The 57,671-nt window shown below is 70.6% G+C and carries 41 protein-coding genes and 1 pseudogene (1 of these 42 running past the window's edge); 18 read left to right on the top strand and 24 right to left on the bottom strand.

All coding sequences use genetic code 11. From position 1 onward, the window contains the following. The 4 genes from ACZ7G3_RS22470 to ACZ7G3_RS22455 all read right to left on the bottom strand — a co-directional run. Positions 1–4,551 carry the 5' portion of a class I SAM-dependent DNA methyltransferase gene (locus ACZ7G3_RS22470; RefSeq protein WP_470927840.1) on the bottom strand. It extends 516 nt beyond the left edge of the window, so the window shows 4,551 of its 5,067 coding nt (coding positions 1–4,551); its start codon is at positions 4,549–4,551; its stop codon lies beyond the left edge, outside the window. Positions 4,552–4,576: 25 nt separating this feature from the next. Further along, positions 4,577–7,465 (bottom strand): SNF2-related protein, encoded by a 2,889-nt coding sequence (locus ACZ7G3_RS22465; protein WP_470927838.1) that lies wholly within the window; start codon positions 7,463–7,465, stop codon positions 4,577–4,579. A 140-nt stretch (positions 7,466–7,605) separates the two neighbouring features. Continuing rightward, entirely contained in the window at positions 7,606–8,904 is a 1,299-nt protein-coding gene (locus ACZ7G3_RS22460) for a serine/threonine-protein kinase (protein ID WP_470927836.1), read from the bottom strand. A 163-nt stretch (positions 8,905–9,067) separates the two neighbouring features. Further along, on the bottom strand, positions 9,068–11,203 hold the full coding sequence (locus ACZ7G3_RS22455; RefSeq protein ID WP_470927834.1) for an N-6 DNA methylase: 2,136 nt from the start codon (positions 11,201–11,203) through the stop codon (positions 9,068–9,070). 221 nt (positions 11,204–11,424) lie between these two features. Between ACZ7G3_RS22455 and ACZ7G3_RS22450 the strand changes: the two genes are divergently transcribed. Next, a complete protein-coding gene (locus ACZ7G3_RS22450) occupies positions 11,425–13,062 on the top strand; it encodes an RNase H family protein (RefSeq protein ID WP_470927832.1) in 1,638 nt (545 codons plus the stop codon). Between the two features lie 748 nt (positions 13,063–13,810). On the opposite strand, the gene ACZ7G3_RS22445 is transcribed toward ACZ7G3_RS22450, so the two are convergent. Continuing rightward, positions 13,811–14,443: a TetR/AcrR family transcriptional regulator gene (locus ACZ7G3_RS22445; RefSeq protein ID WP_470927831.1), complete on the bottom strand. Its 633-nt coding sequence runs from the start codon at positions 14,441–14,443 to the stop codon at positions 13,811–13,813. A 101-nt stretch (positions 14,444–14,544) separates the two neighbouring features. On the opposite strand from ACZ7G3_RS22445, the gene ACZ7G3_RS22440 reads away from it, so the two are divergent. Next, entirely contained in the window at positions 14,545–15,459 is a 915-nt protein-coding gene (locus ACZ7G3_RS22440) for an NmrA/HSCARG family protein (protein ID WP_470927829.1), read from the top strand. Positions 15,460–15,474: 15 nt separating this feature from the next. On the opposite strand, the pseudogene ACZ7G3_RS22435 reads toward ACZ7G3_RS22440, so the two are convergent. Beyond that, positions 15,475–16,365, bottom strand: a pseudogene (locus ACZ7G3_RS22435) (IS5 family transposase). Positions 16,366–17,624: 1,259 nt separating this feature from the next. Here ACZ7G3_RS22435 and ACZ7G3_RS22430 point away from each other — a divergent pair. Continuing rightward, the gene (locus tag ACZ7G3_RS22430; protein WP_470927827.1) at positions 17,625–18,038 is read left to right on the top strand and encodes an NADPH-dependent F420 reductase; all 414 of its coding nucleotides are present in this window, start codon (positions 17,625–17,627) and stop codon (positions 18,036–18,038) included. An 8-nt stretch (positions 18,039–18,046) separates the two neighbouring features. Beyond that, entirely contained in the window at positions 18,047–18,481 is a 435-nt protein-coding gene (locus tag ACZ7G3_RS22425) for an ester cyclase (protein WP_426517545.1), read from the top strand. A 487-nt stretch (positions 18,482–18,968) separates the two neighbouring features. On the opposite strand, the gene ACZ7G3_RS22420 is transcribed toward ACZ7G3_RS22425, so the two are convergent. The 8 genes from ACZ7G3_RS22420 to ACZ7G3_RS22385 all read right to left on the bottom strand — a co-directional run bounded on the left by ACZ7G3_RS22420 (position 18,969) and on the right by ACZ7G3_RS22385 (position 30,539). Continuing rightward, the gene (locus tag ACZ7G3_RS22420) at positions 18,969–19,334 is read right to left on the bottom strand and encodes a hypothetical protein (protein ID WP_426555165.1); all 366 of its coding nucleotides are present in this window, start codon (positions 19,332–19,334) and stop codon (positions 18,969–18,971) included. 477 nt (positions 19,335–19,811) lie between these two features. Further along, on the bottom strand, positions 19,812–23,369 hold the full coding sequence (locus ACZ7G3_RS22415) for a hypothetical protein (protein WP_470927824.1): 3,558 nt from the start codon (positions 23,367–23,369) through the stop codon (positions 19,812–19,814). Next, a complete protein-coding gene (locus ACZ7G3_RS22410; RefSeq protein ID WP_470927822.1) occupies positions 23,366–26,104 on the bottom strand; it encodes a hypothetical protein in 2,739 nt (912 codons plus the stop codon). Before ACZ7G3_RS22410 ends, ACZ7G3_RS22415 begins: the two co-directional genes overlap by 4 nt. Before the next feature lie 102 nt (positions 26,105–26,206). After that, entirely contained in the window at positions 26,207–27,316 is a 1,110-nt protein-coding gene (locus ACZ7G3_RS22405; protein ID WP_470927821.1) for a hypothetical protein, read from the bottom strand. 425 nt (positions 27,317–27,741) lie between these two features. Then, positions 27,742–27,990 carry a hypothetical protein gene (locus ACZ7G3_RS22400; RefSeq protein WP_470927819.1) on the bottom strand — a complete coding sequence of 83 codons (249 nt, stop codon included), beginning with the start codon at positions 27,988–27,990 and terminating at the stop codon, positions 27,742–27,744. Further along, positions 27,987–29,324: a S8 family peptidase gene (locus tag ACZ7G3_RS22395; protein ID WP_470927817.1), complete on the bottom strand. Its 1,338-nt coding sequence runs from the start codon at positions 29,322–29,324 to the stop codon at positions 27,987–27,989. The genes ACZ7G3_RS22400 and ACZ7G3_RS22395 overlap by 4 nt, the downstream gene beginning before the upstream one ends. A gap of 100 nt (positions 29,325–29,424) precedes the next feature. Next, positions 29,425–29,664: a carboxypeptidase-like regulatory domain-containing protein gene (locus ACZ7G3_RS22390; protein ID WP_426517535.1), complete on the bottom strand. Its 240-nt coding sequence runs from the start codon at positions 29,662–29,664 to the stop codon at positions 29,425–29,427. Between the two features lie 83 nt (positions 29,665–29,747). Continuing rightward, positions 29,748–30,539 (bottom strand): trypsin-like serine peptidase, encoded by a 792-nt coding sequence (locus tag ACZ7G3_RS22385; RefSeq protein ID WP_470927948.1) that lies wholly within the window; start codon positions 30,537–30,539, stop codon positions 29,748–29,750. Positions 30,540–31,284: 745 nt separating this feature from the next. On the opposite strand from ACZ7G3_RS22385, the gene fusA reads away from it, so the two are divergent. The 3 genes from fusA to ACZ7G3_RS22370 all read left to right on the top strand — a co-directional run bounded on the left by fusA (position 31,285) and on the right by ACZ7G3_RS22370 (position 34,551). Continuing rightward, positions 31,285–33,378 carry an elongation factor G gene (gene fusA / locus ACZ7G3_RS22380; protein WP_470927815.1) on the top strand — a complete coding sequence of 698 codons (2,094 nt, stop codon included), beginning with the start codon at positions 31,285–31,287 and terminating at the stop codon, positions 33,376–33,378. Between the two features lie 317 nt (positions 33,379–33,695). Then, positions 33,696–33,860, top strand: coding sequence for a hypothetical protein (locus ACZ7G3_RS22375; RefSeq protein ID WP_426597406.1), 165 nt, complete (start codon positions 33,696–33,698; stop codon positions 33,858–33,860). A gap of 166 nt (positions 33,861–34,026) precedes the next feature. After that, positions 34,027–34,551: a RipA family octameric membrane protein gene (locus ACZ7G3_RS22370; protein ID WP_470927813.1), complete on the top strand. Its 525-nt coding sequence runs from the start codon at positions 34,027–34,029 to the stop codon at positions 34,549–34,551. Here ACZ7G3_RS22370 and ACZ7G3_RS22365 read toward each other — a convergent pair. Beyond that, complete coding sequence (locus tag ACZ7G3_RS22365; RefSeq protein WP_470927811.1) at positions 34,502–35,629, bottom strand: hypothetical protein; 1,128 nt, start codon at positions 35,627–35,629, stop codon at positions 34,502–34,504. The two genes, ACZ7G3_RS22370 and ACZ7G3_RS22365, sit on opposite strands and share 50 nt — an antisense overlap. A 245-nt stretch (positions 35,630–35,874) precedes the next feature. Here ACZ7G3_RS22365 and ACZ7G3_RS22360 point away from each other — a divergent pair, with 245 nt between their 5' ends. The 4 genes from ACZ7G3_RS22360 (at position 35,875) to ACZ7G3_RS22345 (ending at position 39,780) form a co-directional block, all read left to right on the top strand. After that, entirely contained in the window at positions 35,875–36,405 is a 531-nt protein-coding gene (locus ACZ7G3_RS22360; protein ID WP_470927809.1) for a hypothetical protein, read from the top strand. 230 nt (positions 36,406–36,635) lie between these two features. Continuing rightward, on the top strand, positions 36,636–36,884 hold the full coding sequence (locus tag ACZ7G3_RS22355; protein ID WP_470927808.1) for a hypothetical protein: 249 nt from the start codon (positions 36,636–36,638) through the stop codon (positions 36,882–36,884). Positions 36,885–37,018: 134 nt separating this feature from the next. After that, on the top strand, positions 37,019–38,641 hold the full coding sequence (locus tag ACZ7G3_RS22350; RefSeq protein ID WP_470927806.1) for a phosphodiester glycosidase family protein: 1,623 nt from the start codon (positions 37,019–37,021) through the stop codon (positions 38,639–38,641). 74 nt (positions 38,642–38,715) lie between these two features. Then, complete coding sequence (locus ACZ7G3_RS22345) at positions 38,716–39,780, top strand: alpha/beta hydrolase (RefSeq protein ID WP_470927804.1); 1,065 nt, start codon at positions 38,716–38,718, stop codon at positions 39,778–39,780. Between the two features lie 77 nt (positions 39,781–39,857). Here the strand turns inward: ACZ7G3_RS22345 and ACZ7G3_RS22340 are convergent, their stop codons facing one another. After that, positions 39,858–40,226: a hypothetical protein gene (locus ACZ7G3_RS22340; protein WP_470927803.1), complete on the bottom strand. Its 369-nt coding sequence runs from the start codon at positions 40,224–40,226 to the stop codon at positions 39,858–39,860. 401 nt (positions 40,227–40,627) lie between these two features. Between ACZ7G3_RS22340 and ACZ7G3_RS22335 the strand changes: the two genes are divergently transcribed. The 3 genes from ACZ7G3_RS22335 to ACZ7G3_RS22325 all read left to right on the top strand — a co-directional run bounded on the left by ACZ7G3_RS22335 (position 40,628) and on the right by ACZ7G3_RS22325 (position 43,498). Continuing rightward, entirely contained in the window at positions 40,628–41,200 is a 573-nt protein-coding gene (locus tag ACZ7G3_RS22335; protein ID WP_470927801.1) for a dihydrofolate reductase family protein, read from the top strand. Positions 41,201–41,275: 75 nt separating this feature from the next. Further along, a complete protein-coding gene (locus ACZ7G3_RS22330; protein WP_470927799.1) occupies positions 41,276–41,701 on the top strand; it encodes a VOC family protein in 426 nt (141 codons plus the stop codon). A 135-nt stretch (positions 41,702–41,836) separates the two neighbouring features. Continuing rightward, entirely contained in the window at positions 41,837–43,498 is a 1,662-nt protein-coding gene (locus tag ACZ7G3_RS22325) for an N-6 DNA methylase (protein ID WP_470927797.1), read from the top strand. Between the two features lie 39 nt (positions 43,499–43,537). On the opposite strand, the gene ACZ7G3_RS22320 is transcribed toward ACZ7G3_RS22325, so the two are convergent. The 4 genes from ACZ7G3_RS22320 to ACZ7G3_RS22305 form a co-directional block, all read right to left on the bottom strand. Next, entirely contained in the window at positions 43,538–45,673 is a 2,136-nt protein-coding gene (locus ACZ7G3_RS22320) for a UvrD-helicase domain-containing protein (RefSeq protein ID WP_470927795.1), read from the bottom strand. Between the two features lie 81 nt (positions 45,674–45,754). Further along, entirely contained in the window at positions 45,755–47,020 is a 1,266-nt protein-coding gene (locus ACZ7G3_RS22315; protein ID WP_470927793.1) for an McrC family protein, read from the bottom strand. Then, positions 47,017–48,813 carry a DUF4357 domain-containing protein gene (locus ACZ7G3_RS22310; protein ID WP_470927792.1) on the bottom strand — a complete coding sequence of 599 codons (1,797 nt, stop codon included), beginning with the start codon at positions 48,811–48,813 and terminating at the stop codon, positions 47,017–47,019. Before ACZ7G3_RS22310 ends, ACZ7G3_RS22315 begins: the two co-directional genes overlap by 4 nt. A gap of 80 nt (positions 48,814–48,893) precedes the next feature. After that, on the bottom strand, positions 48,894–50,531 hold the full coding sequence (locus ACZ7G3_RS22305) for a hypothetical protein (protein WP_470927790.1): 1,638 nt from the start codon (positions 50,529–50,531) through the stop codon (positions 48,894–48,896). 329 nt (positions 50,532–50,860) lie between these two features. On the opposite strand from ACZ7G3_RS22305, the gene ACZ7G3_RS22300 reads away from it, so the two are divergent. After that, entirely contained in the window at positions 50,861–51,259 is a 399-nt protein-coding gene (locus ACZ7G3_RS22300; RefSeq protein ID WP_470927788.1) for a hypothetical protein, read from the top strand. Between the two features lie 169 nt (positions 51,260–51,428). On the opposite strand, the gene ACZ7G3_RS22295 is transcribed toward ACZ7G3_RS22300, so the two are convergent. The 4 genes from ACZ7G3_RS22295 to ACZ7G3_RS22280 all read right to left on the bottom strand — a co-directional run bounded on the left by ACZ7G3_RS22295 (position 51,429) and on the right by ACZ7G3_RS22280 (position 54,673). After that, on the bottom strand, positions 51,429–51,932 hold the full coding sequence (locus ACZ7G3_RS22295; RefSeq protein ID WP_470927786.1) for an ATP-binding protein: 504 nt from the start codon (positions 51,930–51,932) through the stop codon (positions 51,429–51,431). Positions 51,933–52,236: 304 nt separating this feature from the next. Further along, positions 52,237–52,668 (bottom strand): hypothetical protein, encoded by a 432-nt coding sequence (locus ACZ7G3_RS22290; RefSeq protein ID WP_426597389.1) that lies wholly within the window; start codon positions 52,666–52,668, stop codon positions 52,237–52,239. A gap of 1 nt (position 52,669) precedes the next feature. Next, positions 52,670–53,647: a hypothetical protein gene (locus tag ACZ7G3_RS22285; RefSeq protein ID WP_470927784.1), complete on the bottom strand. Its 978-nt coding sequence runs from the start codon at positions 53,645–53,647 to the stop codon at positions 52,670–52,672. A 411-nt stretch (positions 53,648–54,058) separates the two neighbouring features. After that, positions 54,059–54,673, bottom strand: coding sequence for an HhH-GDP family DNA glycosylase (locus ACZ7G3_RS22280; protein ID WP_470927782.1), 615 nt, complete (start codon positions 54,671–54,673; stop codon positions 54,059–54,061). 487 nt (positions 54,674–55,160) lie between these two features. On the opposite strand from ACZ7G3_RS22280, the gene tgmA reads away from it, so the two are divergent. The 3 genes from tgmA to tgmC are packed head-to-tail and all read left to right on the top strand — an operon-like array spanning position 55,161 to position 57,525. Then, positions 55,161–55,424: a putative ATP-grasp-modified RiPP gene (gene tgmA, locus ACZ7G3_RS22275; protein ID WP_470927780.1), complete on the top strand. Its 264-nt coding sequence runs from the start codon at positions 55,161–55,163 to the stop codon at positions 55,422–55,424. Then, entirely contained in the window at positions 55,421–56,392 is a 972-nt protein-coding gene (gene tgmB / locus ACZ7G3_RS22270; protein WP_470927778.1) for an ATP-grasp ribosomal peptide maturase, read from the top strand. Before tgmA ends, tgmB begins: the two co-directional genes overlap by 4 nt. Beyond that, positions 56,389–57,525, top strand: coding sequence for an ATP-grasp peptide maturase system methyltransferase (gene tgmC / locus ACZ7G3_RS22265; RefSeq protein WP_470927776.1), 1,137 nt, complete (start codon positions 56,389–56,391; stop codon positions 57,523–57,525). Before tgmB ends, tgmC begins: the two co-directional genes overlap by 4 nt. Positions 57,526–57,671: the final 146 nt, after the last annotated feature.

Here is a 57,671-nt window from a genome sequence, read left to right as displayed (position 1 = left end):
GATAGGCGAGTAGTGGATTGTGAGGGCATTTAGGCGGAGAGTGCGGAGGAGAAGTGCTGGAGCGAGGGGGTGGTTTTGTACGGCGGCTGGCATTTTGTGCGCCTCGGTAACCACGAGGTGTGAACGCCCTGTGATTCGAAGCAAGTAGTCCAACGGCAGCGCCGCCCAGAAGCCCGCGTTGAGAGCGGTGAGGCGATTGTTCGTCAACGCCATGGACCGGACGGTGTCGACATGTGCTGGACCCGGCGGAATTAGTGCGGCAAACAGGCTCCGTTCGGTATCGGCCGGGATCATGCTTCGCCATGCCAGACGGAAGTAGTCCGTGTAGCGGCGGTCCGCTACTGGGTCCCATAGGTCTTGCGCATCGCGGTATTGTTCTTCGGAACAGGCGCGTACGTAGTTGGTGTGAGGAATAAGAGATGCTGGCATCTCTTCCGGGTTGAACGCGGGCCAGTTCTGGCTTTGCCGATTGATTCCGTCAGGGTCCTTGAAGAACGGGTTGGCGATTCCGATGTGGCCGCCCTGGAGGATTAGCTCTGTCGGTTTGGTCGGTTCAGTGGTGGACCAGCGGTATAGACCGAGTTTTTTTGTTGCGAGATTTTCGAACATTCCAACAGAGATGCGAGGGTTCTGCTCGACGATACGGTCGATGACGTCGGAGAGTGTGGAGATTGCATCCTGTTCGTCAGTCGTGACCGGATATAGCAGTGGGGCTTGGCTGCTCGGGATCTTGCCGTCGCCGGAGAGCCGGTTCCACTCGGCGAGGCGGGCTGCGTCAACTTCGACCAAGCGGGAGCGGTGGGGGCGAAGATCCCATTTGCCATTGTGCTTAATCCCAGGCAGTGGGCCACGGCCGCCGTGGCCAAGTGAGGATACTAGGGTGTCGGGCGAGAAAAGCCAACTCAAATGGGTGAAGGATACCGATCTCGCCGGACCGTAAATATTGATGCTAAATTGTCGACTGTCCTTAATTTCCTTGAAGATTCTGATGGAGTTGATGAAATGGGCATGGATTCGGAGGTGTCTGTACGCTGCAGCGCGTAGTTGTCCTTCCTTTACGCCGCTGAAGTGTGTGTCTGGATGGATTAGTCCGGCCATTCCGGCGGGGCTTGTGTGACGCCAGGCCTGAATCATGAATGCGCGATAAAGGTCTGGACGGGTTCTGTTCAGCAGTGCGTACATCGGTGGAGCGGTGAGCAGTGTTGCTGTGGCGGAGATAGCGGCCAAGTCATCAAGAATGAAGGCGGTGTTTTTCTGGGAGTCAAGGAGTTCAGTCTTACGCGCAACCCATTCCGCAGCGCTCGGCTTCTCGGAGAGTTGGAACCACGGTTCCAGTTCGGCCAAAACGGCAGCCTCGTTCCAGTTCGGGCGCACCCACGGCGGATTTCCCACCTGCAGATCAAACCCCCCTTGCTCCGCGAAAACAGCTGCGTACTCCAACTCCCAGTGAAAGAACCCCTGCCGATCAGCCACATCCCGAGCAACCCCCGCCCACGGATACCGCGACTCCAGCGCGAAGAACCGCTCCATGCCCATCCACTCGGGCAACTCGTCCTCGTACCGCTCCAGTTCATCCAACGTCTCGAACTGAGCCACCAACGAATCCGCAGCCACATCCTGCGTCCCCAACAACGACTCGGCGAAGTCCAGCCAGTCATCCAGCGAGGCCAGCGGAATCACAGCCCGCCGCTCACCGCGAATCTGCTCCTTGCGACTACCACCCCGCGCGGTCTTCGACTTGACCTCGACGACCTGAACGTCACCGAACAGGTCCTCCGACTCGTACGTCTCCCGCGCGGGCGCACCCGACTGGGCCGGGACCGGGGCCGCCGACACGGTCCACCCCGCCGACTGCGAAGCAACCTCCGCCCCCCGCACGTACGCCTCATGCGACCCATCGAGCAGCGCAGCTTGCTGCACAGGCCAGAACCACAGCGCACACCACGCGTCCATCAGCGTCTTCAGCCGCCAGTACGGCGTATCCACCGCCTCCAGGTCCGCCTTGACCTTCTCCCTTGGCACCGCGACCTCGGGCGACCGCAGCCAGCCGTCCTCCGCGCCCCACACGTCCACCCGCCGCGAGATCTCCCGCTCGGAGATCTCCAGTCGGCGCACGACCAGCCCCCACAGGTACTCTGCGCGCCGCGCCAACCCCTGAAGCCGCTTCGTCTGCGTGGCATTGGGCGACTTGGTGATCGCCTTCCGCCAGGCACCCAGCGCCTTCGCCTCGGCCGGCGCCAGCGTCTTCGCCTCCTTCTCGGCCGCGACCGCGCCCCACTCCTTCGCCGGAAGCAGGAAGTGATGCACAGCCCCTTCAGGCAGCGGGGCCCCCGCCAGCGCCTCCGACAGCGGGAAGCGTTCCGGCGTCGTCCCCAGCCAGCCGCCCTTTTTCAGACGCTCAGCGGAGTAGATCTCCCGACGCCCGCCGATCAGCGAGTTGCCGCGCCGCAGGTGCAGCCCGAACCACGGCGCCTCCATCCCCGGATGCATCGTGTTGAGCCACAGCGACACCTCCGCCAGCTCCACCGCCGTGTTGTTGAGGTCGACGCCGTAGGAGTTGTGCAGCGCGATGTACGCCTTGGCCTTCTGCAGCTCGACCGCGTACTTCTCCGTGTCGATCGCGACGCCCAACTCGTCCTGCCGCCGACGCAGATACTCCGCCGCGACCTGATTGATCGCCTCATTGAGGAACGCACCCGAGCCGAGCGCCGGCTCGCAGATCTTCCACTCCAGCAGCTCGCGCGCCTCGGTCACCGTGTCGTCCTGGTCCAACCGGTGCTGCAAAGCAAGCTGGACCGTCACCCGAGTCAGCGACTCCGGCGTGTAGTAGGAAGCCGACGTCTGCCGGTCCCGCCCCGACAGCCGGTACACGAACGCCCCCGGCGCATACCGGACCCGCCGCTCCTCGCCCGTGTCCTCGTCCTTCTGCCGGACGAACACCTCGTCGGGGTACTCGTCGGCCTTCGTCGCCGGAACCAGCCACGAACCGTCCTTCGGATCACCGTTCTTGGCGACCTCGTACAGCTCCTCGCCCGCGACGAAGCCCGAGTACGACATCAGCCCCTCGTACACGGCCCCGAGCTGGTTGATGCCGAGCTGGGCATACGAGATGAAGCCACCACGCTCCCGCTTCTTGCCGCGCGTGAGCATCAGCAACCGCAGCACCCGGTACAGCGTCTCGTTGCGCAGCCGGGTGTCGATGAACCGCTCCCCGCCCTCGCCCTCGGCCTCACCCTCGACACGCGGGTCGGGAACCGCACGCGCGCCGATCAGCCGGATCGCCTCCGGCTCGAACAGCTTGGAGTGCAGCGGCTCGAACCGCAGCCCCACGTCCTCGGACGCCTTCGCGTCGACCACCCCGTGCGTACGGCGCGGCCGGTAGCCCTCCTGCACCTTGCCGAACAGCAGGTCCAGCGACTCGTACAGGTAGAACCCCTTGCGGGACTTCTCGTCGACGAGATCCCGCTCGGCGATCAACTCGCCCAGTCGGCCGAGCCCGTACCCCATCTGGTACTCGGGGTAGTCCGACGGCAGGATGCCCAGCTCAGGCCGGGCCTCCGCGTACAGCAGGAACAGGATCCGGTACAGGTACCGCAGCGACTCACGCGTCAACTGCCGCCCCAGCTCCGGGAGTTCCTTGACCTCCTCCGGACGGACACCGCCCTCCCGCAGCCGGTCGAGGACCTCGTTCGCGATCAGCTCGACGCTCAGCCGCAGCCCGTCCCGCAGTTCACTGCTGACGCCCACCGCGTGCTTCGTCGACTTGTCCACCAGTGTGGCGAGCGGGTTCTCCCCGCCCTCCTCCGGCGTGCGCAGCGAGTCCGCGCCGAACAGCGCGGCCACCGTGTCGAGTTCGCCGCCCGCCTTGGTGTCGTTGCGCTCCAGGGACGCATCCAGCGACACCGCGAGGTACCGGCCCTCACCCCACGCCGCCCGGTCCGCGAGCACCACCACACCGCCGACCAGCAGCAGCACATAACGCGGCGCGTCCTCACACGCGAACAGGAACGACGCAAGCTTGGAACCCGTGACGACCGTGTGCTGACCGTCCAGGCGCAGCTCACTCAACAGCCGCCCCGCCCCGTCCGGGTCCAGCGCGTCATCGGGCTCCGCCGACCAGCCGCAGTCCAGCGCGACGAGATCCTTCTCCGCGTGCGCGACCGTCACCTCGTACGACTGGTCCGCGCGCACGACGGTGAGCGTGCCCGGCTTGGCGTCGAAGCCGAGAGCGCGCAGCACCTCCGCGTTCAGCACACGCACGCGATCGCGCCACTCGGGGGCGTCGTACGTCACGGCGTCGTCACCGGTCGCCGCCTGCTCCTCGTCCATCGTGAAGTAGGACCGAGCTGCGAAGTACGTGCGCCGCAGCGCCCGCAGGCCCGCGCGCGGGGTGACCGGAAGCGCACCCTCGGGCCGCTCGGCGCCGGCGGCGTCCTCCTCGCGCTGCTTCCACTCGGCGAGCAGACCGGACTTCAGGTCCTTGGGCAGGACCTCGGCGAGGTAGTGCGCGGAGAAGTAGTCGCCGCGGTTGACCAGGGAGTCGAACGTCATCGTGAGATACCTCTGGGTGGGTCGGTCAGGCGGCGGCGTGGGCCGGGGCGAGGACGGCGAGGACGCGGAGCATCGGGCGGCCGGTGGTGAGGAGGGAGTCCGCGAGCGAGGCGAGCCGGTCGCGCGTGGCGGTGGGCGCGGAACCGCCGCCCGCCGTCAGCGTCGGCTGCTCCCACGCGCCCAACCGGGACTTGTACTCCTCGATGGGCGCCCGCAGCGGCTCGTCCCACGCCTCACGGTGCTGCTCCAGAAACGCCTCCGCCGTGTCCAGGACGCTGGGGATCGCCTCGGCGAGACCGGCCGTGTCGTGGGCGAGGTCCGGGTTCGCCATCGTCGGACCGACCTGGGCGCGGCGCAGCACCGCCACCATGTCGTCGTCGACCTCGCCGTCCGCGGTGACCGCCATCCACTTCACGACGGTCGGGCGGCCGAGGGCGTTCGAGTAGATGCCCTGCACGAGATACGTGGGCCGGGGCACGTCGGCGGTCAGCACCGGCGCCTCCTGGCGGTCCAGGCGGACCAGGACCTTGTCCGTGAGCCACTCCATGACCGGGTGCAGGTCGGTCAGCAGGGAGATGTCGGGCCAGCTGGACGTCGCCGAGGCGCGGGCGCGCACGAGGCTGCTGTCGGCGAGCCGCCGGTTGAAGGTGACCTTCAGCCGGTCGCGCAGGCCCTGCTCACGGACGTACTCCGGGGGCAGCGCCTTGAGGCGGTGGACCAGGTCGGAGGGCGGGACGAAGGAGAGCAGGCCGGTCTCGGGGTCGGCGGACAGGTCGAGGCGGTCGTGGGCGTCCGGGTAGACCTCGCGCAGCGCCTCGTCGAGGAACTCACGGGCGGAGCCGAACAGCCGGGGCACGTCCGCCCGGGGCACCGCCCCGTCGCCGTCGCCGTCACCCGTGCCGGCGGCGTCGTCCTCCGGCTCGTCGCCCACCGCGCCGAAGAAGTCGGCGAGGAAGTCGTCCATGCCGTCCTCGTCACCACCGTCGCCGGAACTCCGGTCGGCGTCCAGGGACTCGTCCACGCCCCGGCCCCGCAGCAGATCCTGGATGAGGGACTTCTCCTCGGCCTCCGCCCGGTACAGGCCGGACACCGCCTCCGCCGTGCCCAGCGACCGGTGCGCCTCGGCCTCCCGCTCCAGCAGGCGCTCGGAGACGAGCGTGTCGTCCTTGGCGCCGTCCACCGAGCTGGTGAGGACCAGCGCCCGGAACTGCGGCTGGTGCGGCTGCCCGTAGCGGTCGATGCGGCCGTTGCGCTGCTCGATGCGGATCAGCGACCAGGGCACGTCGTAGTGGACGAGCTGGTGGCACTGGCGGTGCAGGTTGACGCCCTCGGAGGCGACGTCGCCCGTGAACAGGATGCGTACGGGCGTGTCCGCGAGGCCGAAGTCCTCCACGCACTGCATCTGCTGCTCGTCGGACAGGCCGCCGTGCATGACCCGGGCCGCCTGCTCGGCGGCCTTCCCCTTGAAGCCGAGGGCCGCCGGCACGGTCCGCGCCAGCCACTCCAGCGTCTGCACCCGCTCGGAGAACACCACGACCCGGGTGTCCGACTTCGGCCCGACCCCGATCTCCCGCAACTGCTCCACCAGCGCGCCGAACTTGCCCGAGTCCGCCTCCGCCATGCCCGACGCCAGCTCAAGGAGCCGGTGCAGCGCCGCGCGCTCGGCGGCCGTCGCCTCCGGGTCGTCCTTCTTCTCCAGCGTCTTGATGCGCGTGCTGACCGTGGCCTTCAGCGCCGTATGCGAGGAGAGGAAGGACTTCAGCAGCGTGTACGGGAACAGCGGCACGTCGCTGACCGACTTCGACCCGTCGGACGGCAGCCACACCGCCGCCAGCTCCTCGAAGACCTTCTCCTCGGCCGGAGTCGCCGTCACCCGGACCGAACGCGACGGGCCCCGGTCCGCCCACTGGCCCTTCATCTGCTCCCGCACCTCGGGGCTGACCTTCGTACGCCGGATGAACAGGTGCTTGATGTCGTCGGCGCGGTAGTGCTCCGGGTCGCGGATCGCGGCCGGGTCGAGCAGCGAGATCAGCTCGGCGAAGGAGCGGGCGTCGCCGTTGTGCGGGGTCGCCGAGGCCAGCAGCAGGGCGTCCGTGTGCGGGGCGAGGGTGCGGGCGAGCTGGTTGCGCAGGGAGCCCTTGTTGATGAGGTTGTGCGACTCGTCGATGACGACCGCGTCCCAGTTGATGCGCTCCAGGTGATGCTTGTACTGGTCGGTGTTCTTCAGCGTGTCGATGGAGACGATGACCCGCTTGAAGTACGTGAACGGGTTGCGGCCCGCCGGGATCTCCCGCTGGATCCGCTCGATGCCCACCGAGTCCAACCGCACCAGCGGGATCGCGAACCGCGTCCACAGCTCGTGCTGGAACTGCTCCAGGACGTGCTGCGGGGTGACGACGAGGATGCGCTCGCCCCGGCCGCGGCGGATCAGCTCGGCGAGGGTGAGGCCGATCTCCAGGGTCTTGCCGAGGCCGACCACGTCCGCGATGAGCAGGCGCGGGCGCAGGTTGCGGCCCGACAGGGCGAGCTGCGCGGGGCGCTGCTGGTAGGGGAGGGCGTCCAGGAGGAAGGAGTCCGCGAGCGCCAGCCCGCGCTCGGCCTGCGGCAGCGGCGTCTTGCGCAGCACCGCCTCCAGGAACAGGCGCGAGCGGCGGAAGTTCGGCGAGTCGTCCCGCACCAGGCGGGTCCGCCTCGGGTCGAGCAGCTCGATCCGGTCGAGCTTGTCGAAGAACACCGCCTCCTGGTCGCGCACGAAGTCCGACGCGCCCACCGCCTCGATCCTGGCCCCGTCGTGCTCGGTCCGCGTGGCGTTGCGCACCAGCCACACCTCGTCCCGTACGAGGATCTGGGCGCCCGGCGGGTACTGGGCGTCCTCACCGCTCGTCGCGGGAGCGGTGCTCAAGTCGGCGGTCACGCGGGGCCTCCTGGGCGATCGTGTCGATGGGGTGGACGTGGGGTGGGGCGGACGGCCGGTGGTGGGGCACGGCCGGAGCGGCGGGACGCGGGGCCGGGGGAGCGGGCATGGGGCCCGTCCCGGCCGACCGGCCGCCGGTGTCAGAACGGGGCCTTCGCCGCGTACGCGGTACGCAGCCGCTCCGCCGTCCTGCGGGCCTGTACGGAGTGGCGCAGCGAGTGCGTCGCCGCCTTCGGATGCTGGGGATCCGCGGGCGGGCGGCGGTCCGGCGCCGGTCGTTCGCGCCGGGACCCGTCGGGACGGTCCCGCGGCCCGGCGGGTACGACGCCGGGGGAGCCGGGGACCCGAGGGCCGGCGGGGCCGGGGGAGTCGGCGTGGGCCGGAGGGACGGCGGGGCCACCGGGGCCGGTCTCGACCAAGGTGGCGGGGGAGACCGGCGGGGCATCGGCCGGGGCCGGTGTCTCCGGCTCGGCCGGACGGATCTCCGTGGCCGGGGTGTCGTTCGCGGGGGCGGGCCAGGCGACGGTGGGGATGCCGTCGGAGGGTGACTCCTTGTGCCGCTGCCCCGCCGTGTGCGCGGTGAGCCTGCGACGTGCCTGGGCGATCTTCATGCCCTGGGCCTCGATCACCGAGCGGCACCGCTGCACCACCTCGGTCAGCGACGGCCGGTCGGCGGCGCCGTGGGCGAGCATGCCGGTCAGCAGCGGCTCCAGCTCGTCCGGCACGCCGGACAGGTCCGGTGCCGTACCGGGGTCCGTGACCAGGTGGAACACCATGTACGGGGTGGCCGCCTCATGCGGATAGTGCCCCGTCACGGCGAAGAGCAGCAGGGCCCCCAGCGCGTACACGTCCACCGCCGCCGTCAGCGGCTTCACGCCCGCGGCCTGCTCCGGGGCCATGCAGATCGGGGTGCCGACGACCTGATGGGGGGCGGTGAGGGAGACGGACGACTCGGTGAACGCGGCCAGGCCGAAGTCGATGATCTTCGGGCCGTTCGGTCCCATCAGGACGTTGGCCGGCTTGAGGTCGCGGTGCAGCAGGCCCTGGGCGTGCACGGCCGACAGCGCCTCCGCGAGGACCGCGCCGAGGGCCGCGGTGAGGACGGACGGCAGCGGTCCGTGCGTCTTGACGTGCCGCGCGAGGTCCGGGCCGTCCACGTACTCGGTGGCCAGCCACGGCTGCTCCGCCTCCGCGTCGGCTCCCAGGAACGCCGCGATGCGCGGGCCCCAGATGGTCTTGAGCACCTCGATCTCCTGCGCGAACCGCTGCCGGGACTCGGAGTCCACGACCGACGGTTTGATCACCTTCACCGCGGCGGGCTCACCGCCCAGGGACTCGCCCAGGAAGACCTGGCCCATGCCGCCCTGGCCGATCCGGCCGAGGAGCTCGAAGTCACCCATCGAGGGCGGGTCCTCGGGGTTCAGGGGCGTGATCTGCACGTGTGTCCTCGGCATTCGGTCCTGGCGGGCGTCCGATCAGCCGCGATGCGCGCCAGGAGACACGGTAGTGGATGAGGTCGGGTTCGGGGACGAGGGTTACGGAACGGAGATACCGGCCCCTATGGGCGAAGAACGGGGGAGGGCGTGCGCGGTGCGCGTGACGTCACGTCCCGCGCGGCAGCAACTGGCCGCCCGTGAGCCCGCCCGCCAGCAGCCGCGCCGTCTCCTCCGCCAGCAGGGCCGCCCGCCGCGCCTCCGCCCGGAGCGCGTGCACGTGCCGGAACGCCTCCCCGTAACGCCGCTGCTCCTCCAGCGGCAGCAGCGGTACGCGCAGCCGCCCCGGACTGAGGTGGAGCGCCGAGCTGCCGGTCGAGGCACCGGCCAGGTTGGCCTCGGCGCCGAGGAAGCCGAAGAGGAACCAGGGGTCCAGCCGCGCCGGGTCCGGCCGGAACAGGTGGACGCCCGCCCCCAGCAGGGCGCCGGCCTCCGCCTCGCCCGCGACCCGGGCCACGGGGCCGGTGCCGCCGACCAGGTTGCGGACCAGGACGTCGCCCTCGGTGATCTCCGGCATCTGCTCGGCCCGCACGTCCAGGACCTGCCCCGTCGGCCCGGTCCCGCCGGCGATGTCGCCGCCCGTCAGAACAGGCAGGCGTTCCCCGCCGTCGGCGCCCGCCTCCGTGTCCTCCGCCCCGGCGGCCGCCGCCCGCGGCGAGACCGGAACCGCGCGCAGCACCTTCAGCGCCCCGCCCCGGGCCAGGTCCGCCACCGTGGCCGTGCGCCACTCGCGGGCCGAGGCCCCCGCCGCGTCCCACGACGCGGTGCCGGCCAGTTCGGCCACCGTCCGCGCCGCCGCCGCCAGCCCCTCGCGGGCCGCCGCGGCCTCGCGGGCCAGTTCCCGCGGGTCGACGTCCGCCTGCGAGGCACGCACCTGCCGGGCCGGGGTCACGTCGACCACCTCGTCGAGCAGGTCGACCACGCTCACCGCCCGCGCCACACCGGCCCGCGCCTCGAACCCGTCCGGGTCCTCGGCGTACGCCGTCCACGCGGAGACGATCTGCTCCGTCACCCGTACCCAGTCCACCGAACCCGAACGGGTAGCGCCGCGCCCCGGCGCCGACGGCTCGCCCACCGTGTCGACGAAGAGCACCGTCTGGTACGCGGGCCGGGTCGGCTCCGGGCGTTGCAGCACCCACACCTGCAGGCCGATGTGGAGCGGGATCGCCGCCCCCGGCGGCAGGGCCGCCACCACCCGCAGCGCGCCGCTGCGGATCAGCTCGGCGCGGACGCGGCGGCCGGAGGAGCGGGACGCCGTGGCCGGCGGGAGGAGCAGCACGGCGTGGCCGCCCGGTTCGAGGTGGGACAACGCGTGCTGGACCCAGGCCAGTTCGGACTCGGCGCGGGACGGGAAACCGTACGCCCAGCGCGAGTCGTAGGCCAGCTCGTCGTGGCCCCAGTCCCGGTCACCGTAGGGCGGATTGCACAGCACGGCGTCGACGGTGAGGTCGGGGAAGGCGTCGGCGCGCAGGCTGTCACCCGTGCGCACGGTGACGTCCGCGCCCTCCCCGGCCGTCAGGGTCAGGGCGACCGCGGTGCGCCGTGCCTGGACGGGGAGGCTGTCCTGCCCGTACAGCTCGCGCGCGCCGCGCGCTGCCGCTGCCGTCAGCAAGGTGCCGCTGCCGCAGGCGGGGTCGAGGACGCGGGCCGGGGAGTCCGGGAGCAGGCGGGCCAGCAGGTCGGCGAGCGGTGCCGGGGTGCGGTAGGTGCCGCCGGCGGCGCTGTCCTCCAGCTCCCGCTCCGCCAGGACGCCCAGCGCCGTCTGCGCCCCCTCGTCGCGGACGCAGAGCAGCAGGGCGCGCAGGACCGTGGTGTCGGCGTCGGTGAACCGGACGGGTTCCGTGTCCGGCACCACGTCCGAGGCCCCGGCCGCCGCGTCGCTCGCCTGCCTCACCAGGTCGGCGTCAGGCAGCGCGAGCAGACCGGTGAGGCCGGCGGCGGGGCGGCGGGCCGCCGCCAGGACCAGCAGGAGCAGGTCGGACGCGCCGGCGCCGGCCCGCTCGCGCAGGCGCAGGGTGGTGCGCAGCTCCCCGCTGGGCGTGGCCGCCGTGTGCTGTCCGCGCGAGGCGAGCCAGGCGCGGACCTCCTCCAGGTCGTACAGCGGGCTGCTGTCCGTGCCGCCCGAGGGCGCGGGGAAGTCGTCGTGCCGGCGTCGCCAGTTGCTGACGGTGGCGCGCGTGACGCCCGCGATGCGGGAGATCTCGGCGGCTGTCACCTGGGCGGAGGGCTGGGGCGGCTGCGGCATGGATGAGTCCTGGCTCCGATGGTCGACGTGGTCACACCCTACAGCATGCGTCAATCACCGGATCGCGTTGGACAATGCTTTCACGGTCGTGCTTACATGTGATTGCTTCCATAGGTGAGCGGCGCTCCTCGATGCGATGGCTCCCGCCCCCGCGCCCCGACCGCCCGTTCCGTGCGGCCCTGCGGCCCCGCTCACCACCACCCGCGATCTGGAAGGCCACCGTGACGCCCACCGAGCACACCGAGCTGATCCGTCGCCTCGCCGACGACTTCACCGCCCTGCAGGAGGCCGTCCTCGCCCGCATGAACGGGATCTGCGCCCCGGAGACCGCCGCGGCCCTGGAACACGCCTCGCTCGCCGGTCCCGTCACCGTCGTCCTCGCCCACGCCGACGTCCTCGCCCGCGGCGCCGTCCGGCGCGCGGAACTCTCGGCTCAGCTCCCCGAGCGGCTGCGACGGCTGCGCGCACACGCGCGCAGGGTGCGACGGGCCCGGTCGCAGGCGGAGGCCCGGTACAAGGAGCAGCGTGCCCGCCGCCCCGCCGGTCGCTCCCGACCGGTGGACACACTGGAGCTGAGGGTGGCGCGCACGGCGTTCGCGGCGGCCTTCGGCGAGACCCTGCGGCAGGAACTCCGCGACAGGGGACTGCCGGACGGCACACCGCAGGCACCGGAGAGCGACCTCGCCCAGTGGGCCTGGGACCGGAATGCGGCAGGCGGCGAACCGCCGGCACCGGTACGTGAACTGCGGGACTGCGACGACGACGCCTTCGTGCAGGCCCTCCTGCGCGACGCCCGGGAGGAGGAGAACCCGTACCTCCCGCACGACGCGGTGGCCGAACGGTGGAGCCGTCACGCCCGCGCCGCGCTGGCCTGGGGCCGTTACGCGATCGGCCGGGCCGAACGGGACGCACTCGCCTGCCCGCTCTCCGCGCGGCGCACCCGACTCGACGCCCTGGACGACGCCTACCAGGACACCGCGGTGCTCGCCGCCCGCTCCCGCGAAGCGCTGCTCCGGGCCACGGACCTCCACGACCGGATGCGGGACTGCGTCACCACGGGGCCCTTCGCGGAGCTCGTCGCGCAGTGCCGCGCCGCGGCCCTGGCGCGCTTCGCCGACGCCGAGCCCGAGGGGTGGCGCAGCGTGCGCGAACTGACCGCGAGTCACCGGGCGCACTGCCCCGAACGGGCCGGGGGCTGCCCGCACTGTCACCGCGCTCTCGCCGCCGTTCTCACCGACGCCCCTCCCGTCGACGCGGACGAGGACGGTGACGGTGGACACCCGGCGGCGACGCTCCCGACCGACGTGGACCGCTACGCCCTGCTCGCCGACCTCCCCGACACCGCCGTCGTGGCCGTCGCCGACGCCGCCGTCGGTGACGAGTCCGCACGGTGCGGCTACGGCTGGGCCGCCGAGGACGGGACCACCGGACACGGCGACTCCCTGGCCTCGAGCAGCGGTGAGGCCGAAGTCATCGGCATCTGCGCCGCCGCCCTCAGCCTCCTCGAAGACCACGAGGACGCACCCGTGGTCCTGCTGTGCGACAGCACCGAGGCGGTCGAAGTGGTCGACACGGCCCTGCACTCCGCCGACCCGGCGGCCGCCCACCGCGCCCTCCTCTTCCCGGAGAGCCGGCAACTGATGGCCCGCCTGGTGCGCCACCGCCACCGCCACCGCGTCCAGGTTCGCTGGCTGAAGGGCCACGTCGGACACGACCTCAACGAGACCGCCGACGCCTTCGCCCGCCTCGCCCTCCGCCGCGCCACCGGCCGGATCCTTCCTTCCGCCGCCCGGAAGGAGGAGGCGCGGATCCTGCGCTCGCTCGGCCCCGGGGCCGGCCCCCTCACGGCCGCCGCCTGATCTCCCGCCGCCCGCGGACGGCCCCGCACCGCGAGAAACGGTCTTCCCGTCCTTGGGCGAAGGTGAGTGACGTCCCTCATGGCCCGTCTCCGTGGTGCGACGTGCCCGAGCGGATCGGACGGGTGGGAGGGTGCACGCCGGGGCGAGCGTCGACGGGGTGCGGACGACACCTGTCGCAGCGGCGTGGCGCGTGTATATGGAGAGTGCCACCCGAACGGCAGTCCACTGGGCGGCCCCCGGTCCCGTTCATATCGCCGGCACGGATAATCATCGGCTGTAGGTTGCATTCATCGATGCGCCCCAGAACATCGCGGTGGGGGATCGTGATTGCCGCGGGCGCGTCAACCTTGGTGAAGCTCTGGTCATGCCTTTCGGGTGGTCGTGCGATTGCCGCAAGGGATGCCTGGGGAAACGGTGGGGGATGGGTGGTACGTCTCTGTGAGTTGTGCGCCGTCGGTTTGCGCCGGGCAGTGGCCGTAGAGGACCGCGCCCGAGGGGGCGTTCGGTAGCGGCCCGTTCTCGGTGACGGGTCAGGGTGACGCGGAAGACCGTTCCATGCCGGGGAATTTCACGAACAGGGCATCGGAACCTCTCTTCTGGGGACAGAGTGGATCATTCTTACCAGGTGTGGCAGGAAGTGCCGGCCGAGGAGTTCTTCGGACGGCAGCACGCCGGCCACCCGACGCTGTCCTAGGCGGAGAGGACCGGTCGAGGCACGTTGGTTGTCACCGATCAGGCATCCCATGTGTCACAACCGCCCGTTCGGCAGACTTTCTGTCACCAGTACCGAAGATCCTGAGTTCTCGGATACCTCAGCGATGCCGTGCTCAGGGCTGAGTCCTTCCACGGCGAGGCGGAAGAGGCGGTCGGCCTGGGTCTCTGGGTCCTTGTGGTGCTCGGTGGCCAGGGCGATGCCGACGGCGAGGGTCAGCAGGTCGTGAAAAGTGACGTGCGGTGCGACCGCCTTGTCGCGAATGGCCCGCTGGAGCAGGGGAGTTCCGGCCGCTGCGATTCTGTTGCCACAGGAGTGCGGGGAGGGTTCCTCGGCGGGGGGCTCGTAGCTGAGGGTGTTGGCGAATCCGCGGGCTGAGACGGCGTAGAGGACGAGGGCGTGGAGCCACTCCAGGAGGGCAGTGCGGCCGTCCTCGTTCTCACTTAGCCGGTGGGCGCGCTCGCACAGGCCCTCGATGCGCTCCTGGAAGACGGCTTCGAGCAGGGCGCGGCGGGTGGGGAAGTGACGGCGCACGGTCGCTGAACCGACGCCTGCTGTGCGGGCGATCTGCTCCAGGGATGCCTCGGCGCCGTGCGCGGCGACCTCGGCTTCGGCGACGTCGAGGATGCGCTGGTAGTTGCGTCGGGCGTCCGAGCGCTGACCGGTCATGATCTCCCCATTGCTAAACGGCGGGCCCCGCCATATCTTAGCGGCAGGTGAAACGGCGGGCCCCGCCGTTTTTGTTCTCCGTTCCGTGAGGAGCAGCAACCATGCCCATCAACAGCGATGCCGTCCTGGTCATCGGAGCCACCGGCCGGCAAGGCGGGGCCACGGCCCGCGCACTCCTGGCCGCCGAGGTGCCCGTACGTGCACTCGTACGCGATCCGCGGTCGAAGTCCGCCCAAGCGATCGAGGCGCTGGGCGCCGAGCTGGTGCGGGCGGATCTCTCCGACCGGGACTCCCTCGGCCCAGCGGTCGAGGGAGTCCGCGCGGTGTTCTCGGTGCAGGCGCCGCCCATGACCGAGACCAGCGTGGACTTCGCGGGCGAGCTCGTCCAGGCCACCAACCTGGTGGACGCGGCGAAGGCTGAGGGAGTACGGCAGTTCGTGCAGTCCTCGACCAGTGGAGTCGGTGAGCACACCCGGGTCACCGGCTGGGCCGAGGGCCGCTGGGCGGCGATGGCGGACTACTTCCACACCAAGCAGGCGATCATGGAGGCGGTGCGGGGTGCGGGCTTTGCCCGCTGGACGGTGATCAAGCCCGCTTTCTTCATGGAGAACCTGCCCCTGCTGGCACCCAAGGGGCCGCGCGGCGGACTGCTGACGGTGCTGAAGCCGGAGACCGAACTGGCCCTGGTGGCCGTGCGGGACATCGGCACGGCTGCGGCGCACGCCCTTCGAGACCCTGACCGGTTCCACCAGGTGGAACTGGAACTGGCCGGTGACCTGCGCACGATGGAGCAGGTCGCGCAGACCTTGTCCGCCGCCTGGGGCGTGCCCGTGACCGCGCCCTCCATGAGCCTGGAAGAGGCCCTCGACGCGGGCATGCCGACGTGGGGAGCCGGACACGAGTGGAACAACGCGGTCCTCCAGCCCGCCCGGCCCGAGTTCGCCCGGGAGTTGGGCGTCCCGGTCACCACCTTCGCCGAGTGGGCGGATGAGCAGCTGACACCCGTGTCGGGCTAGGTTCTGTCCCGCCGGTCATGTCCGGAGCCAGATGATGGTTGCTGCGACGGCTATGGTGCCCAGGTAGACGTTTGCGCGCTTGACGTACCTCGTGGTCACAGCTCGGTAGTTCTTGAGCTTGGTGATCGCCCGTTCCACGGTGTTGCGCTTCTTGTACGGCTCCTTGTCGAAGCCGGGTGGGCGACCCCCTGCCCGGCCCCGGCGTACGCGGTTCACGGCCTGGTCGCTCTTCTCGGGGATGACGTGGCGGATGCCGCGTCGCCGCAGGGAGCGGCGGGTCCGGCGATTGCTGTATGCCTTATCGGCGCTCACGCTGTCTGGTGTGGTGCGCGGGCGGCCTGGCCCGAGTCGAGGCACTCGATTGCGTTCCATGACTGGCCTGAACTGTGTGCAGTCCGCCCGCTGGCCTGCCGTCAGCAACAGTGAGAGCACGCGGCAACGCCCGTCGGCACTCAGGTGGATCTTGGTGGTGAAGCCTCCTCGGGAGCGACCGAGCGCCTCACCTCCTGCACCACCTCCGCCAGGCGGGCGCACAGTCTCGGCCACGGTCTTCCGCTCTGGTGTGCCATCGCGGCCGCCCCCTTTGACGCGGCGGGCGGCGGAGCTTTCCGCGCGCCGGCCGCATGCTGGTGGGCACGGATCGAGGTGGAATCAACCGAGACATCCCAGTCGATCCCACCGGCGGCATCGACCTGGGCCTGCACCTGCTGAAGCGGCCGTTCCCAGGTTCCGTCGGCCGACCAGCGCCGGTGGCGCTCGTAGACGGTCTTCCACGGCCCGTAGCGTTCAGGCAGATCACGCGGACTGCACCCCGGTCCGCACCCGGTGCAGGATGCCGTTGATCACCTGACGGTGATCGCGCCACCGCCCGCAGCGGTTACTGCCCGTGGGAAGCAGCGGTTCCAGACGTCACCACTCCGCCTCTGTCAGATCCCCCCGACCCGTCACCCAAGAGTCAACGAACCAGTGGGTGACATGGGTACGGTCAGCACCTGCGATGCCACCACGCCAACTCCGGGTCTCCCATCGGCTCGTGATGCGTTCGCCCGAGCAGCACCGCGTCCAGACGATCGACCAGCACCCGGAGTTCGCCGGCGGCCCTTGGCGGAAGCATGAACAGAGCGTCTTGCAGCTTGTCCCGGGCCCAACCCTCGCCGCAGCAGGGGCAGGTGAACTCCGCCTCCCATTGCCTCCACCGGCGCCTCGTGCCGTGGACACGCACGGACCACACGCTCAGCGCCACCGCCACGATGCCCGGAGACAATCGCTCCCGTTCGAGCACACGGACAGCGGCATTAGCCGCCCCCGACAGACCTGGGACATCGCGATACCGCACCCACGGTCCACCCCAGCCGCGTTCCCGCGGCCGAATCAAAGCTGGTGTTCTACGAGGCACGGCCCCTTCGGATGCAAGTCATGGACGGCATCCTCCCACAGCCCAAGATCGGCCGGACAGAACTAGGGCGTATCCAGCGCTGTGACGCTCGGCAGCGCCCGCCGGGGCGGACTGGGGCGGGACATTGGAGTGGCCCTGCCCCGGCATCCCCGCCGCGGTCAGGGCGTTTCAAAGTCTTGTCGATCAAGGATCCGTTCTGGTCACGGCATCATGACGATGGGTGGCGAGCCGCCACGCATGCAACGAAGCTCCGGTTGATGCCGGTGACCTGCCAAGTCGCCTGTATCTCCCGGAGCTTCGACGTGCCGTCAGTCTGCCACCGTGTATCTGGTCAAGTCGCCCTCGCGTCAGCACCGCGTCATCGGCGACCTGCCGTCCCGGCTGGCGACCTTGCCCGATCCACGTGACCGGCGCGGAAGGCGTCACCCGTTCGTGAGCGTGCTCCTGACGGCCTGCTCCGCGGTCATGTGCGGGGCCGGTCCTTCACTGCGATCGGACAGTGGGCGCGAAATGCCCCGCAGGACACCCTGGCCCGGCTCGGCGCCCGGACTGTGTCCGCCTTCGCGGTCTGCGTCGCGCCGAGCACGGCGACGATCCGCCGGATCATCAACCGAGTCTGCCCAGGTGGCCTCGCCGACCTGCTGGGATGCGGCCCCTCCGGCGCCGACACCCTGGCGGTGGACGGCAAGAGTGCCCGTGGCTCCCGCCACGGTGACACCCCGGCCGCGCTGCCTACCGGCAGGTCCCCACCGAACCCCTCCAGGGCAAGGTGGTCATCGACACCCTCAACTACGACCCCGCCCGCCAGGGCCGCGTCCCCGAGATAGACGCCGCCGACACCCCGGCCCACCTCCTGCTTCAGACGCACCTGACCGGCTCACGCGTTGTCAAGGCGTTCAGCAACATCTTTTTCAAACACTTGGCCACTCTGGGGCGCCCGACCGGCGCCTCCGACCGCAGCGCGCTGCCCATCGCCGGCGACGAAGCCACCGCCAAGGAAGCTGTCGCCACCTTGATCGATTCGCTCGGCTACGACGCGTACGACGTGGGCCCTCTCGCCGAGAGCCGCCGGTTCGCGCCGGGCACGCCAGCCCAGCACGCCTATCTCGACCCGGCTGGCATGTTCGCCGCACCCGGCCGCCCCGCACCCACGGAAGACCTCGCCAAGCTCCTCTCAGCGTAAGGAACGCCATGACCAGTACATACAGCTCTCCCCGGGTCCTTGGAACCACCGACCAGGAACGACAGCTCGTCGAAACCCTCTACCGGGCGATCGGCGGCGAGCCCGACCTCCTCGACGACGTGCTGTCGCCCGACTGGGAGGACATTCCCAGCATCCCCGACCAGCCGCCGGGCCCCGCGGGCATGAAGCCGCACATCGTGGCGTTCCACGAGGCCTTCGCCGACGCACACGTAATCGTCCATGACATCGTCGCCTCCTCGGGACTTGTCGCCGTGCGCGGTGCCCTTGCCGGTACCCTCCGTAGCGAGTTCCTCGGCGTCCCCCCGAACGGCAAGTACGACGAGATCGCCATTCACGAGTTCCACGAGATCGACAACGGTCGCATCAGGCGGAGCTGGCACCTCGAAGACCTGCATGGATGGATGACTCGCATGAACGCCTAGCGACACTCACCGAGGGCAAGGGCGTGCCGGACCGCGCCGCCCCTGCCCTCGGTCATCCGTTGAGGCGGTCCCGCACCATTGACCAGGTTGTGCATCAGATGCCATGCATCGGCCACCTGTCGGGCCTGGGGCAAGTGACCCGCTCCCTGCGCACGCGCTGACCGTCACCGACCTGGGTCTGTGGTTTCCGTACCTGGTGCAGGCGGCGCGGACCCACCGATGGCGCCGCGACATCAAGACGGGCAAAGTCTCGCGCCAGACCATCCACGCCATCACCAACATGACGGCGTGTGACGCATCGCAGCAGCGCATCGGGCAACTCGCGTGCCCGGAATGGCGAATCGAGGCCGTGCACGACGTGCGGGACGTGACGTTCACCGAGGACGCGTCGAGGATCGGGGAGCGGGGTGCGGCCCGGCCCGGCTCGCTCGTCGGCCTCAGGACTCGTCGGCCTCACGAGCCGTGGGCCGCCGGAGGGGAAGCGCTTTCACACCTTCAGCCATCTCCCGTCGAGATTGAAGGCGTGCACGGGTGTCTCGAACCGCACCGCCCAGTCGCGAGCCCTGAAGCCTCCGAGGAAGAGCCTCACGTGGTGAACCTGCAGAGCCGAGGTCGGCGGGGCGTCGGAGACCGTCCTCAGTACGGCGTCCGGCTCGCTGGCCGGCAGCGGAAAGTCGGAAGGGTCGATGAGGTCGGCCTTGAGCCTCTGCACCGGATTCGAGGTGGAGAAGCCGGCGACGTCCGCACTCAAGAAGTGGTACGACCCCGCGAAGGTGGAGCCTCCACTGGGGATCTCGACGAACTCGTCGAATCGAAATCTCACTCGATGATTGGCGTCGCTCTCGATTTCCACGTGGACGGGATAGAGACCGACGCGGTCACTAGGTATGTGCATGGAAATCTCCCTGATGGCAGTGCACCTTGGTGACTGCACCGTACGGCGCCCGGAAGGCCCCCGCATCTCCGGCCTTTCGCCGCATCTGCGGGCCTTTCGCGGACGGGTGAAGCGTGATGCCTCGAGGCCGAGGCCGAGGCCGAGGACCCGGCCCGTGCACGCGCCGGGTGTACTGCCAGGCGCGGAGTGATGATCCCGCCCTGGCGGAGGACCTCCTCCTGGCCACGCCCGGGGTGCCGCCGGGGTCGTGCGGACGTCCCAGGGGCGGGACCCGTTCGCGGGCTCACCCGGTTCCGCTGGAGCAGCGGCGGACCGGCCGCGTCACCGGCCGCGTCCTCGCGGACCTCCGGCACCAGCGTGCGGGGTTCAGCCCCTCCCGCACGGTGGCCCGCTCCCGGCGTCGACCCGGCGGGTGGCGAAGGCGCCCCTGCGACCTCACAGGGAGTGGAAGGCATCCGGCAGCAGCACCGTCTCGGTGAATACCGTCCGTTCGGTGACCTCCTCCGGTGTGCCGGAGTGCAGGAACGTGCCGGGCCGGGGCTCCTTGTTCGGGAGGAGCTCCACTTCGCGGACCCGCACCCGGTACGGGCCGGGGCCGCTCCGCCCGAAGAACTCCGACTTCCACTCCTTGAGCGCCGGGGAGAGACCCACCCGCTTGGGCTCCGGCCGGCGCAGCTCGGTGCTCTGCCACGCGGGCACGTCGGCCCCGGGGCCGAATCCGACGAGGTCGACCTGGTCGGCCGTGAGACCGCCCGGCAGGGCGCAGCGCTCCAGGATCACGTCCACCCTGTTGACGGCGGGCGCGGGTGAGACGGCTCCCGTCACCTTGACCTCGTACCGGTCGGCGAGGCGTGTCACCTGCAACGACCGGTCGGGGAGGAGAGGTACCAGGTCCGTACGCACCACGGGGGACAGCGAGAGGCCGTCGAGGCTGTTCGGCTGGTACCGGGCGAGGGCGAGTTGCACGAGGGCCAGGTTGAACGACGTGCGGTCCGCTCCCGTGAAGACCACGTCTGCGAGCCAGCGCTGCAGCTCCGCGTGGAACTCCGGCTGGTACGGCACGACGACCACGTCCGCGCCGGCCTCGTCGAGCCGCAGCCGCCTTTCCGGTCCGGCGGCACCGGTGAGGTGGCGGGCGAACGGCGTGCCCATGGGTATACCCCTGGTCGGATAGAGAGGGTCGAGACCCGCCTGGGTGACGAAGGGCTTCAGTGCCTCTGTGGTCGCCTCTTCCCCGGGACGCACGACCACGGCCAGGAGTTCGCCGGCGCCCGTCGTGTGCCACGGCCGGTCGAGGGCGATCTGCACGCGGTTGCCCAGACGCTCGTGGACGAGCGCGTGGCCGACCGCCTCGAGGTCCCCGGTCCGTTTCCACAGGAACGCCGGGCGGGTGGAGGCGACCGCCAAGGGGGCGGGCCGGGCGGTACTGCGCACGACCACGGGAGCCAGCTGTCTCGTCACGGTGAAGTCGTCGGGGTTTCCGGAGTCACGGAAGTAGTCACGGAAGCGGCTGACGGCCCGGAGGGTGTAGGTGACCGTGCGGTGGCGGGTGTCGCCGAACTCCTGCCGGAACAGCGTCGGCGGACGTGCCGGTCCGTCCGCCGCGACGGTGAGAGTGTCGACCGGCACATCGGCCACCTCGTGGGACACCTCGTCGACCTCGTCCCGCCAGCTCGCGGTGATCGCCAGCTGGGCCGTGCTCCTGGGGTCGAACACGTCGGACTGGGGGGCGAGGACCGCGAACGTCGAGTCCGGAGCACGGTCGACGGTCAGCATGGTCTCCGGCGGCCTGAGCGGGTGCTGGACGGCGTGCACGAGGGCGAGGGTGCGGGCAGGTGTGACCATCGGGTGGCGGCCCTGCCGGAGGGCGTTCACCGAGACCTGCGGGGGCGGCGGGTCGGCGGCCGTGAGCAGGGCGAAGTGGTCGACGATGTCCTCCTGGGGGAACGTCGACAGGTCGAGCGTGACTTGTTCGGCGGGTGCGAGGCGGACCGTGAGCTGCTCGTCCTCCCAGCCGACCACGGGTCGTCCGGCGGACGGGGTGGTCAGCCGCAGCGTCTTGGGCGCGAGGTCGGGCCAGGGCTCCTCCCAGGCCCTCGTGGGCATGGGGGCGTTCGGCTCCTTGCGGGCCGCCACGATCCCGCCGGCGGCCGGGTCGGGCAGAGGCCGGGTACGTTCGGACGTCGCCTCCGGGGCCGCTGCGGCGAGTGCGCGGCCGACCCACTCCCAGGTCAGGTGGTCCGCCTCGGCGCCCTCCCCCAGGTCGAGCATCCCGTGCTGTTCGGCGACGGCCAGGCTGGAGCGGGGCGGACCCAGCACCCGCTCGTCGTTCAAGGAGTGATCCGTCAGTTCGGCGTACCGTCCGACGTCGAGTCCCCTCAGGGGGTCGCTGCGCACGACCACGTGCTCGACCGATTCCCCCGGGCCGAGACGGGCCGCGTCGGTCCGCTCCGGGAACGAGACCTCCGGGGCGGAGATCGGCTCGTGGCGTCCGTAGAACTCGGGTGCCGTCGTGTGCCGGCCGGCGGCCGGGTCGTCGGGCGCGAGCCCGCCTCCCGCGACGTCCGCCACCCGTGCCCGCAGGGTGTAGTGACGTCCGAAGCGCAACCGGGGCAGCGTGCCCTCCTCCGCCTCGAAGGCCATGCTGATATTCGTGCCCGGTGCCGGCGGTGGTGTCGGCCGGGGCGTGCCGTCGAACGCCGGGCGGGGAACGGCGAGGCTCCACCCTCGGAAGCCGGCCACGATCTCGTCGGCGTGCAGGCCGTTGCCGTCCTGGACCGCGGAGTTCGCCTTGAGGTGCCCCTCCTCGGGCAGATCCCCGGTCCCTTCGCCACCCGCGCCGAGGGTGGTGAAGTCGTCGGACAGGCCCCCGTCGGGCCGCCGTTCGTGGACGCGGTAGGTGGCCCTGCGCCGGTGCAGCGAGAACCAGTCGTCCCCGCCGAGTCCGGGAAGAACGTCGACGCGGTAACCGAGGACCAGGTCGTCGGCGGTGAGGACGTCCGGTTCCGAGCCGAGCGTACGAGCTCCCGTGGCGCGTCGTTTCTCCATGTCCTCGCCCCGCCCGCGCAGTACCAGTTGGAGCCCGTCGGAGCGAAGGGCGGGCAGGGCGGGCTGCTCGCCCGGATGCGTGGCCAGCGCGCGGGCGGCTTCCCGCATCCGCTGGGCGGCCACGTCCACGTCCACGGTGGCGACCTGCCAGCGCGGGGCCCCGCTCCCGTCCCGCTGGTCGAGGGTGACCATGCCTCCCTCCACCCGGCCCGTGGCGGTCGGCCGGAAGCCGTCGCCGAACGCCGTGCGAGGAGACACGATCTCGGGCAGCCCGGCGGGACGGCCCGGCCACACCACCCGCACCGTCCCGGCGGCAGGGTCGTCGATCCCGCCGGGACCGAGCCGGAGCTCGAAGACCAGGCCCAGTGCCCGCAGCACTGCGGGATGTTCACGCAGCAGCGACAACGTCCGGTTGAATCCCGGCCGGTCGGCCGGCGGACCGGCCAGAGGGGCGGCGGTGCGCGGCGCTTCCGGGCCGAGCCAGTGGTCACTCAGCAGCGCGTCACGCACTTTGCCGGTGTAGTCCGGCGACTCGGCGCCGAGCTGGGTGGTGACCTCGGCCCTGGACGCCGCGTGGAAGGTGTGTGTCACCTCGTCCAGGTCCTCGGACGTTGCGTACACGGTGAGCGGGGCGTCGGCCGGCCCGGCCGGCCGGGCTTCGGCGCTTTCCACGGGCAGCCCCGCCACGAGCCGTTGCCAGACGCCCGGTTGGTCGTGCAGGCGGGGCACCAGGTCGAACTGCCTGTCGGGAGCAGCCGGTGGGGCTCCGCCCGGGGCGAACGTCTCGACCCGCACGGTGCCACCGGTCAGGGCGGCGGGGGGCCACTGGGCCATCCCGTGCCCGGCCGGGGTGCCGCCGGCCAGCCTCGGCACGACGAGCACGCGCAGGAGAGGGCCGTCGCCGTCGAAACCGTCCGGCACCGGGATCCACAGCATGTCACTCATGACGCGAACGCCTTCCGGTAGCGTCGCCACGCATCGAAGCCCGACGCGTCCCGTTCGGCGACCGACAGGCCGTCCATGCGCGCTTCGGGGGCACTGCCGCCGATCAGTTCGAACGTGCCGCTGTCGACCGTCACCGTCTCCGAGTACAGCGTCAGGTCCAGTTCGATCACGACGGTCGCGCGGCCGAAGAGCCTCGGGGGGCCGTCGAGGTAGGTGAGCGACACCCGCAGTTCGAGGGAGACGGTGACCAGGCCGAGCAGCTCCACACTGCCGCCGATCCTGATGAAGGCCTCCAGCTCCACATGACCGTCCGGATGGCGCTGGAAGCGCACCCCTCCCAGAGCGTGCACCTCGGCCTTGGCCACCACGAAGTCGACGGCCAGCATCGCGCCGAACTCCAGGGAGATCTCCACCCGTGGTTCGTTGTCGCCGGCGATCTCGATGTCGGCGTACCCGCCGCCGCCGAACGCGGAGACCGTGAGAGCGAACGGTTGCTCCCGGCTGGCGAAACCGAGCGACACGGTCACCGGCTGCTCCACGAAGGGGACCACCACCCGCATCCGACCGGTCACGTTCTGCAGCACGAACAGGCCGGCCGCCGCCTTCGGGATGCCGACCTCGTAGCCCACGGTGACGCCCGTGGGCGACACGCCGCTGGTCGGCCCGTGCCCCGCGATGAGCTTCTCCAACTGCGTCTGGAGTTCCTGCAGGAGTTTCAGCGGGCCGGCGAATTCGATCTTCGGGCTTTCGACGGTGACGGCCGGTGCGTGGCCCGCGGTCCGCCGGAACGTCACCGAGTCGAACGACAGCTTCACCAACGGGGCCATCGGTGGCGGCGGCAGGACGAGGGTGAAGTTCTTCAGGGAGCAGGTCGTCACGGGTTCCAGCGCGCCGGGTGAGCCGGCGGCCGGCGCGCATCCGGCGAACAGGTCGAGTGCGGGCGGTGGACCCGTGGCCCTCGCCCGGAAGGCGCCGTGCGCCTTCAGCCTGAGCCCTTCCCACCGCATCTCGGTGAACAGCGAGTCGTGCGCCCGCCGCTGGACGATGGCGGGCGGCTTGGGAGCGAGCGCGGCGTCGATGAGGGAGGCGAGCGGGAAGCCGAACAGGGTGGCCCCGCCGAACGCGGAGTCCAGCGCGGCTTCCAGGTTCGGGGCGCCCGTCAGCACACCGGTCGGCACGGGCCCCAGTTCCCGGGAGATCCCGTCCGCGCTGAACCGGGGGGCGACCAGGCCTCCCGAGCGGTCGGCGTTGCGGGTGAAGTCGACCGGGACACCGGCCGGCGCGTCGAAGAGGAACGGAACCTCCGGGACGGCGGCGGTCGCCTCGACGTCCGTCGACGGATCCGACGGGGAGCGCAGCTGCGGCGCGTACCGCAGTGTCCGTGCCTGGTCGTGGGCACCGGCGAGCAGGGAGCGCAGGGCGGGCAGCACGGCGTCGAACCTCACGACGTCCGGACGGTTTCCTGTGCCGCCGTCATCGCCGGAGAACGTGAGCGCGTGTACTTCCAGGACGTCTCCAGGCCTGTTGCCCGCGCCGACCATGTCGAGGTGGGTGCCCGCGATGCGGGCCGAGGAGTGGGGCCGCCACTCTTCCAGTACGGCAGAGGAGGGGCCGGGACGTGTGTCGCCGACGAAGACCAGCGGGAGGGAGAACTCGATGTCCGTATTTCCGGAGCGGCAGCGGACCGGGAAGAACACGGGGTCGGAGGCACCCCCGGGGAGGAACAACTGACGGTCCTGCGGTTCCACCGTGCCGCTGAGGGGGAATTCCCGCCCCAGGATCTCCACCTCGTCGAACGGGAAGGTCGGTGTGCGAGTCCCGTCGAGGAGCGGTCGGATGATCACCAGCGTCCGTCTCTTGACGAGTCCCGCGACACAGCCGAGGGCCTGCGGGTCGTGCACAGGCATGAACTCCCGCGTGGTGACCTCTTGGTAGATCGCTCGGAAGCCGAACGGCCACAGTCGTCCCTGCGCGGTGACATCCACTTTCTGATCGCGTCCGAGGACCGTCTCGTGGGTCCACGAGAGGGAGGGCCACGTCCCGGCGGCCGAGAGCGAGCCGCCCAGCGCGGTCAGCTCGAGGCGGGTCGCCAGGGGCCGCGAGACGGTGTGGCTGGACGACACGATGTCGCCCCGCCACCCGTCCAGGGAGGGGCTCTGGAAGGGGCTCTCGGCGACGATGCCGCTGTCCGCGACGAACGAGGGCAGTATCGTCAGCCCCGCGTCACCCGGTGTCGCGTCGCTCGCCCGCAGCGGCATGGACCACAGGACCACCGTGCCCGACCCGGGCGTGACCACGGGGCGGGCCGCGTGCCCGGCCACCACCTCGGCGCCCTGGGTCCGGGCCAGCGGCGCCACTTTCAGTCCCCACGGGACCTCGACCGCCGAGACCGGGGCGACTTGGGCGACTTGGGCGCGGCCGTCGGCCAGCGCCCCGAGGATCCCGGCCGCGCTCAGCTCGATCATGGTCCCCGCGGGCACGCTGAACACGAGCTCGCCGGGGCCGGACAGGCGCGAGTCGGTGTGCACGATACCGGTCGCCCGGAAACCGGGGGCGGTCGGCTGCTCCAGGATCGCCTGGGGCGGAAGCCCCACGGTCACGGTCGCCGCGGGGCCCGTCGCCGCCAGGACGGGCCGGCCGGACGGGCCCTGGTCACCGGTCTCGAACCCCGACAACCGTACGGTGAGGACCACCAGGTCGTCGGCTCGCACGATCAGGAAACTCTGCGGTTCCACTGGTCCTCACCTGCTTCGATGTCACCGTCCGGCACCGGCTTCGGCGCCGGGCCCGCGCGCGTGACCGTCCGGGCCACGTCGGTCCCGGCAGTAGTCCGTCGGCTACGCCGGCGCAAGGCCGTACCGCAGCGTTCCCCCGGCGATGTGTGCCACGTGGAGGCTCCCCACACCGTCGACCTTGAGGTCGCTCCACGCGCCGCCGGCCTCCACGTCCTGGATGTCGAAGGCTCCGATGCCGGTACGCCTGGCGAACTTCAGTTGGCCCCCGGAGCCGTAGACGACGCAGATGTTCGCCGGGAAGGCGATGCCGCACGCCGAGTGGCGGACGCCGACGTTGTCCACCGCATCGGCCACCACCTCGATCGCCGGCGACTCGGGGAAGTTGCCGAAGATGCAGACGTTGAGCGTCCTCCCTTGGGCCTCGTAGTAGGAGACGACGCTCTCGCCGGTGATGGAGTGCTCCATCGCCGGGAGTTCCCCGGAGACCTGGCCCCCGTGCAGCACCTGGATGTGCCAACTGTCCTCCTGCCCCACGAAATCGGTGCCAGGAGTCATGGTCGCGACGTGCAGCCGCCTGACCGGCGACCCAGTGTGTGAGAGATCGTCGACGTAGGCGATCCGCAACGTCTCGTTCCTGCGGTCGAAGGTCAGTGCCGGGAACCACCCTGCCTCCGCCGTGCCCCCCGGGTCGACGACGTTGACGTTCTTCCTCCAGGTGGCGGGCTGCCCAGGGTCGGTCTTCGGCGGAGCCTTGGTCGCGTGCCACAGTTGCAGGCGCGACTGGTAGGCGAAGTGAGGTCTGTCCTTGAACGGATCCTCGCTGAAGACACCCGCGTTGACCCTCATGGAGGGGAAACGGACGCGGTCGGGGAACAGCCCCGCCGAGGTGGGGACCTCCTCGAGACTCCACTGGCTTTCATGGGCCTTGCGTACCCCGTAGATCAGGCGGTCCGTGGCTCTGCTCTGGTAGGCGACATGCTGGTTGAGCCCGCTGTCGACGGCCAGACCGATCCGGTAGGCGTCGTGCGCCGCCGGTTCCGAGGGCAGCCGTTCGCACTGCCACTCCGTATCGCCCCTCTTGGCCAGCATGACGTCGCCGGACGGCGTCGTGTACGCGAGGAAGGGGTTGTCACTCGGGTCAAGAGCCAGGGAGACCTGCCCATGAGCGGTGTTGGAGGGGTCCACGACCTCGGTGAAGAATGTGGTCGCCATGATGGGTTCATCTCCCGAGCACGGGCATGCGGACACACGCGGCGTGCCGCCTCCCGACATCCGGGAACCAAGACAGGAGTGGTACGTCACGCCCTGGGGCGGTCGTACGCCATGAGCACGCTGTACGGCGAGGGGTGGGGGATGGCCTCCGGGCACGGCCCGCCGCACCTTCCAGCCTGTCACCGCGAGGGGACCGCCGCAAACGCACCGGCCCCGCTCCCACCACGCTGACCGGTGCCTCCGAACCATCGGTGACGTCGGTCCGGACGAGCACGGCCGGGGTACGGAGAAGGCCACCTGGTTCCACGGTGCCGCTTCCGGAGCGATCGACGAGGACACGCGGACCCGGGTCGTAGCGGGCGGTCGGATCCCGGCGGCCCGGCGCCGTGCACGCCCGCGGCGGCCGGATCAGCGCCGTGCACGCGTCACTGGATCGGTGAGTCGGGGCGGGCGACCCCCGCGGTGCGCTCGCGGTCGACGGAACTGACGCCGCCGACCGCCTCGAGGGCGCCGATCCGGTCCTCCGGGACGGTGCCGGAGAGTGTGCCGAGGACCGGTTGCGTGCTCGTGACGGTCATCCCGGCCCGCCTCAGGCCCTCGACCGCTTCCGTGAAGCGGTCGAGGTCTACCGCGACGATGACCCCGATCGGCGTGGGCCCGGGCGTCCCGTTCACGGTGCCTGCAGCAGGCCCGCGCCGATGTCGGCGGCGGGCTGCCCCAGCGGGAACACGCCAGTGACCAGAGCGGCCGAGAGATCGGCGGCGGAGGCCTCGGGGTGCGCCTGGGCGAGCAGGGCGACGACGCCCGCCACATGCGGTGTCGCCATGCTGGTCCCGCTCATGGCCTGGTAACCGCCGCCGGGGGCGGCCGAGTGCACCTGTGAGCCGGGCGCGGCGATGTTGATCTCGCCGCCCTGGCCGTTGACAGCCCCGTTGGAGAAGGGCGCGGGCGCAAGTGCCCTGTCGAGCGCGGCGACCGAGAGGATGGACGGGCAGTTGGCAGGCCGGCTCACGGGATCGGTCCTGACAGGCCTGCGGCTGTCGTTCCCCGCGGCGGCGACGATCAGCGTCCCGAGAGCGAGAGCGCGCACGGCCAGCGTCTCGTACGTCTGGGGGAAGAGCTCGCCCGGCCGCACCCGCGCGCCGAGCGACATGGAGATCACCCGGGCTCCGTGGGAGACGGCCCAGGCCATGCCCGCGAGGATCTGGCCGTCGGGGCCCTTGCCCCTGTTGTTGAGTACCTTCGCCACGAGGAGCCTGGCCTCGGGGGCCACGCCGTAGCGGGGGCCCTGCTGGGGGTCGGCCGGGCCGGCGACGGTGCCGGCGCAGTGGGTGCCGTGGCCGTGGACGTCGTCCACGGCCTCGCCGGGCACGAAGGATTCCGTCGCCTCCAGCCGGCCGGTGAGGTCGGGGTGGTCGGTGTCCACACCGGTGTCGAGGACGGCGACCTTCACACCGTCCCCGGTCAGGTGGGACAGCTGGGCCCGGACGGCCTGCAGACCCCAGGTGTATCCGTCCTCGATCCAGGACGGGCCCTGTACCGCGGCTGTCTCGGCCCTGGCGTGGCGGGCGGTCACGTCCTCGTCGCTGCGGAACGCCGGGAAGAACTCGGTCGGCGCCTGTTGCGGCGTGGTGATGGGGAGCGCGTAGACCATCCGCTCCGGTTCCGCCGTGATGATCGACGGCTCGGCCTCAGCGGTGAGCACCAGCGTGTGGCGCTGCTCGGGCCGGACCTCGACGACCGCCGCGCTGAGGTCCTCGAAGAGCACCGAGACGTCGGGGCGTTCCAGGAGTTCGGCGACGTTCCCCGTCTCCTCGGTGCCCGCGACGCGCTCGAGCGGCGCGATACCGGCGGCAGAACTCAGCGCGCTGATTCCGCTCTCCTGACTGCTCGGATCGAACAGGACAACGTACCGGCCGGTGTACTCGGCGTCATGGCCCAGGACGGTGCCGTTGGGTCCGCCGGGTTGCTCGCCGAAGCGGTTGCTGTCCATGGGGTCGTTGGCCATTTGTCGTTCGCCTCTTCTTCTGTTGTTGCTCCGGCGGGACGCGGATCCTCTTCTCTCGGCCCGCCGGCGGGACGCGGAACGAAAGCGTGCGGCCCGCCGCTCACACGTCGCCGACGTGGAATTCGACCCGGGCCGGTTCCGCGGTCTCGGCACGTGCCGAGACCTGCCGGACCGTGTCGTCGGGCGCACGGCACACGACGGTGTAGACGCCCTCCACCGGCACCGCGAAGGAGAAGCGGCCGTCCTGACCGGTCAGGGCTGCGACATCCGGGAATGCGGCGGGCCCGTCGGCGAGGTGGACGGTGGCACCCGCGACAGGAGTGCCGACGCTGTCGAGCACGATGCCGGTGATGAGGCAACGCCCACCGCCGCACGGTTCCCCCGCACTCCGTCCGTATGACGGCCCGTGGCGCCTGCGCGCCCTCATGCCTTCCAGGCCACGAAATTGTCGTACACCTGCCGGGTGATGCGCGTCCCGGAGTTCGTGGTGGCGCCGCCGTACGCGTGGACGGCGAAGCCGTAGCGATTCCCGTTGAGTACGCGGTAAACGGCGCTGCCACTCTGTCCGCCGGCGGTGTCGATGTCGTAGTGGACCTTCAACGCGTTGACCGAGCTGATTCCGCGCGCGGCGTACCACTGGGTGCCGGCCGGTTTGTCACCGGGGTAACCGGAAATGTTCCCCACCGTGCTCAGCAGCTCCGCATCCGACCAGTTACCGAAGCCGAACCACCCGGTGTTCGAGCCCAGTTCGGTAGGAATGATGATCGCCCCGTAGTCGTAGTTCTGATCGCCGGACTCGAACCAGCCCTTGACGGACCAGAAGTTCGTGCTGGTTACGGAGCCGTACGGCAGGGTCGCGCCGTTGCGGCCGGGCATGACCCGGATGCTCCTCACCCAGCCGTCGCGTCCGGGGACACCACTGTGCTTGATGCACACCACGTGTCCCGCGGTGATCAGCGTGTGCGGCCCGATGAACCAGCCGGTGCCGATCCACTCGGAGTTGTCGGCGGCCGTGACGTGCAGGGAGCAGTGGACGCGCCACGGGTAGGCCGCCGTGTTCGTGATCTGTACACGGTCGTCGGGGAGGTGGACGGTCTCGACCGTCACGTCACCGGCACCGAAGGAGGCCGCGCCGATGTCCGGCAGGGAAGTGGACGGCGGTACCTCCTCGTCCGCCTGCACGGCCACGGGAGTGGCACGGACGTAACCGCCCACATCCTCCAAACCGTCCGGGGTCGGAGCGCTCCCAGCGCTCGGTTCTCCTTCGGAGGGTTCTTGGAAAGCAGCCTGCTCGCCGGGGGGACCCGCCGTTTCGCTGAGCTGGTTGGACACTGGGGAATGGAGATCGCGTGTCATGGGAAATCCCTGAAGAGAATGTTCAGACAGGGAGAGACGAGCGGTGCGGGCTGTCAGCCGGTACCCATTTCGACGTCTTTCTCTCTGCTTTTCATGTAACACTCGAAGCGTTGTGATCACCACTCGGGCGCAATACCGGATACCCGCGTCCCCCGCAACCGCGATCATGGGCGTGGAGGCTTCGAACTCCCGACGGCTTGCCCGCCCCGACCACCTGCGTATCGGCGAGGCCGAATTCCTCCTCGGGCTCGAGATCAGACACAGGGTGACATGCCGGTCGGGAGCGCTACCGGCCGGCGGCTCGCGTTGTCCGGGCGCCGGGAGCGCCGTGGAAAACCGATGCGGTGTCCCTCACGGCTTCCCTACACTCACCACGACACCGAGATCGAGTGAGGGGAGCCGGGCCGTGCGTATCCGCAGCGCCGCCGTCGTTCCCCCGTCCCGGTACGAGGTGATCCTGGTGTCTTCCGCCGTCCGGTGTCCGCTGCGCGGCCGGCACCGGATGCCCGCGACGAGCATCTGACGCACCGTCACGCCCGCTGTTCACGGTGGGCCGCTTCCTCGTTCCGTCCTCGTCCCGGGAATCGCGCCGCCCTGTTCACGCATGAGCGAAAGGCCACGGGCCGTGCGCACCCACACCAACCCCCTCACCACCGTCCGCAACCTGGGCATCCTCGCCCACGTCGACGCCGGCAAGACCACCGTCACCGAGCGGATCCTCTACACCACCGGCACCACGTACAAGCGTGGTGAGGTCCACGACGGCACCACCGTCACCGACTTCGACCCGCAGGAGCGCGATCGCGGCATCACCATCTTCGCCGCGGCGGTCAGCTGTTCCTGGGACGGACACCGGATCAACCTGATCGACACCCCGGGACACGTCGACTTCGCCGACGAGGTCGAGCGCTCCCTGCGCGTGCTGGACGGCGCGGTCGCCGTCTTCGACGCGGTCGCGGGCGTGGAACCGCAGAGCGAGTCCGTGTGGCGGCAGGCCGACCGGCACGGCGTGCCGAGGGTCGCGTTCGTCAACAAGATGGACCGGGCGGGCGCCGACCTCGACACGGCCGTCGCCTCGATCCGCGAACGGCTGCACCCGGTACCCCTGGTCGTGCAGCTGCCCATCGGCACGGAGGACGGCTTCACCGGCGTCGTCGACCTGCTGCGCATGCGCGCCCTGGTGTGGGCCGACGGTGCGGAGACGGCCGAGGAGGGACCGGTGCCCGACGCCCTGCGCGAGGAGGCGGCACGCAGACGGCGGCTGCTGGAGGAGGCGGTGGCGGAACACCACCCGGCCGCGCTGGAGGAGTTCTGCGACCGGGAGACACTCAGTGCCGCCACTCTCGCCACGGCGCTGCGCGACCTGACCCGAGGCGGCGACGGCGTGGTGGTGCTGTGCGGCTCGGCCTACCGCAACCGCGGTGTCGAACCGCTGCTGGACGCCGTCGTCACCTACCTGCCGTCGCCGCTGGACGTGCCCCCGGTACGAGGCACCGACGACGGCGCGGAACAGGAACGGCCCGCCGACCCGGCGGCACCGATGGCGGCACTCGCCTTCAAGGTGAACGCCACCCCGACGGGACGGCTCACCTACCTGCGGGTGTACTCGGGCACGATCGAGAAGGGAGACACCGTGTGGGACGCGGGCACGCGCCGCACCGAACGGATCGGCCGCATCCTGCGGGTACGGGCCGACCGTCACGACCCGCTGGAGCGGGCGGTCGCCGGGGACATAGTCGCCGTGGTCGGTCTGAAGGCCGCCCGCGCCGGCTCGACTTTGTGCGCGCCGGGCGCACCACTCGTCCTGGAGCCTCCGGGCGTGGCCGAGCCGGTCGTGCACGTGGCGGTGGAGGCCCGTCGCTCGACCGACACCGACCGGCTGGCCTCGGCGCTGGCCCGCCTGACCGAGGAGGACCCCTCGCTGGCCGTGCGGACCGACCCGGAGACCGGGCAGACCGTGCTGTCGGGCATGGGCGAACTGCACCTGGAGGTCGCGGTGGAACGCGTCCGGCGCGAGCACACCCTCGAGGTCGCCGTCGGCCGCCCGGGCGTGGCCTACCGGGAGACGGTCGGTGAAGGCGTGTCCGGTTTCGTCTACCGGCACGTCAAGCAGGACGGGGGCGCCGGGCAGTTCGCACACATCGTTCTCGACGTGGAGCCGTGGGAGGAGGGGAACGCGGGCCAGGGCGGTTTCGTGTTCCGCTCGGCCGTCGTCGGCGGGCGCGTGCCGCAGGAGTTGGTCCGGGCCGTCGAGGCAGGCTGCCGGGACGCCTTGGTGCAGGGCCCGCTCGGCGGTCACCCGGTGACCGGCCTGAGGGTCACGCTCACCGACGGCCAGACCCATGTGAAGGACTCCTCGGACACGGCGTTCCGTACCGCCGGCAGGCTCGGCCTCCGCGACGCCCTGCGCGCCTCGGCGATGGTCCTGCTGGAGCCGGTCGTCGAGGTCACGGTCACCGTGCCCGAGGACGCGGTCGGCGGCGTGCTCGGCGACCTGGCCTCCCGCCGCGGCCGGGTCACCGGCTCCGGCACGCAGGGCGGCGCGGCGGTCGTCACGGCCACCGTGCCGCTGGCCGAGCTGTTCGGCTACGCGACCCGGCTGCGCAGCCGCACCCAGGGCCGCGGCACCTTCACCGCCCGGCCCACCGGCTACGCACCGGCACCGGCATCGGCCACGACGGCGACACCGGTGCGGTAGCGGGCCGGGCTGCCCCCGCCCGGGCGGGGGCAGCCGTTGGTGAATTCAGGGCTCCGGCGTGACGTCGGTCTTCAAGATCCAGTCGTGTTTCTTGAAGACCGACGGTGTCGCTTGGGGTGGGGTTCGATGTCGATGTCGAGATGTCGACGCGGGGCGGACGGCTCTCAACACGCTCGCAACCCTCTTCCGCCTGCCCGTTCGGCGGGGCGCGACGCATGCGGTCCGGGCCGCCAGACGCCAACAGGACGGCCGGGGCGGTACGTTCGGAAAGAGGCGGTGCGGCTTATTCCGCCGAGCTCGGCGGAATAATCGCATACATGTCAAAAGGGATGCGCAATGTGCTGATCGTCGTCCTTCTGGTCTGGAGCGGGTTCGCCTACCCGTGGTTCGACAGGGGCTGCGACATCGCGGAGGCGTACACGGCGGTCTTTGAATACGGGGTGCCGGAGGGGCTTGAGCCCCTTCCGGCCTGCTACGGCTGAGAGCCCGATCCGGCCGGGATGAACTTACCCCCGACCGATGGATGGCGGCCATGCAACACCCCAGAAGGCCGGGGCAACCTCGGCGTCGACCAGGTGGTGGGACCCGTTGGGGTGTGGTGGTCGGGAACCGCTTGCCGCACGTGTGGTGGACCGGCAGCATGAGCTCATGGTTGAACCGGAATCCGTCGACGTTCCAACATCCCTGTGGAACACGGCAGTTGACCCCTCTCACTTCTCCGAGGACAACGAGCGGTACAACCAGGTCGTGTTCGAGCAGTACCGGCTCTGCGTGGAAATGGCCGACCGGGTCAGCGCGCGCCGGAGCCTGACGAACACCTTCTTCCTGTCGCTCAACAGCGCGGTGGTGGCCGTCGTGGCCGTTGCCGTCCGCGGGGAGGCGTTCGCCGGGTCCGTGCTGCCGGCGACGGCCGGGCTGGTGATTCTGCTCGCCCAGTGCGCCGCCTGGTACGTCATGGTCCGCTCGTACCGGCAGCTCAACACGGCCAAGTACGCCGTGATCGGCGCGTTCGAGCAGCGGTTGCCCGCCTACGCTTACTCCAAGGCGGAGTGGGAGGCACTGGGGGAGGGGCGCGACTGGCGTCGCTACCTGCCGCTGACGCATGTCGAGCAGTGGGTACCGATCACGTTCGCCATTGCTTACGTCCTCGGATTCTGTGCCCTCGCGCTCTGAACGGTTCGGGACGGACACTGCCCAGGAGGGGCTCCTGGGGCATCGGAGTCGGGGCTGGGACGGGTGGCGCGGGTGCCGGCGCTGCCGAGTCCGGCGCTGCCGAGTCATTGGTCGCCTGCAAGGGGATCGGGCGCACGGGTGACGGCACGTCCGGCAGAGCGGCCAGCGGTCCCAGCACCGGCTGCAGACGGCGCCGGACGAGCCGCCGGACGGTCCAGGCGTGCCGCAACCGGGGCACGGTGATGACGAACGGATGCAGGGTTGGCAGCCAGCCGCGGTCGAAGGTGATGAACGCCTTGAACGGCATGGCCCAGTCCTGCTTCGTCGGCGGTGGCCCCACCGGCCAGTCCGGCAACGCGGGGAACGGCGCCCAAGCCCCGTCCGGCTCCGTGGTCCGCCTGGCCGCGTAGGCGGACTCCGCGGCGGTGCGGAACGCCTCGTAAGCCCGGGAGTCACACGCGATCACGAGGACGAGCCGCTCCGCCGGGATCGTGCGCAGCACCTCGGTGAACTCCCACACCGTCCCCGGTCCCGGTGCGACGGACAGCAGTACCGTGTGGGCCCCCTGGATCAACTCGCTCACGGTGCGCTGCCAGTCCTGCAGAGGCAGGTACCCGCGTTGGGCACCGAGGAGCGGCAGTGGCTCCCCGGGCTCGCCCACCGCCACCACTCGGCCGTGGCGTGAGTACTGGCTGACCAGGAACTCCTCCGTGGTGAGTCCAGGAATCTCGAAGGGCGAGCGTGACCAGAGCGTGTTGGTCGGGCCTTCCGCGGGGGCCTCGGCCATCGACGTATCCAGGGCGAAGGGCCGCAGGTAGAGGATGTAGCGCTCGCCCCTCAGCTGTTCGAACGACGGGATGACGGCCGCGCGATGCTGTTTGCCACGCACGACCATGCCCCGACTGGCGTCGAAGATCAGCCACCCGACGGCCGAGAGAGCGAGCACCAGCAGAACCCGCAGCGTCCAGTGCACTTGTTCGGCATCCGGACCGGGGTCGGCGAGCAAGGCGTTCGCGAGGCCGGTGCTGCCACCCACGCCCACGGCGAAGCCGAGGAGGCGCAGCGTACGGCCCACCACGGTCAGAGCTGTGCCCGTGACACGACTCTGACCCGGGACAGGCGTCTTCTCGGCCGCCCCGGGCTGTGGTCCGCTGTCCATGTGGCCTCCGACGGCTGGGGTCGTGACATCGGTGTCTCATGTTGCCCGGTCCGGGGCGACGGCATGCCCGCCTCGGCTCCGTGTGGAGAATCCGGTTAGGATCTCCGCATTCTCGACCGGAAATGACGTGAAAATCACCGGTGGTGATCGGAAAGGCGGACGCCGTGACGACCTTGGCCGTGACCGGACACATGGATCTGACCGTCGGCAGTCTGCCGCTCATCCGTGCCTCCCTCGACACCTTCCTGGCCGCGTACCGGGGTTCCGACCTGGTCGGCGTGTCGTGTCTGGCCAGGGGCGCGGATTCGCTGTTCGCGCAGGCCGTCCTGCGGGCTGGCGGACGCGTGATCGCCGTCATCCCCTCACAGGACTACCGGGACCAAGTCGTCGCGGACGGGGACGCCGCCTTGTTCGACCATCTGTTGGAGGCATCCGAGGAGGTGGTCGTCCTCCCGTACGGCTCCGCGAACCGGCAGGCCTACGAGGCCGCCAACGCCGAACTCCTGCGCCGAGCCGACCGGCTCGTCGCCGTATGGAACGGCGAACCACCCGGCGGCCGGGGCGGCGGCACGGCCGACATGGTCTTGGCGGCACGGGCGGCGGCCGTCCCGGTGGACGTCGTATGGCCGCAGGGAGCGGAGCGCGTCGAAGGTGGTCGACCCGGTGAGGCGGACGGCCGGAGAGCGGTCTCCTAGCGTGGTGGTCATGGCCGACGTCCACGAACTCCAACTCACTCTGGACCTGCCCGCTCCCCTCCCGCCCCACGACGTGGACCTCTGCGCCGGCACCTGGGGGAGGCAGACGGCCGGCAGGAAGAAGTCGGCCGGCGGAACGACGGGTACGAGTACCCCCTCTGGGACGCCCGTGGGCCGGCGCGGCGGATCGGGGGCGTGCTGGTCGGAGAGCTGTGCTCGGACGACAGGGGGTGGGCCCTGACCGTGCGGAGGAGGCGCATCCCGACGAGTTCGACGACCGCCGCAGGATGGTGCGGTGGCTCGGCGAGCGCACGACGAGCCGGGGCGCGATCGGACACCTCCGCTTCTACGAGTCCCATGTGCCCGACGTGCTGATCGCGCAGGAGGGGTCGGTGAGCTGTGCCGTCCCGCGGGTGGGCGAGCTCGTCGAGTCGGTGGCCGAGGTGATCCCCGTTCCCCAGTACGGGAAGCGGGGGTGATGTGGACCTTGACGTCGCGCCGGAACCGGTCGCTACTTGTGCAGTGGACGTTGGGCGGCTGTCCATGTCTGTGTCAGCGGTGAACGGAGAGGATGGCGCGTGTTCGTCCCCGGTCTTCGATCCAGGCGGTGCAGATGAAGAAGAGACTGTGCGGTGCGGGTGCCGTCCTCGGTGTCCTGGTCACGGTGGGCGCACTGCCGGCCCAGGCGTCGTCGCCGGCGCCACAGCCGAAGCCGCGCACCCTGCCGCTGGGTCCCTCGGACCTGCCCGAGACCCGTACCACCACGTCCCTCCAGCCCGGCGTCACCCTTACCCGCATCGTGCGCGGTGCTGCCGACCCGTCGCTGCACTGGACGGTCGAGGTCTCCATCCCCGGCGGTGACACCTCGCCCGACCCCGACGCGCCGCCGACCGCCCTGAAGGACAGGGCGAGCGCCGACGAACTGACCGCCGAGCTGAAGCGGGACGGCTTCCAGGCCCGGGTGGAGCAGGTGACGACACCGAAGACGGCCGACCACGCGGGCGGCACCCTCGGCTGGCGAGTCCGCGTCGGCACGTACGGCTCACAGTCCGCCGCCACGTCCGAACGCGCCCGTCTGAGGGCGGCCGGTTACCCGGGATCGGCCGTGTACACCGGCTGGGACGGCGACGCGACGGACCGCGGCCCGTGGCGCGTCGACGTGCTCACCATCGATCCGCGCACGTTCCGCGGCAGCCTCGACGCGTCGTACGGCCCGGACCTGGAGAACCGCGAGACGACCAGTGAGCTGTCGGCGTCGGCCGACGCGACCGCCGCGGTCAACGCCGGCTTCTTCGTCCTCGACCCCGAGGCGGGCGCTCCTGGCGATCCGGCAGGTGTGGGCGTGTACGACGGACGCCTGCTGAGCGAACCGGTGGCCGGCCGCCCGGGCCTGGTGATCCACGACAACGGCCGGCGCACGGAGGTCACCCGTCTCACCTGGCGAGGCCACGTCGCAGGCCGCCAGTCCACTCTCCGCCTGACCGGCGTCAACCGCGTCCCGGGCCTGATCCGGAACTGCGGCGGTACCGAGGGCGACGCCCCCACCTCACGGCCCCTGCACGACGTCACGTGCACCAACCCCGACGAACTGGTCACCTTCACACCGGACTACGGCCGGCACACGCCCCGGGGCGAGGGACTGGAGGCCGTACTGGACGCCCACGACCGGGTCGTAGAGCTGCGCTCACCACGAGGCGGAGCACTTCCGCCGGGTGGCAGCTCCATCCAGGCCACCGGCCGACGCGTCGCCGACCTGACCACCCTCGCGCACGTCGGCCACCGCCTCCGCGTCAGCACGACGCTGATCGACGAACGCGGCCACCGGGTCTCGCCCTCGCCCCGGACCGACATCCTGAACGCCGGCCCCGAACTCGTCCGCGACGGACGGATCCACGTCACGCCCGCCACCGACGGCATGGTCCACCCCGGCGACCCGAGCTGGTACTACGGCTGGGTCCACAAGCGCAACCCGCGCACCCTGGCCGGAGTGGACGCCGCCGGCCGCACCGTCCTCGTCACCGCCGACGGACGCGGCACGGACGCCCTCGGACTCAGCATCGGGGAGAGCGCCGAGGTGGCCAGGTCACTCGGCCTGCGCGACGCGGTCAACCTCGACGGCGGCGGCTCGACGACGATGGTGTCCAACGGCGACGTGATCAACGACCCGTCGGACGCCGCAGGCGAACGCCCCGTCGGCGACGCGCTGTTGATCCTGCCGCGAAGGCACGGACACTGACCTGTCCCGCAGTCCCGCTGAGCAGTTGGACCCGCACCGCAGCGACGAACCGCAACCCACCGCAGGGAGCCGCCGTGTCCGCGAACGTGCCCACCGCCCCGACCACCCTTCGAGCACTCCGAACAACTCGACTCCTACGAGTACCTCGACCCCTTCGAGCCCGAGTACTGCTCGTCCTGGCCGTACTGCTGGCCACCCTCGCCCCCACCACACCCGCGCTGGCCGCGGGAGCCGGAACCGGGGTGCCCCGCGCCGAGGTCGTGGAGGTCACCCAGGTCGCGAACCGGCAGGTCGACCTGTCGGTGCGTTCGGCGGCCCTGGGCGGCCGGACGGTCAAGGTCCGCCTCCTCACCCCGGACGGCTGGAACCCGAAGGACCGGCGTCGGCAGCACTGGCCCACCCTCTGGCTGCTGCACGGCTGCTGCGGCGACTACACCTCGTGGACCGCGATGACCGACGTCGCGGAGACCGACAGCCTGCGCGACGTCCTGGTCGTGATGCCCGAGGCCGGCTGGAACGGCTGGTACAGCGACTGGTGGAACCACGGCAAGGGCGGCGACCCGGCGTGGGAGACCTTCCACACGGTGGAACTGCGCCGCCTCCTGGAACGCGACTGGGGCGCCGGCCGCAACCGTGTGGTCGCGGGCCTGTCCATGGGCGGTCAGGGCGCCCTGCTGTACGCCGCCAGGCACCCCGGCATGTTCAAGGCGACGGCGGCCTACTCCGGCTCCGCGCACCCCCTCCTGAACGACGAGTCGGTCAACCGCATCATGGGCTTCTTCGCCGGCCAGAACAACGACCCGCTCCGCGTCTGGGGCGACCCGGTCGCCCAGCGCCGGATCTGGCGGGCCCACGACCCCTTCCACCTCGCCAAGCGACTCAGGCCGATCCCGGTCTACCTGTCCTGCGGCGACGGCACCACGGGGCCGCTGGACCCACCCGGCAGCACGAGCGCGCTCGAGGCCGACTTCTGCCGGCAGAACCACGCGCTCGCGGCGGAGCTGAAGCGAGTGGGGGCGCGGCACCTCACCACCCACTTCTACGGCCCGGGAACCCATGGCTGGGCGTACTGGGAGCGGGAGCTGCACGCTTCGCTGCCGATGCTGCTGGGGGCGCTGAAGGGCGACGGCGCCGCCTGAACCGACGCCGGTCGCACATGCGCCACCGGGGGGCGGGGCGGGAAAGACGGGGCCGCCGTGGTGGGCGGGCTGTCCACTCATCGGTGGAAGTGCTGGTCGCCCAGCGAGAGGTACAACCGCGACGTGTCGTAGGAGTTCGCGTTGACCACGGGCGAGGCCTCGCCGGCCCGCGCATGCCCCCGCACCGCGGGAGCCAACGTGTCGTCCAGCAGCCGTCGCATCTCGCCCGCCAACGTCGGCTCCTCGTCGAGTAGTTGGTGGAGCCGCTGTCGCCAGCTCTCCGCCAGTTCCTGCTCGGACGCGGTGTCTCCCGCGTCCCGGGCGGACGGGACCCGGGTGCGGACGCCGGAGAGTTCTTCCCCGACCCCGTCGGCTTCCGCCGGACGCACCCGCCGCCACGGTCTCACCAGACCCGCGTGGGCTTGCTGCCAGGCGTCCGTGGCCATCGCGCCGACCAGGGCCTACCCGCCGCCACCACCATGGGATCCACCGTGTCCCCCTTCGCCGATTCGGCTATGGGCCGGACAAGAGTAGGCATGTGCGCGCCACGGCGGTTCCTGTTCGGCGATTCGGAAGGGGCCGCATCGGTACGTCTGGTACGTCATCAGCCCGGAATTCCCGGCCGGGGACCCACCCGTGCCGCACGGTCCAAGGCGTCGTGGACCGTCCCTACGCCGTCGCCGGGTTCGAGGCCGCTGGAAAAAGGGCGGGCGACGACCGATGACTCTCTCCGTGATCCGCAGTCAGAGGTCATGGTCGGTGCGCCGCGGCCACGGGTGGACGTAGCGTGCACCGACCGAACCAGCTGAGAACCGGACACCGGACACCAGAGAACGAGGAACCTCACATGCGTACCCTGATCAGCACGGCCTTCATCTCGCTCGACGGTGTCGTGGAGGCCCCGGGCGGAGAACCCAGTTACCGGAACTCGGGATGGACCTTCAAGGACGTCGAGTTCCTCCCGGAGGCGTTCGGCATCAAGGGCGAGGAGCAGAAGACCGCCACCGCCATGCTCATGGGCCGGACCAGCTACGAGGCGTTCAGCCCCGTGTGGCCCGACATGGAGGACTTCGCCGACTACAGGATGATGCCGAAGTACGTCGTCTCCACCACCCTCACCGCGGACGACCTGGTGTCGAACTGGGGCGAGACGACGATCCTGCGCTCACTCGACGAGGTCGCCGCACTGAAGGAGACCGAGGGCGGCCCGATCATCGTCCACGGCAGCGCCTCCCTGAACCAGGCACTCTCGGACGCCGGTCTGATCGACCGCTACCACCTGATCGTCTTTCCGCTGCTGCTCGGTGCGGGCAAGCGTCTCTTCAGTGCCACGGACAAGGACACGCAGAAGCTGAAGCTCGTCGAGCACGAGGCCTACGCCAACGGACTGCAGAAGAACATCTTCGACGTGGTCCGCTGACAAGGCCCCCTGCCCCCATTCCTCGCTGAGTCCTTGCCGGGAGGTGAGCAACAGAGCCCCTGCTATGGTGCGCCGATGTCATCGATCAGGCAGTTCCAAGTCACCTTCGACTGCGCGGAACCCGAGCGCGTCGGTCGCTTCTGGTGCGAGGTGCTGGGGTACGTCGTATCGCCGCCGAAGGGATTCGCCACGTGGGACGAATTCGACCGTTCGAGGCCGCCTGAGGATCAGGGCTCATGGTTCGCATGCAGTGATCCGTCAGGCGCGGGCCCGCGGCTGTTCTTTCAGCGCGTTCCCGAAGGGAAGGTCGTCAAGAACCGGGTGCATCTCGACGTGCGGGTGGGCACCGGGCTCGTGGGTGAGGAGCGCCTGGCCGCGCTCGAGGCCGAATGCGCACGACTGGTCCCGCTCGGCGCGGTACGCGTGCGACTACTGGCTGACGACCAGGATTCGTGCATCGTGATGCAGGACGTCGAGGGCAACGAGTTCTGTCTCGACTGAGCACACAGCCGTGGCCGGCTCGGGCCGAGCACAGGGCCGGCCATGGTTTACCGGTACATCGGCCCTGGTCGTCGTTAGCGCGGTCAACGAGGTGGTCATTGAAGCGCAGGTAGGGGCTGTGTACGGTTGAGCACTATGGCAGACACTCCCGCGACCCCGGCCGGCCCCATGGTCACCGGCTCCGAGATCGCCCGGCTGGCGGGCGTCACACGTGCCGCCGTCTCCAACTGGAGACGGCGGTATGACGACTTCCCCGCGCCCGCCGGTGGCAGTGTGAACAGCCCCCTCTTCGCTCTGTCCGACGTGCAGACGTGGTTGAACAAGCAGCGGAAGGGCCAGGACCTCTCGTACGAGGTGCAGCTCTGGCAGGCGCTGCGGGCCGTGTACGGCGATGACATGGTCCGGGGGATCGCAGCGGTCGCGCAGGTCCTCGCCGCCGACGACGGCGTGCCGGACGATCACGCGTTGCCGGAAGAGATCGTCCGCCTGACGCGTGTCCTCGCCGAGAGCGGGCCGGCCGGGGAAGTGGTGGAGGCTCTCGCGGAGCGGTTCACGGATTCCGTGCGCCGGGCCGGATCGGACCAGGTCACCTCGCCGCGCATCGTCCGTGCCCTGCGGTACTTCGCGGACCCGGTGGCGTCCGGAGCCACGGTCTTCGATCCGGCATGCGGCATCGGCACCCTGCTGCTCGCCGTCGGCCCGGACCGCGGGCCGAGGCGGTGCGGTCAGGAGACGGACCCCCACAGCGCCCGGCTCGCCCAGCTGCGCGCGGACCTGACGGGGCACGCCGGGGTGGAGGTCGTCGCCGGAGACTCCCTGCGGGAGGACAAGTGGCCGAGCCTCAAGGCGGACCTCGTGGTCTGCGACCCCCCGGTGGGAGACCCGGACTGGGGACGGGAGGAGCTGCTCCTCGACTCCCGCTGGGAACTGGGCACGCCCTCGCGCGCCGAAGGGGAGCTCGCCTGGCTCCAGCACGCCTACGCGCACACCGTCCCCGGCGGCCGGGTCATCATGGTCATGGCGGCTTCGGTCGCCTACCGCAAGGCGGGCCGGCGCATCCGCGCCGAGCTGGTACGGCGCGGCATCCTCACCCAGGTCACCGCCCTGCCGGCCGGCAGCGCCGCCTCGCACGCCCTCCCCGTGCATCTCTGGCACCTGCGCCGCCCGTCTTCCGCGGGCGACGCCGCGACGAGCGTCCGCATGATCGACCTGACGGCGAACGACCCGGACGGAGACCTGGAGCCCGCACCCCAGCAGATCGCGGACGTCCCCCTCATCGACCTCCTCGACGACACGGTCGACCTCACGCCCGGTCGCCACGTCGAGGAGTCGCACCGCGACTACGCGACCGAGTACCGGGCCATGCGCGAGGAACTGGCCGAACAGGTCGGCAAACTGGCCGAGCTGCTGCCGGAACTGGACGCGGGCGAGGGACCCGGCGCCCTGGACGGTTCGTCGGTGAGCGTGGCCGACCTCGCACGCGCCGGGCTGGTCGAGTACGGGGACACGGAACCCGTCTCGACCAGCGACCAGCTCGACACGGACTTCCTGCAGGGCTTCCTGCGCAGCGCGTCCAACACCCGGCGCTCCACGAGCGCCAGCGGCACCTTCCGGCTCGACGGCAAGGGAGCCCGCATCCCGCAGATGGACATCGCCGAGCAGCGCCGCTACGGCACCGCCTACCGCAGGCTGCAGGAGTTCGAGGAACGGGCTCGGCGGATCGCCGAGCTGACCAGGCAGGCGGCCGAGCTGGCCCGCGACGGCATCGGCAACGGGGCACTACGACCGCGGAAATGACACGACGTCAGCACGTCGGCACGTCACCACGCCACCACGTCACGAGGCATCCGGTACGAACTCACTGCCCGCCCCGCTCCACGAGACGGCCAGTGCCTCGCGCGCCCTGGTGCAGGCGACGAACAGGAGGCAGCGTTCCCGCAACAGGTCGGAGTCGTGCTGCAACGCGTCCACGGCGGCCGGAGTCACCTCGCGGGTGAACGGCACCGCCCCCGCCGTCACTCCGAGCACGGCCACGCAGCGGAACTCCAGCCCCTTCATGGCGTGCATCGTGGCCAGCCGCACACCGTCCGCACCGGGCCCCGGGTTGTCCCTGACCCGCACCACCGGCACCCCGGCCCCGGTCAGCCTGTCGTACGCCTTGTCCAGCAGCACGTTGAACCGGGCGCACACGCCGATCTCGGAAGGGCTGATGCCCTGCGCGATCCACCCCCGCACCCGCTCGACGAGCGCGGCGACCTCCGCGTGCTCCGAACCGTGCCCCTCCACCTGCGGCCGGCGCCCGTGCAGCAGCGAACGGTACCCGGCGAGGGTGTCGCTGCCCTCGCCCCCCAGGTCGTCGACGGACACCGGGCTGAGGATGCCCGTCGACCAGGTGAGGATCTCCTCCGTGCTGCGGTAGTTGATGCGCAGCCGGTGGGTGCGTCCGGCCACCGCGATGCCGAGGGAGCCGAGCGAGACCTTCGAGTCGTAGATCCGCTGGTGCGGGTCCCCCGTGAGGAACAGGTCGTCACTGCCGGGCGCCACCGCGCCGCGCAGCACCCGCCACTGGGCGGGATGCAGGTCCTGCGCCTCGTCGACCACGACGTGGTCGTGCGTCGGCGCCGACACGGCCAGGAGTTCGGCGGCCCGGGCGCACACCTTCAGGTGCGTCGTCGACCGCTGCTCGCGCAGCATCGACTCGAACAGCTCGACGGCGGGCCACAGCAGCTCCCGCCGGGCCGGTGACAGCGCGCTGCCACGCCCGCGCCGGGACGCGGCACGGTACGCGTCCAGGGTGCGCAGGTCCTGGGCGAGGACGACATGCCGGTACTCCTGCGCCAGGAACTGCTCCGTCCACGGCAGCCCGAGCTTCTTGACGACCCGCTGCCACACCTGCCGCTCCTCCCGGTCGCCGACGGGGGAGGGCACCTTGCCGTCGATACGAGCCACGACACCGTGCGCGTACGCGTTGACGGTGGTCACCTCGACCCGGTCGAGCAGCGCCGCGTCACCGTCCAGGAGGAGGCCGAGGTTCTCGCGCAGCGAGGCGGCCAGCGCGTTGGTGTACGTGGTGAGGAGGACCCGCGCTTCGGGCGACCGGGTCAGCAGGTGCTTGACCCGGTGCAGGGCGGCGACCGTCTTGCCGGTCCCGGGGCCGCCGGTGACCTGCACCGGACCGCCGTACGACACCCGGTAGGCGACCCGGCGCTGCGAGGGGTGCAGGAAGACCCGCCAGGCCGTGAACGGCTTCTCCAGGATGTCGGCGAGTTCGTCCGGCCCGCTGACGAGCGTGATCCGGCTGGTGGTGTTGGCGATGGCGGCGGCGAGGGTCTCGTCCGGGTCGGGCCCGGCGTCGACGGGACGGCGTACGGCGACCACGTCCCGGTACACCTCCTCGGGCGGGAACCCCTCGGCGAGGTACTGCAGCACCTCGAACTGGTCCTCCGGCAACAGCGTCCCGAAGGCCTCGAGCTGAGCCTTGTCGATGATCGTCCGCACCGCGCGCAGTACCTGGTCGTCGATGCCCAGCTCACGCAGCACGGTGTTCGAGTACGAGGCGAACAGCAGCGATTCGGCCGCGGCGGCCGCCTTCTCCAGCTGCGGGGTCAGCTGCTCGATCGCCCGTACGTTGCGGACCTCCAGGGCGCGCGTCGCGGAGTTCGTGGTGTACAGCCGCTTGGCGGCCCAGGTGTAGGCGTCGTCATGCGCCACCACGTTGACCAGCAGGAACACATCACTGCCGTCGTCCGGTGCGAGCACGACACCCCGCCAGAAGTCGTTGATGCGGATGGTCCGCATGCGGCGGTCGGCGGCCTTCTCGACCGATTCCAGATGCAGCCCCTTGTCCTGCTGCAGCTCCGGCACGGTGAGTTGCTGGAACTTCTGCATCGCCTTGCGAACGCCGTTCCTGACCGGCTTCTCGAGAGCGTCGTAGCTCTCCCAGAAGCTGTTGGCAAACGCAAGCTGCGGCACGACGCGTACTCCCCACCCCTGACTGACACGGCCCGGCCGATCATACGGGCGCGGTACCGGCGCCGATCCGGCACCGTCGCGTCAGCCGCCTCCCATCCGCCGCGCGACCTGAGCGATGTCGGCGAGCAGACCCGCCGGCCCCTGGTCCAGGTCGAGCGCGTGCTGGTGGATCAGGATGCCGGCGTGACGGACCCGGTGGGCGGCGTGTGAGGCGTTGCCCTTCGCGTAGACCAGGTGCCCTTCTGGCAGGCCGAGGGCGGTGCAGTACGCGAGCATCTGGTACAGGTCGGCGTCCGGATAGCCGCCCCGCTTCTCCGCCTTGTACTTGGCGTCCGCCACCGCGCAGGGGGTGCCGTCCTGCCCGTACAGCACGAAGTCCGGACGCATGCGGATCGCCGACGCCTCATCGAGGTGATGACTGTCCTGGAGCCGGGCGGCCCGGCCCGAACCCGTCAGGGCCTCGCGCAGGGCGACCGTCACGAAGTCCTCGAAGAGCTGGTTCATGTCGAACAGGAACCCGTCGACGCGGAGCCCGCCGGGAGCGTGCTCGACCGAGGCACCGTCGAGGAGGACCTCGGCGAGACGCAGGGCGTTCTGGTACCGGGCGTTGAGGCGGGTCGGCTGCCAGCCGGGCACCGGCTGCCCCCGTACGACGGGCGTGACGTCGGCGAGCCGGGCACGCTGGTGCAGCAGCCCGCGCCGGACGTCGCGCGGTACGCCGGGCAGCCGCAGCAGGCGCTCGACGGCCGTGCGCAGGACGCGGTTCTCGGCGATGTCGGTGGTGAACTCGTCGTACGCCACCTCCACCGGCAGCATCGCGCCGAACCGCCGCCGGATCTGCTCGGCCTCCCTGATCCGGCCGCGGACGACCAGGGAGCTCTCCTCCGCCGCTCGGTAGCCCTGCAGCAGCCCGTGGCGCAGCGCGCGGTCGATCTGCCGCTCCACGGCATGGGCGAGGGCGGGGACCACGTCCCGGTGCCCGGCCACGTCCACTTCCCCGTCCCGCCAGCCGCCCTCGGGGTCGATGCTGTAGCCGAGCAGGAAGAAGAGCCGGGCGATGGGCACCTTGGGGCTCACCCGTACGGTGAACGGTTCCCGCACACCCGGTACGGCGACGCTCACCGCCCCGACCCTGCTGCCGGCCCGCACCGTCCAGCGGCCGGGCGTGTACGGGTCGGGTGCCGCGTCGACGACGTCTCCGGCGGCCAGCGCACGCCCCACGCCGTCGGGCAGGGCGAGGCCGGTGGCGGCCGCGTACTCGGCCAGTTCGATGCCGGTCAGGACCGTCGCCGCCGCCACCTCCGCTGCCGCGGGCCCCGGGACGGCACCGTCTCCGGCGGACGTCATCCCAGTGACCCGCGCAGCGCGGCCAGCCCGTACCGCGCCTCGATGTCCACACCCTCGCCGTAGTGGTGCTCCTCCAGCAGCGGCAGGATCTTCGTCCGCCAGGTCCGCTCCAGGCCGCCCTCCCGGAAGACGCCCTTCTTCATCAGATACGAGGGCCCGATACGGAAGTCCGGGTCGTCGATACGGGAGTTGAGCGCGTCGAGCAGGTCGGCGGGCTCGCGCTCCCTGCCCTCCCGTTCCAGCCACCTGCGCAGCAGCCCGCTCGTCGGCTCGGTACGCGGCGACAGCTCCACGAACGCGAACCGCCGCCGCATGGCCGCGTCGACGAGGGCGATCGACCGGTCGGCGGTGTTCATCGTGCCGATGACGAACAGGTTGGGCGGCAGCGCGAAGTCGTCGCCGGAGTACGTCAGGCGCACCGACTTGTTGCGGTACTCCAGCAGGAAGTACAGCTCGCCGAAGACCTTGGCGAGGTTCGCCCGGTTGATCTCGTCGATGATCAGGAAGTGCGGGACGTGCCGGTTGCCCTCACGGGAGGCGAGGTCGGCGAGCTCGCGCAGGGGGCCGGCGGTGAGCCGGAAGGCCACCTGCCGGGTCTCCGGGTCCTCCTGCGGCCGGAACCCCTCGAAGAAGTCCTCGTACGCGTACGACGGATGGAACTGCACCAGCTTGACCTGCTCGGGACCGCCTCCCAGGAACTCGGCGAGCTTCAGCGCGAGGAAGGTCTTGCCGGTGCCGGGAGGACCGTAGAACACCAGCTGCCGCTCGTCGGCCAGCAGGTCACGCACCTCGCGCAGCCACGCCGTGTCGTGCACGAGCAGCTCGGCGGCCAGCTCGGCCGTGGGCTCGGGCAGCTCGGGATCGCGGCGGGCGACGATCGCCGGCACCTCCGTCGTCGGGTCCCGGTCCTCGGCCTCGGCCTCCTCGGCCAGTTCCTCGTCGCTTCGCCCGAGCCCGTCGACGAGCGGGAGCACGGAGGTGAGATCCACGACGTCGTGCTGCACGGACAGCTTCTGCTGCAGTGCCTCCGGCAACTCGTCGTAGGGCACGTCCCGCTGCCAGGTCACCTTCCGGCGCAGGTTGGTGAGCCCGTCCTCGGACTCGACCTGCTCGGCCGCGCTGTCGACGAGCCCGACGTGGAGGCGTCCGCCCGAGATGGTGCAGACGGTGTCGCCGGTGCGCATCTGCGTGAGGAAGTAGTGCAGTTCGTCGACCATCACCTGCTTCTGGCTGTAGGAGGCGCTGGCGTCGTAACCCTCCTGGACGTACCGGCGCAGGGCACTCTTGGTGGGGTCGTCCGCGCCGAGCGGCGGCAGGTGCGTCGCCGCGAGCGTGACCAGCCCGCCGGGCAGCCACAGCCGCCTCACCAGGTCACGCCCCGCCACGTTCGACCCGCGGACCAGCCAGGCCTTGCGGGGCGCGCGCCAGGAGTGGCCGAGGTAGTCGACGAGCGGGAAGTCCTCCTCCGTACGCCACTCGGTCAGGGCGTCCGAGCCGCGCCCGGCCACGATCGAGGCGGCGGCCGACGGCGAGTTGCACTCGACGTCCCGCGCTGCCTCCAAGTAGCCGGGCCACTGCTCGGACTCCCGGAGGGCGCCCTCCTCGATCAACGCCTCCCGCTGCGCCGCCGCGTACGGACCCGCACCCGGCAGGGTCTCCCGCCGCACCGGCGAACCGGCCAGCACCAGGAACTGCGGGCTGCCGTTCATCCCCTTCGAGGGCAGCACCCGACCGCGCGCGTACGGTCCACCGTTCGGCAGCCGCAGCCGGAACTCCGGGTATTCGTCGGCCATGGGCCCCCCACCTGCTGGTCTGATCCTTCTGGCAGCGTACTGGCAGTCACCGACAGCGGGTCCCGCCCGCCTCTGTCCGGTCATGTCAGGGTGTTGGACAGATGAGGCCCGATGTATCCCACGTAAATGCCGTGTTCGACGCAGGCCCCGTCGAAGTAGTGCAGTCGCGGTGCGATCGTGTTGCCGCCGCCGACGCGGACGTGTGCGCCCATGAACACCTTCCGTATGGAGTGGATGTGTTCCGGCACGGGGAACGTGCGCTGACGACGCCAGCTCGAGTTGGTCTTCACGGACTTGGACTCGTCACGCACTATCTTCCGCGGGGAGATCGTGCGGGCACCGCCGGGAGCGTCGGCGCACCACTGCTTGAAGTCGCGACCGGCACGACCGGAGGCGGCCGCTTCGGCGAAGTCCCGCAGGGCCAGCAGCGCGTCCCAGGTCATGCGCACCCATGACGACCCGTGCGCCTGTGCGTCGAGTTCGAGGGTCACCTTGCGGGAGCCGGTGAAATGCAGCCGGGGCAGGTCGGCGATGCGGCCAAGGAGCTCCTCGAAGGACTGCGGTTCGTCGTCCGGCGCGGAGAAGTGGGCGTAGGCGGCGGCGCCGGCGCCCAGGTCCACCATCTGCTTCCGCAGAACCTGCAACCGCGCTCGGGCGGTGTGCAGTTCCCGGTACTGCTCGTCGTACTCGGCGATCAGCAGGGTCTCGTTGTCCTCGGCCTTGCGCAGCTCGTGTTTGAGATCGCGGATCTCGTCGGCCCGCACGCGCTGTTCCCGCCCCGCCTCCTCCAGGATCTCGTGCAGGACCTCGTTCTCCACCCGCAGTCGTTCCAGCTCGGGTGCGGCGGAGTCGCCCAGCGTGCGGGTCCGCATGACCGGCACCGAGTCGAGTTCGGCGGGCAGCGGCGCGCGGGCGGCCAGCCGCTGGGGCAGTTGGGCGATGATCCTGCGGGCTTGGGAGGGCCGCTCGGTGATCAGCCGGCGGGACATCACCCGGTGCCGCTGCCCGTCCGCGGGCCAGGCCGGATCGACCCCGGGGAGGTAGGTGCGCACTCCGCCGCCGTACACCTGGTGGTACTCCAGGGCGCGGTTGAAACGGAGTTCCGCTTCCGGGGACAGGAGGTAGAGGATGGCGAGACCGGCCAGGGGCCGGACCAAGGGGTCCACCGTGTCCTCCAGCCAGGTGTCGAAGTCGACACCGTACGGCGTGCTCGCCACGACGATCGGCATCCGCCGGGTCTCGTCGCACAGCTCATCGATGACGGCGTCCACGTCCTCCGCCTCGACCACCTGGGGTTGGGCCGTGACGTCGGCGATGCCGTCGCGCGCACGGATGACCCCGAGAAGACTGCGTGCGAGCCGGGGAGTCTTGGCCGGTACGGGCACCACCTCGGGATCGTCCGGAAGGTGTTCGACATCCAGCTGGACCCGGGTGGGACCGCCGCCCTCCTGACGGATGAGCACAGTGGTCTGCCAGGTTCCGCCGGGCAGCGTCTCGCGCAGTCGCCATCGCCCGTACGCGCCGGAGGTGCCGGTGGCGGAGTCGTGGTCGAGGGTGACGCCGCGGGCTATCTCGTTGCGCCCCTCGGCGAAGGCCGCGACGTCGTAGGTCTTCGGGGGCTCCTTGAGCCACAGGCGCAGCTGGCCGTCGACCTTCGCGCCCGTGTTGACGTAGTCCAGACCGCTGGCGACGACCATGCGGTAGCGGCGGTTGTCCAATGCGGATTCTCCGTTCCGGGGCCGTTCGGGTGTGGGGGCTCATCGGTGCGTGGGCTCAGCTGTCCCGCGGGCTGCTTCCTTGGGGCATGGCTGCGTCAGCCAGCACCTACAGGGAGATGTCATGTTGGCGCTCTGAGCATGCCTGAGACCTGTTAGCGACGTCAACGTGCTGCACGAGGTCCGACTATTCGAATTCGTGAACGAAGTTCGAGTGTCTGCTTCCCGGTACCGGCTCGTGAACCTTGGTGCGCATGGCTCTCCCGACTGGCACGATGGCACCCCGTATGCGTGCTCGGGCTGTCGGGCGCCGTGGCTGAGGAGGGGGAACGGTGGAGGACTGGATCTATATCCTCAACCCGCACAAGGACACCCTGGACGGGGAGCCTTCCACCAGCGAGACCATTCACCGCCTCGCCCGGGAGGAACCCGAACTCGACCTGTGGCTGAGCCGGCGCAACCGCATGAACAAGGGCGACCGCCTGTGGTTCTTCTTCACTCACCCCGTGTCGGCGGTCGCCGCCGTGGCCGGTATTGACGACGTCCCCTACGTCGATCCCGAAGGGCCGGAGTACGGCTACCGCGTCGACGTGACCCTGCTGCCCAAGCCGACGCAGGCGCTGTTCGGCAATCCGGTGCTGCGGGAGGACCTGCACCTGGGTCAGGTGAGATCGGTGCAGAAGGTGAAGCCGGAGGCGCTGCCCCTGCTGCTGGCACGGGCGGGCCTGTGAGTACGTAGCGCCGGCACCGCGACAGCGCACGGCGTGCCGTCGCGAGCTGCGGAATGTGCTGGAGGCGTCGCCCGAGGTGGTGGCTGAACACCCCCGACCCCGCTGCGCTCGAGCAATCCTGGAAGTGCCCTGACGGTCTTCAAGGTCGACGCGGACGGCTGGTCTCCGGCTAGGAGACGGCCGTCCTCATGGCCGAGTCGTCGTGATCGGTTACGGCAGACGGCACGGTGTTCGCCGACTGGTGTGACAGTTCGGCCCATACGGTCTTGCCGCCTGGCGGATACGGTTCAGTGCCCCAGCGGTCGGCGAGCGCGGTGACGATCAGCAGGCCGCGGCCCGACTCGCCGTGCAGCGGCGGCGCGAAGTCCGGCACAGGGGATGGGAGGCGATCACCGCGGGCGTCTGTCACGGCGATACGGAGGACGCCGGCGGCCGGGTCGTGGGTGAGGGAGAGACGGAAGTCGCGTCCCTGGACCCGGCCGTGCAGCGCCGCGTTGGCCGCGAGCTCCGCCACGATCTGCTCCGCGCGGTCGGTGACGTCGGAAGGGGCCTGCCAGGTGCGCAGCTGCTCGTGGGCGAGCAGCCGGGCAAGACGGGCGCCGCGACGCGTGGACGAGAGCTGCTGTGTGAACGTCCGCACGGCGGCGGGAGGCTGGGGAGTGGTCGTGCTCATGGGATCAGGGTGACGGGAGCGCGGTGGCACGTTCCAGGGGATCGGTCCGTACGAGGAGTCAGGGTACGGGCGCTCCGCGTGCACCGTACGCGGGTCGGACGTCACGTCGGGTGTGCGTGCGTGGCCACGGGACGTGGCGCGCAAGGGTGGGCCGTCGACATCACCCGTCGAGCCGGTCTCCGTACGCCGCGGAGCGGAAGCGTATGCCGGGAACCTCTTCCAGGCTTCCGGGGGGAGGGTGAAACGGGGCTGAAAGACGGTAGTCGGCAGCCGGCCCCGCCCCGTTTCTCCTGACGCCTTGCGGTCAGAGTTCCCACACTTGGTCCGGGTCGTCCAGTGCCGCCCGGACCTGGGAAAGGTCTCCGATGTCCGCGAGGGGCGAGCTTTTGGCAATGTCGACGATGCCTCGGACGACGCTGTGAAGCACTTCGCCGTTGCCCTCGTCGAGCGCTCTGTCCAGCCTGGCGAACATCTCCTCGAAGAGGTTGCGCCGTTCCGCGAACGCCTGTGTGAAGTAGTCCTTGAGGACGGCTTCAGCGGCCCGGATCCGAGCCACCTCCGTGGCCTCGTAGGCCTCCAGCCGGGCCCTCTTGGTGCTCTCGACCTCATGGATGTGGACGCACTCACGGGCGGCTTCGACGATCTGGTTCAGCGCGGCGAAGCCGTCCACCGCCTGGACGGAGCCCTTGGCGGCCTTGAAGACCTTGCCGACATGCACCTTGGTCTGGTCGGGCACGTCAATTCTCCTCTGTCAAAGGTCTGTACCTGATGGTGAGGTTGGAGCTGCGCTCGTCCAACTCGCCTTCGGCGTCGACGATCCGAGCCGTCGCCACGTCACGGACCGCCATGACCAGTGTCATGGCCCGCTGAAAGCGTTCGGCGTGACTCAGCGGATCGAACGGCTCGGACTCCAGGAGGTCCAGCGCCTCGAGCCCTCGGTAGGTGAGGTCCGCGAGAAGCTCGTGCAGCTCCTCAGCACGGGCGTCGACGCCCTTCAGGCGGGTGTCCGTCTCGTCGAGTTCGGCGATCGCCACGGCGACCTTCGCCTCGAACTCCCTTGCCTGGGTGAGCGCCTTCTGGCCTCGGCCCTTGACGACGAGTCCACCGACGAGCAGCGCGGGACCCATGGTGACGAAGTTGAGCGCCGTGGCTCCCAGGGCCATCCCGCCACCGCCCGACGCGAGCGCCCCACCACCCAGGAAGGCAAGGGCCGCGCTTTCGGCCGCGGCACCTGTCAGGCCGGAGATCGCCGCTCCTGTGCTCGCTACTCCGAAGCTGCTCGCCGCCGCCGCGATTCCAGCGCCCACGCCCGTGCCCGCCGCCGCGGATCCGAGGGCCCCGCCGATCCATGCCACCGCGTCGACATCGAGGCCGCGCAGCCCAGGGATCTTGGTCATGGTGGCGTCGACGCCGTCCACCAGCAGCCGCTCGCTCTCGCGCACCTGTCGCTCGTGGCGACGCAGGAAGTCGCCCATGCGTGCGACGACATCGAGGAGGGCCTGCTTCTGCTGTTCCCCCAGTGCCTTGAGGGCGGTGTTCGTCGCCGCCAGCGACTCCTCGGTTCGGGCCCGGCGTCGCTCGTAGCCCTGGCCCGCCTCTTCCAGCCGGACCTTCGAACGCTTGAGGTCGTGGACACCTTTGCCGCCGAGGGCGACCCCGCTACCGCCGGTCGCCACACCGACACCGATGAGTATGACCGGTATGAAGATTGGCACGATCCCCCCTTGATGCCTCATGCCCCCTGCGCGAACCCGCAGGTCCACCCGTCCGTTCCCTCTGCCGGGTGCGACGGAAGGGGCCACGCAGCTGCTGCGTATTGTTGGCGCTTCAAGCATGACCGCGCTCTGTTAATCCTGTCAACGTGTTCCCATATGTCGAGCATTCGGGACTCCGTGCGTGCCGGACGAACTCGTCGGGCCGGGCCCGCATGTGGACACCCTCCCTTTCCCAGGTGTGCTCTCCGCCGCCGAGGGCATCCCGAAGATCAGCCGGTAACCGTTCATCCGCGCGGGCACCATCTTGCTGCCGGAGCGGACCCCCCGGACCAGGGTGAGCCCCTACACCACTTCACTGGACCGCAACCGGGATGCGCCGATGCCTCCCCGCGGATCCCCGTGCCCGTGGACTCAAGGTTTCGGGCCACTGGACATGTATTTCCACACCGCGTGCTCCAACCCTCCGCGATCGTGTCCCAGACGGTCGGCGGTCTCCTCGTACACCCGGCGAAGCCCTTGATAGGTGGTTGTCCCCACGCCGGCCTGCTGGGCGAAGGCGCGCAGATGCACGTCCACCGCCACATGAGATCCTCCAACCAGGGCGCCCAGATAGTCGACCGTCTTGGGCCCCACGCCGTGGATGGCGAGAAGCAGGGAGCGATGGGCATCCTCCTTCAGCCAGAACCTCAGGTCATCGCGCGTCTCCACCACGCTCGCGGCGAGGAGATCAGCGATTGCGGCAATGGCGGCGAGCTTCCTCTGGTGGGTTGTCCGAAGGACTGCACCGAGCTCACCTTCGGTCACACGCGCGCGGAAACGGGTCACCGTGTCCGCGTCGGGCCAGCTCTTCCGTAGCTCTTCGACGCGCGGCCGAACCCATCGTTCGTAGTGCCTGGCCTGCTGGAGGATCGCGTCACAGATCACCGCACCCATATGGTGCCAACCGCCGGCGGGCAGGAAGGGACCGTTCCCGAGGGTGGCTTCCACATGGGCCGCGAGCTTGGCGACGTCTTCTTCGATGGTCACGATCACATGATGAGGGCCCGTCACCCCTTCGTCGATGGCTCACCGGGTTCCTGCGCGGGGCTGTAGCCGGAACGGTTTGCCGGAGTGCCGCGCCGCGAGCCCAGCCGGAAGTCGCGGCCCTGGACACGGCCGTGCAGCGCGGTGCTGCTGGCGAGGTCCGCGACGATCCGCTCCGTGCGGCCGGTGACGTCAAGTGGCGTCCGCCAGATGTGCAGTAGCTCGTAAGCCAGGAGTCGAGGAAGAACCGCCGATGTCAGCAGGGGCCGCCGTGTCGTGTTCGGGGACACCTCATGAACCGGCCTTCCGCGGAGGCCGTCGGAGACGGGGGCAGTGCGTCGCGTACGCAGCGTCAGCGTACGGGTGCGTTCGGTGGACATTCTGGATCCGCGCCGTCCACGCTGGGCGCCGACGACCACAGGGACACGGCCCGCACGTGCGAAGCCGCGTCCGGGCGGTCGTCTCACCGACGACGAGAAGGAAGTGCTCGATGACGACGCCGACGCCGACGCAGACCCCGAGGCCGTGGGGCCTGTCCCGGATGAAGCCGTTTCCCGCGACGGCCGTACTGACCGGGGCGACGGTCGTGCTCGACGCGGACCGCCAGGTGGGGCGGTGGATCAGGCCCGACGGCCTGGACGTCCCGGCCCTGGACCGGCACAAGCGCAGCCAGACCTGCAACGAGACCAGGGCGAAGACCTCCTTGGACAGCGTCCCGGACGAGGGAAGCGACCAGCAGGGAGACGAGGATTGAGCGGGACGTCACCGGTGCTCGTCGTCACGCGGCTGGACGACGCGACGGCGGACGTCGTCATCGACGAACTGTGCCGGCGCTCGGTCCCGGTGGTCCGGCTCGACCCGGGCGACTTCCCGGAGAAGGTCCTCGTGGCGGCGCGCGTGGACGGCCGACGGCTCACGGGTGAGGTGCGGACGGAATCCCGGGAGCTGGCGCTGGGCGCGGTCCGGTCCGTGTACTGGCGCCGCCCGCGCCCCTACTCCGCCCCCGAGGGGCTGGACGGGCAGGACGCCGACTGGTGCGTGCAGCAGGCACGCCACGGCCTCGGCGGAATCCTGACGTCTCTGCCGGGAGCGCACTACGTCAACCACCCGTGGCGCAACCGGGCCGCCGAGTACAAGCCGGCCCAGCTCACGGCAGCGGCGCGCCACGGGCTGTGCGTGCCGCCGACCCTTCTGACCAACGCCCCCGAACGTGCCAGGCAGTTCATCCGCGACCACGGCCCAGCCGTATACAAACCGCTGTACAACAGCGACTACACCGACCGGGGCGGGCAGGGTCTGACGGTGTGGGTCGAAGAAGTCGACCTGGCCGCCCTCGACGCCGGTGTCGGCCGTACGATGCACCTGTTCCAGAGCCGGGTGGAGAAGATCGCGGACGTGCGGCTCACCGTGGTGGGGAGACGGCTGTTCGCCGTACGGATCGACGGCTCCCCGGGCCTGGACTGGCGTCGGCACTACGACGACCTCCGCTACAGCCTCATCGACACGCCGCCGGACGTGGCGGACGGGGTGCGCCAGTACCTCGACACGTTCGGACTGACCTACGGTGCCTTCGACTTCGGCCTCGACGCCGCCGGGCGGTGGCACTGGTACGAGTGCAATCCGAACGGGCAGTTCGCCTGGTTCCCGGAATCCATCACCGGCCGGATCACCGACGCCCTCGCCGACCAGCTCCAGCACCCCGACCGACGGGACCGCCGATGACCAGCAGCACAACCCTCCGCCGGGAACTCGCCCGCGAAATCGCCGAACAGGGCCTGGTCACCGACCCGGCGTGGCTCGCCGCCGTCGAGGCGGTACCCCGCGAACTGTTCCTCCCGGACGCCATGTTCCGTGCCGACGGCACCCGGTGGGAGCCGGTACACCGTGAGCGACTCGGTGACGAAGCATGGCTCCGGGCGGTCTACTCGGACACCAGCTGGGCGACACAGATCGACGGCACCGGCGCCGAGGAAGCACCGGGCCCGGTGTCGGGGCGGCCGACCTCCTCCAGCACGCTGCCGTCGCTCGTGGCGCGGATGCCCGAACTGGCCGAAGTCCAGGACGGGGACAGGGTCCTCGAGATCGGCACGGGCACGGGGTACTCCACCGCCGTGCTCTGCCACCGGCTCGGCGGCGAGAACGTGTACTCCGTCGAGTACGACGAGAAGGTCGCCGCCGCTGCCGCACAACATCTCCGGGACGCCGGCTGCACCCCGCGCCTCGTTGTCGGTGACGGCCTGCTCGGACACCAGGACGGTGCGTACTACGACGCGGTGATCGCGACCTGCGCCGTGCGTACGATCCCGCCCTCGTGGCTGTGGCAACTCCGCGACGGAGGCAGCATCACGACGACGGTCAGCGGCTGGATGCTGGGCTCGGGCCTGATCCGGCTCGTCCTCGACGAAGAGGGCGTCGCCCACGGCCGCTTCGCCGCGGACCCGGTGTCCTACATGCTCGCCCGCCCGCACGAACGGCCGCCCCGCCCCACGTTCTACGCCCACCCGGGGAGCACGCGAGCAGCGAGGGTGAGCCCGAACCTCCTGGACGACGCGACGAGCGTCTTCGTCGCGCAGCTCGGCGCCCCGTCGGCCGAGTTGGTGGGTCTGGCGGAGGGGGCCGCCCTGATCGACGCCGCGACGGGCTCACAGGCGTGGACCGAACCGGACGACGCCGGCGGCTGGAAGGTTCACCAGGACGGGCCGCTGCGCCTGTGGGACCGGGTCGAGGAGGCGCTGGACATCTGGCAGCGGGCGGGAGCGCCCGACCTGTCCGCGTTCGGCATGACGGTCACCGAGCGCGAGCAGGTCGTGTGGCTGGGCGACCCGGAAGGGCCTCGCTGGCGATTGCCGGCCTGAGTGCCCTGTTCCTGACCGGACTGGGGGGGGGGGCGGGGGGCCCCCCCCCGGCGGCGCCCTGGGCCGGGGGTGGGGGGGAGAGGGAGGGGGGGGAGTCTGCCGCCGTGGGTCTCCCCCAACACCTCTCCCAGAGAGGTTTTGGCGGT

This window comes from Streptomyces sp. NPDC037271, assembly GCF_055603605.1.
This window is presented reverse-complemented; position numbering and strand designations above follow the sequence as displayed.

Coding starts and splice junctions, on each gene's coding strand:
- ACZ7G3_RS22455 (WP_470927834.1), bottom strand. CDS start 11,203: ATGCCGCAGCCGCCCCAGCCCTCCGCCCAGGTGACAGCCGCCGAGATC.
- ACZ7G3_RS22445 (WP_470927831.1), bottom strand. CDS start 14,443: ATGACCGGTCAGCGCTCGGACGCCCGACGCAACTACCAGCGCATCCTC.
- ACZ7G3_RS22440 (WP_470927829.1), top strand. CDS start 14,545: ATGCCCATCAACAGCGATGCCGTCCTGGTCATCGGAGCCACCGGCCGG.
- ACZ7G3_RS22425 (WP_426517545.1), top strand. CDS start 18,047: ATGACCAGTACATACAGCTCTCCCCGGGTCCTTGGAACCACCGACCAG.
- ACZ7G3_RS22415 (WP_470927824.1), bottom strand. CDS start 23,369: ATGAGTGACATGCTGTGGATCCCGGTGCCGGACGGTTTCGACGGCGAC.
- ACZ7G3_RS22405 (WP_470927821.1), bottom strand. CDS start 27,316: ATGGCGACCACATTCTTCACCGAGGTCGTGGACCCCTCCAACACCGCT.
- ACZ7G3_RS22395 (WP_470927817.1), bottom strand. CDS start 29,324: ATGGCCAACGACCCCATGGACAGCAACCGCTTCGGCGAGCAACCCGGC.
- fusA (WP_470927815.1), top strand. CDS start 31,285: ATGAGCGAAAGGCCACGGGCCGTGCGCACCCACACCAACCCCCTCACC.
- ACZ7G3_RS22375 (WP_426597406.1), top strand. CDS start 33,696: ATGTCAAAAGGGATGCGCAATGTGCTGATCGTCGTCCTTCTGGTCTGG.
- ACZ7G3_RS22370 (WP_470927813.1), top strand. CDS start 34,027: ATGGTTGAACCGGAATCCGTCGACGTTCCAACATCCCTGTGGAACACG.
- ACZ7G3_RS22350 (WP_470927806.1), top strand. CDS start 37,019: ATGAAGAAGAGACTGTGCGGTGCGGGTGCCGTCCTCGGTGTCCTGGTC.
- ACZ7G3_RS22340 (WP_470927803.1), bottom strand. CDS start 40,226: ATGGCCACGGACGCCTGGCAGCAAGCCCACGCGGGTCTGGTGAGACCG.
- ACZ7G3_RS22335 (WP_470927801.1), top strand. CDS start 40,628: ATGCGTACCCTGATCAGCACGGCCTTCATCTCGCTCGACGGTGTCGTG.
- ACZ7G3_RS22330 (WP_470927799.1), top strand. CDS start 41,276: ATGTCATCGATCAGGCAGTTCCAAGTCACCTTCGACTGCGCGGAACCC.
- ACZ7G3_RS22325 (WP_470927797.1), top strand. CDS start 41,837: ATGGCAGACACTCCCGCGACCCCGGCCGGCCCCATGGTCACCGGCTCC.
- ACZ7G3_RS22315 (WP_470927793.1), bottom strand. CDS start 47,020: ATGACGTCCGCCGGAGACGGTGCCGTCCCGGGGCCCGCGGCAGCGGAG.
- ACZ7G3_RS22310 (WP_470927792.1), bottom strand. CDS start 48,813: ATGGCCGACGAATACCCGGAGTTCCGGCTGCGGCTGCCGAACGGTGGA.
- ACZ7G3_RS22295 (WP_470927786.1), bottom strand. CDS start 51,932: ATGAGCACGACCACTCCCCAGCCTCCCGCCGCCGTGCGGACGTTCACA.
- tgmA (WP_470927780.1), top strand. CDS start 55,161: ATGACGACGCCGACGCCGACGCAGACCCCGAGGCCGTGGGGCCTGTCC.
- tgmC (WP_470927776.1), top strand. CDS start 56,389: ATGACCAGCAGCACAACCCTCCGCCGGGAACTCGCCCGCGAAATCGCC.